Annotated in this window: 49 protein-coding genes (1 of these 49 cut by a window edge); 22 read left to right on the top strand and 27 right to left on the bottom strand. The window is 71.9% G+C overall.

Translation table 11 applies throughout. From position 1 onward, the window contains the following. Positions 1-299: 299 nt before the first annotated feature. On the bottom strand, positions 300-497 hold the full coding sequence (locus tag ACZ58N_RS10780) for a hypothetical protein (protein WP_471157728.1): 198 nt from the start codon (positions 495-497) through the stop codon (positions 300-302). Between the two features lie 1,668 nt (positions 498-2,165). Between ACZ58N_RS10780 and ACZ58N_RS10775 the strand changes: the two genes are divergently transcribed. Next, the gene (locus tag ACZ58N_RS10775) at positions 2,166-2,336 is read left to right on the top strand and encodes a hypothetical protein (protein WP_471157726.1); all 171 of its coding nucleotides are present in this window, start codon (positions 2,166-2,168) and stop codon (positions 2,334-2,336) included. Between the two features lie 133 nt (positions 2,337-2,469). Here the strand turns inward: ACZ58N_RS10775 and ACZ58N_RS10770 are convergent, their stop codons facing one another. The 6 genes from ACZ58N_RS10770 to ACZ58N_RS10745 form a co-directional block, all read right to left on the bottom strand. After that, complete coding sequence (locus ACZ58N_RS10770) at positions 2,470-2,892, bottom strand: hypothetical protein (RefSeq protein WP_471157724.1); 423 nt, start codon at positions 2,890-2,892, stop codon at positions 2,470-2,472. 70 nt (positions 2,893-2,962) lie between these two features. Further along, positions 2,963-3,394 carry a glycine-rich domain-containing protein gene (locus tag ACZ58N_RS10765; RefSeq protein ID WP_471157722.1) on the bottom strand — a complete coding sequence of 144 codons (432 nt, stop codon included), beginning with the start codon at positions 3,392-3,394 and terminating at the stop codon, positions 2,963-2,965. 45 nt (positions 3,395-3,439) lie between these two features. Further along, the gene (locus tag ACZ58N_RS10760; protein ID WP_471157721.1) at positions 3,440-3,802 is read right to left on the bottom strand and encodes a hypothetical protein; all 363 of its coding nucleotides are present in this window, start codon (positions 3,800-3,802) and stop codon (positions 3,440-3,442) included. Positions 3,803-4,240: 438 nt separating this feature from the next. Beyond that, positions 4,241-5,071 (bottom strand): helix-turn-helix domain-containing protein, encoded by an 831-nt coding sequence (locus ACZ58N_RS10755; protein WP_471157719.1) that lies wholly within the window; start codon positions 5,069-5,071, stop codon positions 4,241-4,243. Beyond that, the gene (locus ACZ58N_RS10750) at positions 5,068-5,589 is read right to left on the bottom strand and encodes a DUF6879 family protein (RefSeq protein WP_471157717.1); all 522 of its coding nucleotides are present in this window, start codon (positions 5,587-5,589) and stop codon (positions 5,068-5,070) included. The genes ACZ58N_RS10755 and ACZ58N_RS10750 overlap by 4 nt, the downstream gene beginning before the upstream one ends. Then, on the bottom strand, positions 5,576-5,767 hold the full coding sequence (locus ACZ58N_RS10745) for a hypothetical protein (RefSeq protein ID WP_471157716.1): 192 nt from the start codon (positions 5,765-5,767) through the stop codon (positions 5,576-5,578). Before ACZ58N_RS10745 ends, ACZ58N_RS10750 begins: the two co-directional genes overlap by 14 nt. A 378-nt stretch (positions 5,768-6,145) precedes the next feature. Between ACZ58N_RS10745 and ACZ58N_RS10740 the strand changes: the two genes are divergently transcribed. Further along, entirely contained in the window at positions 6,146-7,585 is a 1,440-nt protein-coding gene (locus ACZ58N_RS10740; RefSeq protein WP_471157714.1) for a tetratricopeptide repeat protein, read from the top strand. Positions 7,586-7,667: 82 nt separating this feature from the next. On the opposite strand, the gene ACZ58N_RS10735 is transcribed toward ACZ58N_RS10740, so the two are convergent. The 3 genes from ACZ58N_RS10735 to ACZ58N_RS10725 all read right to left on the bottom strand — a co-directional run bounded on the left by ACZ58N_RS10735 (position 7,668) and on the right by ACZ58N_RS10725 (position 11,389). After that, positions 7,668-8,954, bottom strand: coding sequence for an NAD(P)/FAD-dependent oxidoreductase (locus tag ACZ58N_RS10735; protein WP_471157712.1), 1,287 nt, complete (start codon positions 8,952-8,954; stop codon positions 7,668-7,670). 222 nt (positions 8,955-9,176) lie between these two features. After that, the gene (locus tag ACZ58N_RS10730; protein ID WP_471157710.1) at positions 9,177-10,067 is read right to left on the bottom strand and encodes a TIGR01777 family oxidoreductase; all 891 of its coding nucleotides are present in this window, start codon (positions 10,065-10,067) and stop codon (positions 9,177-9,179) included. Between the two features lie 635 nt (positions 10,068-10,702). Continuing rightward, positions 10,703-11,389, bottom strand: coding sequence for a VIT1/CCC1 transporter family protein (locus ACZ58N_RS10725; protein WP_471157708.1), 687 nt, complete (start codon positions 11,387-11,389; stop codon positions 10,703-10,705). A 76-nt stretch (positions 11,390-11,465) separates the two neighbouring features. Between ACZ58N_RS10725 and ACZ58N_RS10720 the strand changes: the two genes are divergently transcribed. Together ACZ58N_RS10720 and ACZ58N_RS10715 are read left to right on the top strand one after the other, a co-directional pair. Continuing rightward, positions 11,466-12,548 (top strand): PP2C family protein-serine/threonine phosphatase, encoded by a 1,083-nt coding sequence (locus ACZ58N_RS10720; protein WP_471157706.1) that lies wholly within the window; start codon positions 11,466-11,468, stop codon positions 12,546-12,548. A gap of 120 nt (positions 12,549-12,668) precedes the next feature. After that, positions 12,669-12,968, top strand: a complete 300-nt coding sequence (locus ACZ58N_RS10715) for a hypothetical protein (protein WP_471157705.1) — start codon at positions 12,669-12,671, stop codon at positions 12,966-12,968. Here ACZ58N_RS10715 and ACZ58N_RS10710 read toward each other — a convergent pair. Continuing rightward, positions 12,963-13,217 (bottom strand): hypothetical protein, encoded by a 255-nt coding sequence (locus ACZ58N_RS10710; protein WP_471157703.1) that lies wholly within the window; start codon positions 13,215-13,217, stop codon positions 12,963-12,965. The two genes, ACZ58N_RS10715 and ACZ58N_RS10710, sit on opposite strands and share 6 nt — an antisense overlap. A gap of 159 nt (positions 13,218-13,376) precedes the next feature. Between ACZ58N_RS10710 and ACZ58N_RS10705 the strand changes: the two genes are divergently transcribed. Further along, the gene (locus ACZ58N_RS10705; protein ID WP_471157701.1) at positions 13,377-13,748 is read left to right on the top strand and encodes an ArsC/Spx/MgsR family protein; all 372 of its coding nucleotides are present in this window, start codon (positions 13,377-13,379) and stop codon (positions 13,746-13,748) included. A 93-nt stretch (positions 13,749-13,841) separates the two neighbouring features. Here the strand turns inward: ACZ58N_RS10705 and ACZ58N_RS10700 are convergent, their stop codons facing one another. Both ACZ58N_RS10700 and ACZ58N_RS10695 read right to left on the bottom strand, forming a co-directional pair. Continuing rightward, entirely contained in the window at positions 13,842-14,717 is an 876-nt protein-coding gene (locus ACZ58N_RS10700) for a hypothetical protein (protein ID WP_471157700.1), read from the bottom strand. A gap of 171 nt (positions 14,718-14,888) precedes the next feature. Continuing rightward, the gene (locus ACZ58N_RS10695; protein WP_471158286.1) at positions 14,889-15,842 is read right to left on the bottom strand and encodes a Gfo/Idh/MocA family protein; all 954 of its coding nucleotides are present in this window, start codon (positions 15,840-15,842) and stop codon (positions 14,889-14,891) included. Between the two features lie 200 nt (positions 15,843-16,042). Here ACZ58N_RS10695 and glnII point away from each other — a divergent pair, with 200 nt between their 5' ends. From glnII to ACZ58N_RS10680, 3 genes are all read left to right on the top strand, one after another. After that, positions 16,043-17,062, top strand: a complete 1,020-nt coding sequence (gene glnII, locus ACZ58N_RS10690; RefSeq protein ID WP_471157698.1) for a glutamine synthetase — start codon at positions 16,043-16,045, stop codon at positions 17,060-17,062. Positions 17,063-17,148: 86 nt separating this feature from the next. Then, entirely contained in the window at positions 17,149-18,057 is a 909-nt protein-coding gene (locus tag ACZ58N_RS10685; RefSeq protein ID WP_471157696.1) for a DUF6891 domain-containing protein, read from the top strand. 350 nt (positions 18,058-18,407) lie between these two features. Continuing rightward, positions 18,408-18,989: a winged helix-turn-helix domain-containing protein gene (locus ACZ58N_RS10680; protein ID WP_471157694.1), complete on the top strand. Its 582-nt coding sequence runs from the start codon at positions 18,408-18,410 to the stop codon at positions 18,987-18,989. A gap of 109 nt (positions 18,990-19,098) precedes the next feature. Here ACZ58N_RS10680 and ACZ58N_RS10675 read toward each other — a convergent pair whose 3' ends face one another. Then, a complete protein-coding gene (locus ACZ58N_RS10675) occupies positions 19,099-20,544 on the bottom strand; it encodes a PepSY-associated TM helix domain-containing protein (RefSeq protein WP_471157693.1) in 1,446 nt (481 codons plus the stop codon). Positions 20,545-20,619: 75 nt separating this feature from the next. Continuing rightward, positions 20,620-21,546 carry a hypothetical protein gene (locus tag ACZ58N_RS10670; protein ID WP_471157691.1) on the bottom strand — a complete coding sequence of 309 codons (927 nt, stop codon included), beginning with the start codon at positions 21,544-21,546 and terminating at the stop codon, positions 20,620-20,622. A 92-nt stretch (positions 21,547-21,638) separates the two neighbouring features. Here ACZ58N_RS10670 and ACZ58N_RS10665 point away from each other — a divergent pair, with 92 nt between their 5' ends. The 7 genes from ACZ58N_RS10665 (at position 21,639) to ACZ58N_RS10635 (ending at position 28,532) form a co-directional block, all read left to right on the top strand. After that, a complete protein-coding gene (locus ACZ58N_RS10665; RefSeq protein WP_471157690.1) occupies positions 21,639-22,253 on the top strand; it encodes a rhomboid-like protein in 615 nt (204 codons plus the stop codon). Positions 22,254-22,323: 70 nt separating this feature from the next. Next, on the top strand, positions 22,324-23,118 hold the full coding sequence (locus ACZ58N_RS10660) for a tyrosine-protein phosphatase (RefSeq protein WP_471157688.1): 795 nt from the start codon (positions 22,324-22,326) through the stop codon (positions 23,116-23,118). Positions 23,119-23,222: 104 nt separating this feature from the next. Further along, entirely contained in the window at positions 23,223-25,148 is a 1,926-nt protein-coding gene (locus ACZ58N_RS10655; RefSeq protein WP_471157687.1) for a hypothetical protein, read from the top strand. 81 nt (positions 25,149-25,229) lie between these two features. Then, on the top strand, positions 25,230-26,126 hold the full coding sequence (locus ACZ58N_RS10650; RefSeq protein ID WP_471157685.1) for a metal-dependent hydrolase: 897 nt from the start codon (positions 25,230-25,232) through the stop codon (positions 26,124-26,126). After that, positions 26,123-27,166 (top strand): PDR/VanB family oxidoreductase, encoded by a 1,044-nt coding sequence (locus ACZ58N_RS10645; protein WP_471157684.1) that lies wholly within the window; start codon positions 26,123-26,125, stop codon positions 27,164-27,166. The genes ACZ58N_RS10650 and ACZ58N_RS10645 overlap by 4 nt, the downstream gene beginning before the upstream one ends. Positions 27,167-27,217: 51 nt before the next feature. Continuing rightward, positions 27,218-27,970, top strand: coding sequence for a TetR/AcrR family transcriptional regulator (locus tag ACZ58N_RS10640; RefSeq protein WP_471157683.1), 753 nt, complete (start codon positions 27,218-27,220; stop codon positions 27,968-27,970). 25 nt (positions 27,971-27,995) lie between these two features. After that, entirely contained in the window at positions 27,996-28,532 is a 537-nt protein-coding gene (locus tag ACZ58N_RS10635; RefSeq protein ID WP_471157681.1) for a GNAT family N-acetyltransferase, read from the top strand. On the opposite strand, the gene pulA is transcribed toward ACZ58N_RS10635, so the two are convergent. From pulA to ACZ58N_RS10615, 4 genes are all read right to left on the bottom strand, one after another. Beyond that, positions 28,519-33,885, bottom strand: coding sequence for a pullulanase-type alpha-1,6-glucosidase (pulA, locus tag ACZ58N_RS10630; RefSeq protein WP_471157680.1), 5,367 nt, complete (start codon positions 33,883-33,885; stop codon positions 28,519-28,521). The genes ACZ58N_RS10635 and pulA overlap by 14 nt on opposite strands. 90 nt (positions 33,886-33,975) lie before the next feature. Next, entirely contained in the window at positions 33,976-35,700 is a 1,725-nt protein-coding gene (locus ACZ58N_RS10625; RefSeq protein ID WP_471157678.1) for a carbohydrate-binding module family 20 domain-containing protein, read from the bottom strand. A gap of 479 nt (positions 35,701-36,179) precedes the next feature. After that, a complete protein-coding gene (locus ACZ58N_RS10620) occupies positions 36,180-36,470 on the bottom strand; it encodes a hypothetical protein (protein ID WP_471157676.1) in 291 nt (96 codons plus the stop codon). Beyond that, positions 36,463-36,642, bottom strand: coding sequence for a hypothetical protein (locus tag ACZ58N_RS10615; protein WP_471157674.1), 180 nt, complete (start codon positions 36,640-36,642; stop codon positions 36,463-36,465). The genes ACZ58N_RS10620 and ACZ58N_RS10615 overlap by 8 nt, the downstream gene beginning before the upstream one ends. 141 nt (positions 36,643-36,783) lie before the next feature. Between ACZ58N_RS10615 and ACZ58N_RS10610 the strand changes: the two genes are divergently transcribed. After that, a complete protein-coding gene (locus tag ACZ58N_RS10610; RefSeq protein ID WP_471157673.1) occupies positions 36,784-38,037 on the top strand; it encodes a helix-turn-helix transcriptional regulator in 1,254 nt (417 codons plus the stop codon). A 14-nt stretch (positions 38,038-38,051) separates the two neighbouring features. Continuing rightward, positions 38,052-38,417 carry a hypothetical protein gene (locus ACZ58N_RS10605; RefSeq protein WP_471157671.1) on the top strand — a complete coding sequence of 122 codons (366 nt, stop codon included), beginning with the start codon at positions 38,052-38,054 and terminating at the stop codon, positions 38,415-38,417. A 447-nt stretch (positions 38,418-38,864) separates the two neighbouring features. Here the strand turns inward: ACZ58N_RS10605 and ACZ58N_RS10600 are convergent, their stop codons facing one another. Genes ACZ58N_RS10600 through ACZ58N_RS10580 form a run of 5 tightly spaced genes read right to left on the bottom strand, consistent with a single transcriptional unit; the run spans position 38,865 to position 44,744 of the window. Beyond that, positions 38,865-39,881 carry a LacI family DNA-binding transcriptional regulator gene (locus ACZ58N_RS10600; protein WP_471157669.1) on the bottom strand — a complete coding sequence of 339 codons (1,017 nt, stop codon included), beginning with the start codon at positions 39,879-39,881 and terminating at the stop codon, positions 38,865-38,867. Beyond that, a complete protein-coding gene (locus tag ACZ58N_RS10595) occupies positions 39,869-41,458 on the bottom strand; it encodes a glycoside hydrolase family 13 protein (protein ID WP_471157668.1) in 1,590 nt (529 codons plus the stop codon). The genes ACZ58N_RS10600 and ACZ58N_RS10595 overlap by 13 nt, the downstream gene beginning before the upstream one ends. 50 nt (positions 41,459-41,508) lie before the next feature. After that, the gene (locus tag ACZ58N_RS10590; RefSeq protein ID WP_471157667.1) at positions 41,509-42,420 is read right to left on the bottom strand and encodes a sugar ABC transporter permease; all 912 of its coding nucleotides are present in this window, start codon (positions 42,418-42,420) and stop codon (positions 41,509-41,511) included. A gap of 2 nt (positions 42,421-42,422) precedes the next feature. Then, on the bottom strand, positions 42,423-43,463 hold the full coding sequence (locus ACZ58N_RS10585; RefSeq protein ID WP_471157666.1) for a carbohydrate ABC transporter permease: 1,041 nt from the start codon (positions 43,461-43,463) through the stop codon (positions 42,423-42,425). A gap of 6 nt (positions 43,464-43,469) precedes the next feature. Continuing rightward, entirely contained in the window at positions 43,470-44,744 is a 1,275-nt protein-coding gene (locus ACZ58N_RS10580) for an extracellular solute-binding protein (protein ID WP_471157665.1), read from the bottom strand. A gap of 222 nt (positions 44,745-44,966) precedes the next feature. On the opposite strand from ACZ58N_RS10580, the gene ACZ58N_RS10575 reads away from it, so the two are divergent. The 3 genes from ACZ58N_RS10575 (at position 44,967) to ACZ58N_RS10565 (ending at position 48,823) form a co-directional block, all read left to right on the top strand. Further along, entirely contained in the window at positions 44,967-46,763 is a 1,797-nt protein-coding gene (locus ACZ58N_RS10575) for a glycoside hydrolase family 13 protein (protein WP_471157663.1), read from the top strand. A gap of 26 nt (positions 46,764-46,789) precedes the next feature. Continuing rightward, complete coding sequence (locus ACZ58N_RS10570; RefSeq protein ID WP_471157662.1) at positions 46,790-47,836, top strand: LacI family DNA-binding transcriptional regulator; 1,047 nt, start codon at positions 46,790-46,792, stop codon at positions 47,834-47,836. Positions 47,837-47,932: 96 nt separating this feature from the next. After that, positions 47,933-48,823, top strand: a complete 891-nt coding sequence (locus ACZ58N_RS10565; RefSeq protein ID WP_471157660.1) for a phosphatase PAP2 family protein — start codon at positions 47,933-47,935, stop codon at positions 48,821-48,823. 390 nt (positions 48,824-49,213) lie between these two features. On the opposite strand, the gene ACZ58N_RS10560 is transcribed toward ACZ58N_RS10565, so the two are convergent. Together ACZ58N_RS10560 and ACZ58N_RS10555 are read right to left on the bottom strand one after the other, a co-directional pair. Then, the gene (locus ACZ58N_RS10560; RefSeq protein WP_471157659.1) at positions 49,214-50,824 is read right to left on the bottom strand and encodes an amidohydrolase; all 1,611 of its coding nucleotides are present in this window, start codon (positions 50,822-50,824) and stop codon (positions 49,214-49,216) included. Then, positions 50,746-52,362, bottom strand: coding sequence for an APC family permease (locus ACZ58N_RS10555; protein WP_471157658.1), 1,617 nt, complete (start codon positions 52,360-52,362; stop codon positions 50,746-50,748). Before ACZ58N_RS10555 ends, ACZ58N_RS10560 begins: the two co-directional genes overlap by 79 nt. A 121-nt stretch (positions 52,363-52,483) precedes the next feature. Between ACZ58N_RS10555 and ACZ58N_RS10550 the strand changes: the two genes are divergently transcribed. Next, entirely contained in the window at positions 52,484-53,089 is a 606-nt protein-coding gene (locus ACZ58N_RS10550) for a TetR/AcrR family transcriptional regulator (protein WP_471157656.1), read from the top strand. A gap of 64 nt (positions 53,090-53,153) precedes the next feature. On the opposite strand, the gene ACZ58N_RS10545 is transcribed toward ACZ58N_RS10550, so the two are convergent. Continuing rightward, positions 53,154-56,141: a bifunctional [glutamine synthetase] adenylyltransferase/[glutamine synthetase]-adenylyl-L-tyrosine phosphorylase gene (locus ACZ58N_RS10545; protein WP_471157654.1), complete on the bottom strand. Its 2,988-nt coding sequence runs from the start codon at positions 56,139-56,141 to the stop codon at positions 53,154-53,156. Positions 56,142-56,329: 188 nt separating this feature from the next. Here ACZ58N_RS10545 and ACZ58N_RS10540 point away from each other — a divergent pair, with 188 nt between their 5' ends. Continuing rightward, positions 56,330-56,661, top strand: the 5' end (the start) of a protein-coding gene (locus tag ACZ58N_RS10540) for a PIG-L family deacetylase (RefSeq protein ID WP_471157652.1). 2,245 nt of this gene lie beyond the right edge of the window; only the first 332 of its 2,577 coding nucleotides appear in the window; the start codon lies at positions 56,330-56,332; its stop codon lies off the right edge, out of view.

The raw sequence follows: 56,661 nt of genomic DNA, 5'->3' as shown, positions 1-56,661 counted from the left end.
TCACGTCGTCCCCAGCGATTGGGAGGCGTTCGACAAGCGAGCCGAAGCGATCGAGGCGTAGCTGCCGCCATGGTGGGCGGCGCGCTGAACTCCCACTTCGGTAAGGGGTTCTCCGGCCACTGAACAGCCATGACCCGTCGGAGGGGTCCGGATCGGGCCCCTCCCTCGCGGGGACCTTCGCCCTCGCCGGCACGAGGACCAAAGGCCCACCGCAGGAAGGCCCCGCCCTCGACAACGGTCATCCTGTCGTCAAGGGTGAGCAGGGCCACGAACGGCTCGTTCGCTTCTTCTCCGAGAAGTCAGCGACGGCGGCGCACCTGCCACATGTTCTTGTGGGCCGCCATGATCGCGGCACGGTCGCTCGGCCGAGTATCGCGCATGACCTCACGGAAGGTGTAGAGCTTGCCGAGCATGGTCATGGCGAAGACCACCACAGCGCCAACGGTAGGCGGCACGGTGGGGTTGTTGAGCGCCAGCTCGACGATCGTCGCGTTCATCGGTCCTCTTTCAGCGGTTGGTGGCCGGCGCCTTCGATGGGAGGGCGGCCCCGCTGACGGGACAGCCGACCTCAACGAAGACAGGTTTGTGTTCCTGTCAAACACGGCGCCCGCTAGGCCGTGCCTCCGTAGGAGTCGTTGAGATCGGGTTCGTACAAATCCGAAACTCTGGTGGTGCAGTACTACAGCGGGCTAAGCCCTCCGGGAACTGTCCCGGGTGGCTCGAACGGCGGCGCCCAAAGGGTCACCACCCGCGCAGACAGAACGTCCACGCATCCGTACCGACCATCGAACTGTCGATGGTGGTCAACCAAAAATGACTGAGCGTCCTAGACGCCCTAACCGGTCGCGAATCCGTTTCAGCGGCGTTCGCGAGCGATAGTGATGAAAACGTTAGCCGACGCACGAGGCCGCCGCAAACACAAAGTTCAGACGAGGAGATTGAAGATCCAATACTACGAACGACCCACCTTGGACGCGCACTTCATCCGCATCGCCGAGGTGGCGTCAGTCCGCGGTGACTGCATCCACTGTCGGGTCGGGGCCGCCTTCTTACGGCGACCGGCGCATCGGCGCTACCCGCTACAACGGTGCTCCCGGGTGGGCCGCCGCGCCTCGTCTCGGCCTGCGCACACCCGACCAAGGTCCCCAGGCCCATCAGATAGCAGGCATCTCCACAGATCCGCCATGCGGCAGCACCCACAGCACCCCACCATTACAGCTAAGCGTCAGTGAATACTGATTCAGCCTCTAGCTGTGGCAACGCACGCACTCATCAGCCACACGCCCAAAGCCCACTCACGTGAAAGCCACGTACACCCGCTCCATGTGTGCACCACAGTGCACTACTACATGCACACGCACACGTGAATGCATAAGCGTGAGTGATTGAAGCATAGAGTTAAAGCGTCACGTTTGAAGCTTGTTGATTGGACGCAAAGAAAAGCCTGACTGAACACGAGTCGGCTGCTTTCAGCTTGCATAAAGGGTCATGGTCGGGCAGGCGGGGGGACCCCCGACTATCACCGACACAGGCAGCGGGAGCGGGGCGTGACGATCACGCCGAAACCCGGCTTTGAGTGGTGCCGCAGCACCAAGCACGGCAACGACACCTGGCCGCGCCCAGCTGCGCTGCCGTAGCTGCGCCCCGGGGGTGGCCGACCGGTAGCTCGGGGTGACGAAGCGAGGATGACGGAGGAAGGCCGGCGTGAGCACCCGCCAAGCGCCGGAGTCCTCTCCAGGCTCCAACAGCGCCGCCTGATCAGGGTTGTTGTCATGTGACATGCGGGCGCAGTAGCTTGTAAATGCTCTTGTGACACCGCTCGAACCATGTGCTAGTCGGCGTCTCGCCGTGTCGGCATGCTAGAGGGCTGATCAGGATTGAAAACAAGCGATCCATAGCAGGACTTCATTCGGGGCGTGCTGTCTCCGAACACCTTCCGTGGTGGTGAGACGCCACGGCAGCCCGCACCCTTTTTACCCTTGATATATCCAAGGTCATCACGACCTCAACGAACACCACTCGCCAACCCGGCGGGGGGCGCAGCTGGCGGGCGGCTGTGTTTTCTGACAGACACTTCCGTCTGTCTTCGTTGAGGTTTCCGTGCCACGGCACGCCCTCTCGAAGGCGACGGCCTTACCGTCCTTGGAGGGGCGATGTGGGCCGTTATGCAGGAGCTCGCCATTACGGGGCCGAACGTGATGCTTGCGTTCTTCGCCCTCTTGGTTTTCATGTTCCTGGCCGCGCTACTGATCGCGCTACGCAACGCTGAACCTGGCCATCGCCCCGAGATCATCCGAGCGTTGGCGGAGCTCATGGCGTTCTGGAAGAAGCGATGAGGGCCTAGTAGAGGTGCTGGGGCCACCTCCTAACGTTGGGAGGTGACCTACTTCGAGTTGGCGTTCCCGCAGCGAGGCCGGCGGAGACCGTGACCTGCGATGTTCCGATGGAGCTCTTCCCAACTCGGCGTAGCTAGGCCTTGTAGATCGGCTCGTACGCCGCTACCTGCTCAGGGGAGACCTCCTCGACGGTGAGGTTCCCGGTCCAAAGATGGTCGCGGTAGCAGTACCCGTGAAGCTCAGCTCGTCGCCCAGGGGTGACCTTCCACGAACCGGTGGGCAGCTTCACCACCACGTCGCCGCCGCACGCGAACGACCGGCTCGCCTGCGCCATGATCCAGCGCGCGTGATCGGCGGGGCCCTCCGTCTCCCGGCACATCTTCCGGGCCGTGTCCCACAGCCGCCCCCACTCAACGCCAGGAGTCAGAGGACCGACGATTGCCACCTCTCCGATGTTCCGGCTGCCCAGTGAGTGAGTGGCGTAGCCGTATACCGTGCCGAACATCCGGAACACGGTGACGCGGCTCTGCCCTGCCAAGGGCTCAGCAACTACCATGCGGTTAACCTCTGTTCATGGGTGAGCCCCGGGCGCATTGGCCGCACCCGGGGCTCATCTCTCGGGTGAATCAGCAGCCGTCGCCGTCACCGCAGCAGGCGGGCGGGTTGCACTCCTTCGCGGAGCCCCACAGCCGGTCGTCGACGTGGAACCCGGCAGCCCGGACGCGGTCCACCACGGACCCGATCAAGGGCTGGGTGCGGACGGTGGCCTTGGGCTCGTGACCCAGGAAGAACCCGAACTGCTCCTCACACCAGGCGGCGTACGCCTGCGTGTGGAGGACGAACGAGTGCCACCCGGGGTCAACGGCGTCCGACGGGGTCATGTCGAAGGCGCGGGTGTCGCCCATGACCTTGAGGAAGGCAAGGGCCTGGTCCACGACCCGGCGGGCGGTGGCCGGCTCGTGTCCGTACTCCTCCGCGCAGAACACGGACACCTTCTCGAACAGCTCGGGACTGACGAGGTCCCGCCCGTGCCGTAAGGCGACGGGTGATTCCAGCATGGTCGTCACAGTGAGATTCCCTCTCTCTCAACGGTTGGGGGCTGGTTACACGGCGGGCGGGGGCGGCCACTTCGCTCCGCCGCCGTCGCCGGACTTGTCGCCGGGGTCGGTCATCGCTGCACCTCCTCTCGGCTCGCGGCCGGAATGGGTGCCCGCCCCCACAAGAGGCAGGAGTCTGTGACGGTCAGCGCGCCGCTTGATCGCGTGCTCGGCCTCCCAGTGGAAAGCCCCGGAGCCCCGGATCGTGCCGCTGTGCTCGTCTTCGTGGCCGAGGTCGCGGACGCACTCGACCATGTGGTTCGACAGGTCTCGGCCGGTAACGCGGCGATGCGTCTCGACGGCTTCGAGCGGGAGGAACGTGTACGCCCCGCAGTACCAGCGGGCTTCGTCAGGAACCGCGATTTTCACGCGCCGCTCCGGCGACGTAAGTGAGGGTGGTTGCTGATCTCCTGTTTGATCTTGGCTACCTCGCGCCACTCGCCCGCGTCGGCGGCCTCGCGCCGCTCTCCGTCCAGGGCGGTACACACGCCGCACGTGGGGTCGTACGCCGGCCACTGGCTCTTGTCGAGTGCTGCGGCGACGGCCCTCACCGGTGACCCCGGGCAGCGTGGCGACGGATCAACACGTTCCTGTCGCTCACGACCGTCCCCGCCAAAGGGCCCTGCGCCGCAGAGCGCTCCTCGGCCCACGTGGGCACCTGTCGCAACTAGCGGGAGGCTGCGGCCACGGGGGCATGAAGAGCTTTGCTGCCTGCTGCTGTGCCGTCGTTGCTGCCGCCATCACCGCACCCCTTCACGTCACCCTCGCTGCGTCGGCAGCAATAGTGACCAGGGGCGGAGACAGTTCCTAGACGGTTTCCTGTTCCCTCAAAAACCCGTCCCGGATGCCTTCAACGAGGCTCCGCATTTCATCGCCGGACACCGTCGCTTTCTCGAATCCTTCGAACTTCCGGACGTACATTTCAACGTCCCGCGGATCCGTGACGACTATCTCGGCGTGCACCGTCTCAACGGTCACCATGCGGTCGTCTCGGATGACGAAGGCGTGATTGGCGATGTCTGTCTGCGGGGCGGACAGCGGCACGACCCTGACGTCTACGTGCGCGAGGCGGGACATGGAGACGATCCGGTCGAGCTGCGCTGCCATCATCGGGGGCGGGACGATCCGCCACCGAAGGACGGGTTCGGTGATGACGAAGCGGAGCTTCTTCGTGCTGTCGAACAGCACCGCTTGACGTTCAAGCCTGCCGCTGATCGTGCGCGTGAGGGCGTCCTCGCTCAGGTCATGGCGCTGAAGGATGGCGCGGATGTATTCAGGCGTCTGGAGCAACCCGGGTACCAGAGCAGGCTGGAACAGCCTCAGGACGGCCATCTGAGCTTCCAGGGCCTTCGCCGCCTGCTGACCCTTGTGGATGCCGGCCCGCTTGAGGAGCCGCCACGCGGTGGCTTCGGTGGTCGCCGCGCGGGCAGCTTCCGTGTACTCGGCCTTGATGGCGTCGGAGACGCCTATCGCGGTGAGGATGCGTTCAACGTCCGTGGCGCTCGGCAGGAGGTTGGCGTTCTCGATTTTGGAGAGCTTGGACGGAGACATGTGGGCGCTACGGGCGACTGCTTTGGCTTCCTTGCCGGACGCCTCTCGCAGTGCCCGCAGCGCGACCCCGAGCTGTGCCTTGTTCACTCGCCGTACTTGGCCCACCAGTCGATGAACGGCTCCGCGTGGGTGAGTGCCATCTCCCGGTAGGCGACGTAAGCGGCAGCTTCATCCTGTGGCAGAAGGTCGGCACCGAGGAATCCCCCGGTGTCGTCGTAACGCATCACGGCCGTGTCCTTGGAGTCGAATAGCCAGAAGTCCGGAACGGCGTCGAGCGGGTTCGGGGCGTCCGTCACGTCGAGGATGAAGAACTCTTCCCCGCCGGTCAGGTTCGTCCGGTAGCCCCACCCCAGCTCGAATCGGAGGTACTCCGTGAGAGGCCGCTTGAGGACGTGGACGCGATACACCCGCTTGCCTTCGTGCGTGAGTCCTCGGAGTTCTTCGACCCATCCGGCGTTGTAGCCCTCAGGCCGCTCCTGACCGGCCTGGAAGACCCGATAGGCATCAACGTTCCCGGAACCGCTGTAGTCGTCCAGAGTCTCCAGGCGGAACGCCTCGTGCCGGAACCGCTCGAAGAGCTCGGCGAGGGTGCTAGATGAGGCCATCGGCAATGGCCTTCTTGATCAGCTCCACGGGGATCTCCACGAGGGTTTCGTGAGCGGGAACCTTGAGCCCGTGGTCGTCGGGCGTCTCGCCCTGCACGAGGAACGTACCTCGGTCGGTGGCGTAGAGCGTCGGGCAGTCCTTCAGGTCGCAGGTGCTGATCAGCTTGGTCACCTTCATGGCTTCCGGTTCCCCTCTCCCGTTCGGCGTAGTGCCGCGTTCGATGCTCCCGATCCCGTGACCTCGGGGTCAAGCGATCACGCTTGAGAGAACGGGAAACCGGCCCGGACAGCAGAAGACCCCCGACCTTCTGGCCGGGGGTCCCGCTTTTGAAATCCAGCACCGCTACGCCTATCCAGTATCGACCTGTCCAGATGCGTCAGTTGTCGGCCAGCGATCCTTCCTGGCCACAGCTCACTGTCCACCCCGGGGTCCTGTTCTGCACACGATCGGATGAATGTGGGGCAGAGAGGGCGGTGCGGGCGGAGTTCGCCGCTACATTCACGCCGTTCACAGGGCCGGGACCCCGGTCCGTCACGTCAGGAAACCGTGGAGCCGATGACGGAACGACCAGCCCAGCGCGTCCCCAACCGGCAGCTCGCGGCGCTGATCGCGGAAGCCGGGTTCTCCAACGCCGGGCTCGCCCGCCGCGTCGACCAGCTCGGCCTGGAGCACGGTCTCGACCTGCGGTACGACAAGACCTCCGTGACCCGGTGGCTGCGCGGCCAGCAGCCCCGCGGCACGACCCCCGCGCTGATCGCGGAGGTCTTCACCCGGCGCCTCGGGCGGCGGCTGTCGGCGCAGGACCTCGGCCTCGACGCGTGCGCGCCCGTGTACGCCGGGCTGGAGTTCGCGGCCACCCCCGAGGAGGCCGTGGACATCGCGAGCGGGCTGTGGCGCAAGGACTCCGGATCGCACGCCGAGCTGCGCAAGATCGCCTTCACCCCGGCCGGCCTGGTCGTCCCCAGCCGGGACTGGCTCATCGGTCGGGCCGACGAACGCGTCGGCCGCGGTACGGACGCCACCGCCTCCCGCGTCCCCGCGCAGGGCCGCGCCTCGGTCCCCCGCCAGCGCCAGGTCGACCGCGGCCCCGGGCAGCGGGTCACCGGCGGGGACATCGCGGCGCTGCGCTCGGTGAGCGAGCTGTTCCGCACCCTCGACCACGCCTACGGCGGCGGCCACGCCCGCCAGGCCCTCGTGCGCTACCTGGAGCACGAGGCCGAGCCGATGCTCCGCGGCACCTACGGCGAGACCACCGGCCGGCGGCTGTTCTCCGCCGCCGCCGACCTGACCCGGCTCGCCGGCTGGACCTCGTACGACATCGCCGCGCACGGGCTCGCCCAGCGGTACTTCGTCCAGGCGCTGCGCCTCGCGCAGGCCGCCGGGGACCGGCCGTACGGGTCCTACGTACTGGTCACCATGAGCCGGCAGGCGGTCTACCTCGGCCACGGCCGCGAGGCCGTCCAGTTGGCCCGGGTCGCCCAGCAGGGCGTCGGCTCGGGCCCCCCGCCGGTGGTGCAGGCGCTGCTGCACGCCGCCGAGGCGCGGGGGCACGCCGTGCTCGGCGAGGTGCGGTCGGCGACGGCCTCCCTGGTCCGCGCCGAACGCGCGCTGGGCGCGGCCCGTCCGGGGGACGACGTACCGCCGTGGGCCCGGTTCTTCGACGAGGCACAGCTCGCCGACGAGTTCGGGCACTGTCACCGCGACCTCCAGCAGTACCGGGCCTGCGCCCAGCACGCGGAACGCTCCCTCCAGCTGCGCTCACCCGGCTACGCCAGGTCCCGGCTGTTCTGCCGGGTGGTGCTGGCCACGGCCCGGCTGGGGCTGGGCGAGCTGGACCAGGCGTGCGCGTTGGGCGCGGAGGCGGCGCAGCAGGCGATGGAGATGCGGTCGGTGCGCGCCGTGGAGTACGTACGGGACTTCGAGCGGCGACTGGAGCCGTACCGGGACGCGTCGGCGGTGCGGACCTACCGGGACCGGGTGGCGGCGCTGTCCTGATAGGGCGGGGTGAGCGGCGGGCGGCCGGGCGGGCGGAGGCCCGGTCCCCCCGCGGGGAACCGGGCCTCGGCCGGGGTGGTCCTCAGGCCACCGCCGGAAGGGCCGGTTCCGGGGCGGCCGGGAGCGGGATGCCGAAATCGCGCAGCAGGGCCGTGGCCGCCCGGCGTGCGGAGTGCAGGGCGCCCTGGACGGTGTTCGAGTCGCGGTGGTCCCCGCACACGTAGAGCCCCGCCAGGACCCGTACGGGCCGCCGCAGGTCGTACGGCGGGGGCATCGCGGGCACGGCCTCCGGAGTGTGGTGCACGGCGAGGAGGTCCCAGTCCCGGGTGGAGGTGTCGTAGAGCCGGGCCAGCCGCGAGGCCACCGTCCGCGCGGGCGGCGGCGGGCCGTGGACGGTGGTGGTGACCAGGCTGCGGCCGGCCGGTGCCCGGCTGGGATCGACGGCGCTCATCACGGTGGTGTGCGCGAGCGGCCACTTCGGGTCCGCGTCCAGGAGCAGCGAACCGTCCCAGGGCAGCGGCGCCGGGGTCCCGTGGTGGATGACCGTCACCTCGTGGAAGCGCGGCACCCGCAGCCCCGGCAGCAGCTCGGCGGCGGCCCGGGCGCCCGTCGCGAGGACCACGGAGCGGCAGCGGAAGTCCCCGTGCTCCTCGGTGGTGACCAGGCTGGTCGCCACCGAACGGACCCGGACCCCGGTGCGCACCGTGCCCGGCGGCAGGGACTCGGCGAGCAACCGCGGCAGGACCGCCGCCCCGCCCTCGGGCACGGCGAGCCGACCCCGGACGAAGGTGCGCAGCGCGAGATCGGCGACGCGACTGGAGGTGGTGAGGTCCGGATCGCGCAGCAGGGCCGAGAGCAGGGGGCGCAGGACCCCGTTCACGGTGCGCGGTGGCAGGCCCCGGGAGCGCAGCGCGGTGAGCGCCGGGCGTTCCGGGCGGGCCAGGACCCGTTCCTCGGGCAGCGCGGCGAGCCGGCCGAGGGCGGCGCTGAGCCGCGCCTGGTCGAGGGAACCGCTGGCCAGCGCGCGGGCCGGGGTGAGCGCCCCGGCCCGCTGCTGTTTGCCGTCGACTCCGTGCACCAGCACTCCGGGCGCGAAGGGCCGCAGCCTGAGGCCCTCCAGGCCGGGGGTGCGGGCCGGCTCGGTGTACGAGGTGTTGAGGAGCTGCCCGATCCTGTCGAGGCGGAAGCCGTCGGCCGATCCGGTGGCCATGCGGCCTCCGGGGTCGGCCGCGGTCTCCAGGACGGTGACCGTGACCCCCGCCGCGATCAGGTGGTGTGCGGCCGCGAGTCCTGAGACCCCGGCTCCTACGATGACGACGTCCGCGAGCTGTGCGGTGTGGTGCGCGGCATGGTGTGTGCTGCTGAGCACGTGCCCCTCCCCGAGGTCGGCGCGGCTGTGTGGGAACCTCCTTCCCCCATCGGGCTCCAGGAGAACCCGAGTCCGGTGGGGTATTGCGCACAACTCCGGTCGCATGGTGGTCGCATACGGGTCACGAACGGTCGCACGTGGGCGTTCGGGGGCGCCTGGGCCGGTCTTGCCGTTGCCGTCGCCGCTGCCGGTGGGCGGTGGGGCGGGGTGGGGTGGTCGAGGTCAGGCCAGCGCTGCCCTGATGGACTCGTCGATGCCGGGGTGACGGAAGACGAAGCCGGACTCCAGCAGCCGGGCGGGGCGCACCCGCTGACTGCCGAGCACGTCCTCGGAGAACTCACCGATCGCGATCCGGAGGGCCGGCGCGGGGACGGCGAACAGGGTCGGGCGGTGCAGTACGCGGCCCATGGCGGCGGTGATCTCACGGTTGGTCAGCGGTTCGGGCGCGGTCAGGTTCACCGGGCCGGAGAGGTCAGGGGTGTCGATGAGGTGCCGCAGGGCGGCGATCTCGTCGTGCATCGAGATGTACGACCAGTACTGGCGGCCGTTGCCGAGCCGGCCGCCGATGCCGGCCCGGAAGATGGGGAACAGCTTCCCCCACGCCCCGCCCTCGGAGGCGACCACCAGCCCGGTACGGGCGAAGACGGTGCGCACGCCGGCGTCGCGGGCCGGGGAGGCGGCCGCCTCCCACTCCACGCAGACGGACGGGAGGAAGCCCTGGCCCGCCGGTGCGCTCTCGTCGACGGCGCGGTCGCCGGTGTCGCCGTAGTAGCCGATGGCGCTGCCGCACACCAGGACCGGCGGGGGGCTGTCGAGGGCGGCCACGGCCCGGGCGATGGCGGCCGTCCCGAGGACCCGGCTGTCGCGGATCTCCCGCTTGTAGGCCGCCGACCAGCGGTGGTCCCCGACGCCGGCCCCCGCCAGGTGCATGACGGCTCCGCAGCCGGCGAGCCCGGCCGGGTCCACGTGGCCGCCTGCGGGGTCCCACCTGGCCTCGTCCGGGGCGGTGGGCTCGCGGCGTACGAAGCGGACCACGTCGTGGCCGTCGGAGCGGAGGGACTGGACGAGGGCCTGACCGATGAGTCCGGAGGATCCGGTGATGGCGATGCGCATGGGCCCAGTCTGCCGCCGCTGCCCTGGCCGGGCGGGGTTCCGACCCCTCCGGCCACGCCGGTCGGCCCGGACCGGGGTCGGGGGGCGGTGCCCGGTCGGGGGCTGCGGGTGGGGCGGGTCGGGGGTGGTCGGGGGCTGCGGGTGGGTCGGGGCCGGTGCCGGGGTGGGGTGTCGTCCGGGACGGGCATGATTTATGGCGCCCTGGCAGGGGCTGCGATGGCCGAGCCGTGCGTTGCGCCAACAAATCACGTTTTAGTCCCGGCCGACACCCCACCCCGTCCCCGACCCCGACCAAATCCAGCCCCGCCGGCCCTCCCGTCCGGTCCTGCCTCGCACTCCGGCTCAGCCGGGCACTTCAACCTCGCCGCAACTCCAGCCTCGCCGGCGTTTGAGGCGCGGGGTCCGGGGCGGAGCCCCGGGAACCTGCACCGTGACCCCGCTTCCTCGGTTCCCGGCCCCATCGCGCACGCCGGCCCGCCCCGCCGCGTCCTCCCGCCCCAGCGCGTCCTCCCGCCCCGCCGCGCACTCCAACCTCGCCGCACAATCCAGCCCCGCCGGCGATTGAGGCGGTCCCTCCAGCCCCGCCGGCGTTTGAGGCGCGGGGTACGGGGCGGAGTTCCGGGGCGCGGGGGCGGTCAGGTGGTGCCCAGCAGGGTGCCGGCCGCGTAGGTGACGGCCATCGCGAGGGCGCCTCCCGTGACGTTGCGGAGTACCGCGCGGAGCGTCGGCGCGCCGCCCAGCCGGGCGCTGACCACCCCGCAGAGGGTGAGCGCCGCGAGGACCGCCGCCACCGTCACCGGTACCCGCGCCGACGCCCCCGGCAGGACGATGGCCAGCAGGGGCAGCAGCGCCCCCACCGTGAACGCGATCAGGCTGGCCACCGCCGCGTGCCACGGGTTCGCCAGTTCGTCGGGCTCGATGCCCAGCTCCACCCGCGCGTGCGCCCGCAACGCGTCGCGCTCGGTCAGTTGCACGGCGGCCTCCCGCGCCAGCTCCCGGCCGAGGCCCCGTTCGGCCAGTAGGTCGGTGAGTTCGTCGAGCTCCGCCTGGGGTTGTTGCGCCAGCTCCCGGCGTTCCACGTCCAGCGCGGCGCGTTCGGAGTCCCGCTGCGAGCTGACCGAGACGTACTCCCCCGCCGCCATCGACAGCGCGCCCGCCAGGAGCCCCGCCACCCCCGCCGTCAGGATCGTGGTGCGCGAGGTGGTGGCGCCGGCCACGCCCACCACGAGGCCCGCGGTGGAGATGATCCCGTCGTTGGCGCCGAGCACGCCCGCCCGCAACCAGTTCAGGCGGGTGCTGATGGCCGCGCTGGTTTCCGTCACCGCTCCACTGTCCCGGGCGACGCCCCGAGGGGCCACCCGGCGTGCGCGGCCCGGGAGCCCGTACCAGGGTGGAGGGGTGAGACACGCACGGGAGGATCCGGGCAGGCTGCACGGTGCCCCGCCACCGCGCTGGGCCCGGTTCGCGCCCGCCGTGGCCCTGGTGGCGCTGTGTTTCGCCCAGTGGCTCACGCCCGGCAACGTCGAGCTCGGCTACTTCCTCGCGGCCCTGCCCGCCGTGGCCGCCTTCTCCTACGGCGCGGCCGGTACGGCCGTCTTCGCCACGCTGGTGCTCGTGCTGCTCGCCTTCCCCGGCCTCGGTGTGGGGCACGCGCAGGGCTCCGACCTGGCCACGGTGGCCGTCGTCGGGCTGCTCAGCGTGGTCATCGCCTGGGTGCGCCACCGCCGGGACACCCAGTTGGTCAGTGTCCGCACCGTCGCCGAGGCGGCCCAGCTGGCGGTGCTGCCACCCGTCCCGGAACGGGTGGGGCGGGTGCGGTGCGCCGCCCTCTACCGGGCGGCGCAGCGCGGCACGCTGGTCGGCGGCGACCTGTTCGACGTACGGGCCGGGCCGTTCGGGGTGCGGGCGGTCGTGGGGGACGTGCAGGGGCACGGCCTGGCGGCGGTCGGGACGGTGGCGGCGCTGCTCGGCGCCTTCCGGGAGGCGGTCCTGGACGACCGGGAGCTGGTGGACGTCGCCCTGCGGCTGGACCGGCGGTTGGTGGCGGACGCCGCCGCGGATTCCGTGGAGCATCCGGAGCTGTTCGCGACGGCCGTGCTGCTGGAGTTCCCGACCGGGCTGGACGTCGTACGGATCGTGTCGTGCGGGCATCCCCCGGTCCTGCTGCTACGGGACTTCGTGGCCTCGGAGGTGGTGGCGGAGCCGGGCCCTCCGCTGGGTCTGGGCCTGGCGGGGCCGACCCTGCCCTCGGTGGCCGAGCTCCGTCTGGTGCCGGGTGACCGGCTGCTCGCGCACACCGACGGGGTCACGGAGGCACGCGACTCCGCGGGCGACTTCTATCCGCTGGCGGCCCGGGTGCCGGCGCTGTCGGGCGACCCGGCGGGACTGGTCCGGGCGGTGTGGAAGGATCTGGCGGCCTTCACCGGGGGTGGTCCGCGCGATGACGTGGCGCTGCTGCTCCTGTCCGTCGGGACGGAGTGACCGGCCCGTACTGATCGGATGATCAGTTGGTAACAGTGCGGGCTCCCGTCCGTTTTCCGTGTTTCGCTCGGCAGCGACGACAGCCACACCGACCCCGAGCTCGGAAAGACGAGGCCCCCGATGCGCGCACCGCTCAAGCACAGGAAGCGCCTGGCGGCGGTTGCCGCCGCGGCCGCCGCGACCGGGCTGCTCACCGGCGCGATGCTGCTCGGGTACGAGGTCGGTGATCACGCCGGGCGCTCCACGGGTCACGACGGCGGTGCCGCCGCCGTGACCCCCGTCGGGCGGACGGGATCCATTCATTTCGTCGGGGACGAGGGCGGCACGGTGGTCGGCGTGCCCCTCGACCACGACGGGGTCGCCGGTTCCGCCGATGCCTCCGGCTTCGGCGGCGTCCCGGACGTCATCGCGGCGTCATGAACCGTCGCGGATGAAGGAGCGCACCATCCTGCAGGTGATGTTGGAGGGGCGGTGGATGCCCACCCGCACCGCCATGGTCCGGATCTTGCGGTTGGTCGCGCGCCGGGCGTCGTAGGTTCCGGTGTCGAGCAGGGATATCGCGAGCCGCATCGCCTTCAGGCGGCGGTTGTGGCTCTCGTACCACTCGCGGGGAAGACCCGCCGGCAGCGGCTTCTTCTTGGGCATCTCAATGATCGCGGCAGCGGCCATCTACAGCCTCCCAAACGGTAGTTGGCTTCCTGTCGTTCTCCCTCGATTTTACCGGGGGGCACTGACAAAAGCCCCTGGCCGGACACGGTCCGACCAAGGACTGTCCCGCAATCCGCGGCGCCCGCCGGGGATCGCGGGACAGCCCATAGGCTGGCGGCCATGGAGATCTGGATCAATCCCGCCTGCTCGAAGTGCCGCGGCGCGCTGACCCTGCTGGACGCGGAGGGCGCCGCGTACACCGTCCGCCGGTACCTGGAGGACGTGCCGTCCGAGGCCGAGCTGCGGGAGCTGCTGGAGCGCCTCGGTCTGGAGCCCTGGGACATCACCCGCACCTCGGACCCCCTGGCGAAGGAGACCGGCGTACGGGACCTGCCGCGCGAGGCGACCGAGGAGGCGCGCCGGCGTTGGATCGCCCACCTGGCCGCGCACCCGAAGCTGATCCAGCGCCCGATCATCACCGCCGAGGACGGCACGGCCGTCGTCGCCCGCTCCGAGGAAGCCGTCCGCGACGCGCTGTCCCGCAAGGGTTAGGGCCGGGCGGTCCGGGCTCGCGCGGTCGCCGCGGGGCGTCGGCCCGGTCGGGTCGACGCCCCGCGGCGGTGCCCGCCGGGGCTGGGGCGCGGGTCAGATCTTGTTGTAGGTGGCCGTGTGCCAGAGGGCGCCGCCCTTGGTGGGGCCACCATCCTTCTTGTAGACGACGAAGTTGCCGTCGTCCTGGAGGAGGGCGTATGCGCCGGGGCTCTTGGCCGTGTTGCTCCGCCAGCGAACCGTCTCGTTCCGGTCGTATTCGCGCAGCACCAGGTCGCCGCTGTCCCGGATCTCCAGGGTCAGGGTGTTCCGGTTGCCGTACGTTCCGCTGTTCCAGATCGCCTTGCCGTCGCTCTTGCGGTACATGACGAGGTTGTTGTCCCGCTGGAGCACGAGCCACACGGAGGCGGACTGGGCCCAGAATCCCTGGCTCCAGGACATGTCGGACGCGCACACCCTGACGTGCTGCTCGATGGTCTCGGTCGTCCAGTAGTAGTCGTCGCTGCGGCCCCGTACGACGAGTCGACCGTCGTCGACGAAGGACGCGCCCACGTCCGTGCCGGTCCGGCTTCCGTAGGTGGCGGTGTCCCAGATCGCGCCGCCCTGCTGGGGGCCGCCGCCCTTGCGGTAGATGACGAAGTTGCCGTCCTCCTGCATGGTGGCGTAGGCGCCGGGGTTGCCGTAGGTGCCGCTGCTCCATACCGGCAGCTTGTAGCCGCCGGGCCTACCGGCCAGCAGGATGACGAGGTTGCCGTCGGGCTGCATGACCAGTTCGGCCTTGCCCGGCGTCGGGGTCAGGCTCGCGCCCGATTCGAGGCGTCGGCCGGGTCCCAGGTCGGAGCCGTACCCGCCGCTGTTGGTCCGGCACTGACCCGGATCGGTGGCCGCCGACGCCACCGCCGGGACCATGACGGTGACGGCGGTGGCGGCGAGCAGTGCGGCGAGTGTTCTGCGGAGCAGGTGGTGGCGCATGGGTGGTTCCCCCCGGGAAGAGCGTGCCGTGTCGATCAAGCGGATCATAGGGGGACCCACGGACACCCGCGGGGTGGTTTTCCACGGCGCGGAGCACGGGCGCAACCGACCGTCCCGGGCCCGGTTCCCCGCGTGTCGGACCTCGTCGGTCGAGGCCTCGACCGCTCCCCCTCAGCCGCCCAGTTGCGCCTCCGCACCCGCGAGGATCTCGGTCAGGCGGGCCCCGAACTCCGCTCCGCGCGGGTCCGGGACGCCCGTGCGGGCCGAGGTGAGCAAGGCGTCCAGGGCGCGGCCGTAGGCGCCGGGTACGTCGCTCCAGTCGGGGAGGGCGAAGACGCCCTCGGCCCCGCGCAGTTCGAGCCCCACGCCCGCGGCGGCCTGCGGGGCGCCCAGGCTGAGCACGGCGGTGCTGGCCGCGCCGGAGGTGTGGCGCAGGGTGAGCTGGACGACGTCGGAGGGGCCGCGTGCGGCGGTGAGGTCGGTGACGTCGCCGAGGACGGGGATCAGGACGGACAGGGCGTGCGGGCCGACGTCCCACAGGCCGCCCTTGGACTTGCGCCAGGGTGAGTCGGCGTAGGCGCTGGGGGCTCCGTCGGGCGGGAAGACGGCGCCGAGCCAGTGGGCCGCGGCGGTGAACCAGCCGGTCCGGGAGGCCTGTTCGTCGACCCATCCGGCGGTGGGTTCGGCGAAGCGGAGGGTGAGGAAGACGACGGAGGCGACCTGGTGGCGGGCCGCGGCGTCGGCGACGGCGCGGGCCTCCTCGACGGTCGTGGCGACGGGTTTGTCGAGCAGCAGGTGGCATCCTGCGGCGGCGGCGCGGACGGCGAGGGGGGCCTGGACGTCCGGGGGCAGGGCGAAGGCCACCGCGTCGCAGTCCGCGAACAGCGCGTCGGGGTCTTCGTACACCTTCACCCCGTGTTCCTGGGCGAGCTCGGTGGCCGCTTCGGGGCGCCGACCCCAGATCCCGGCGAACTCGGAGCCCGTGTGGGCGGCGAGGGCGGGGGCATGGGTGCGGCGGGCCCAGGGGCCGGTGCCGAGCAGGCCGACGCGGGGGCGGGGGGTGCCGGAGGCCTGGTGGGGGGCGTGGCCGGGGGCTGCCTCGGGGGCGCCGGCGGCGGAGTTCAAATCGTACGAAATGCTCACGCGCCCAGTCTGCCGCACCCGGACGGACGTGCGGTCGCGGACCCGCACAGCCCGCTCGACCTGCGGGGTGAACCTCGGTAACACGGGGTTCACACCCGGGCAACGGATGAGAAATCGCGGCGGGGGACGCTGCGCAGGACACCAAGGCGATCCACAGCACCCGCAGAGTCAGGATGGGGCCCGTGAGCTACAAGGCTGAGTACATCTGGATCGACGGCACCGAGCCGACGGCGAAGCTTCGCTCCAAGACGAGGATCCTGGCGGACGGCGAGGCCCTGCCGATCTGGGGCTTCGACGGGTCCAGCACGAACCAGGCCGAGGGTCACGCCTCGGACCGGGTGCTCCAGCCGGTGTTCTCCTGCCCGGACCCGATCCGCGGCGGCGACCACCTGCTCGTCCTGTGCGAGGTCATGAACATCGACATGACCCCCCACGCGTCGAACACCCGCGCGCTGCTGCGTCCGGTCGCGGAGGAGTTCGCCGAGCAGGCGCCGATCTTCGGCATCGAGCAGGAGTACACGTTCTTCGACGGTGCACGCCCGCTCGGCTTCCCGGTCAACGGCTTCCCGGCGGCGCAGGGCGGCTACTACTGCGGTGTCGGTTCGGACGAGATCTTCGGCCGGGACATCGTCGAGAAGCACCTGGACCACTGTCTGGCGGCGGGCCTGAGCATCTCCGGCATCAACGCCGAGGTCATGCCGGGCCAGTGGGAGTTCCAGGTGGGCCCGGTGGGTCCGCTGGAGGTCTCGGACCAGCTGTGGATCGCGCGGTGGCTGTTGTACCGCACGGCCGAGGACTTCAACGTGTCGGCGACGCTGAACCCGAAGCCGGTCAAGGGCGACTGGAACGGCGCGGGCGCGCACACCAACTTCTCCACGAGGGCGATGCGCGAGGACTACCGCGCGATCATCTCGGCGTGCGAGGCGCTGGGCGAGGGCTCGAAGCCGCTGGACCACGTCAAGAACTACGGCGCGGGCATCGACGAGCGCCTGACGGGGCTGCACGAAACCGCCCCGTGGAACGAGTTCAGCTACGGGGTCTCCGACCGCGGGGCCTCGGTGCGCATCCCGTGGCAGGTGGAGAAGGACGGCAAGGGCTACATCGAGGACCGCCGCCCGAACGCGAACGTCGACCCGTACGTGGTGACGCGCCTGATCACGGACACCTGCTGCGCGGGTCTGAAGAAGGACGGCCTGGTCTGAGACGGGTCCCCGGCCGACGCGGCGCCCGTCCTTCCGCACGGGAGGGCGGGCGCCGCGTTGTCGGTGGTGCCTGCCAGGGTGTGGCCATGCTGCCCGTGAAGATCCACACCGAACGCGCCGAGTCCTACGCACGGCCCGCCGCCTCCTGGTTGTCCGAGCTCGTGGAGCGGATCGGGGCGGACGGGGACCGGTTCCTCGTGGTGAACCGGATCCCCGACGAGCCGGACGGCTTCGTCCAGGTCTGGCACGAGGCGGGCGGTGACTACCGGTTGGAACACCGGGCGGGGCGACCGGACCTGCACTTCACGGCCTCCGTCCCCAGCGCGGCCGAGGTGGTGCGGGTGATGCTCGGCTGGGCCCGGCAGGAGGCGGGCTGGGACCTCGGACCGGTGTGGGAGCGGCTGGACTTCCCGGTGGAGGAGGTACCGGCGCTCGACGCGGGGGTGGAGGAGGAGCTGACGGGGCTCGTCCGGGAGCGGCTGGTGTGCGGCTACGACGACCGGGCGGCCCTGGCCGAGTACGCCGGATACGTCATGGGGGGCCCGGACGGGTCGCCGGTCTCCCCCGCGCAGGCGTGGCGGCTGGTGGACCGGCTGTGGCGGGAGCGGGTGGCGGAGCAGGCCGGCTGGGAGGGGGAGACCGATCCCGAGCGGCTGACCCGGGCGTTCGAGGCGCTCGACGCGCGCGGCATCACGGCGCGGGAGAACTTCACCTGCTGCCGCACCTGCGGCCTCGCGGAGATCCGGGGGGAGGGCGAGGAGGACGCGCGGGGGTTCGTCCTCTTCCACTCGCAGTGCACCGAGGGCGTGGCGGCGGGGCACGACCTGTGGCTGCTGTTCGGGGGGTTCGGGGCGGGCGACGAGCTGACGGTGTCCGTCGGCCGGGAGGTCGTCGACGCGCTCGACGGGGTCGGGCTGAAATGGACGTGGGACGGATCTGCCCAGGATGCGGTACGGGTCACCGGATTGGACTGGCGGAAGCGCCTGATCGGCTGACCGTTTGTCGGGAATGTGACGTCCTGACGAAACCTTGGTCGCGGAATATGAGATTCCGCTCCATCAGGTGAGACAAGGGCTGCCTCGGGCTCCGCTCGTCTGCTTCAATGTGGCCCATGGCCGGCCACTTGCACACCTCGACAGGTCACAGCGACCTCGAACCGTTCTGGCCCTCCCGTCAGGATCACGATTTCGACCGGGAGTGTTGCCGCGCGAAGAACGCGCCGGCCCTCTAAAGCCTTCCGGGACCTCCCGACAGACCCGCCCGAGGCCTTCGGTCTGCGCGGTACGACAACGACGACGTACGTACGTCTCCTGCCGACCACTCCGCGTGAAAGAGCTGACCACTCATGGCTAACACCCGCACCCTGACCTCCGCCGCCCCCGCTGCGACCTCGCCCCTGACCTTCCCGACCAGTCCGCGCCATCGACTGCGCGCCGTCGACCGGGACGAGGTGGCGCGCGTCGTGGACCTGCTCCCGCCCGGCGCCACCTGGCTGCCCGCGCCCCAACACACCCTGCCGACGCTGCCGGGGAACCCGCCGATGGTCGGCTACCTGGTCCTCGTACCGGCCGACCAGCAGCCGCCGATCGCCTTCGCCCCGCAGTCCGTCCCCCTCCCGGCCCCCGAGGCGCCGGGGACCACCGGGGACGCGCTCGTACGGATCGACTCCGCCCAGCGCACCGCCGAGGTGGACGGCGAGGTCCTGGACCTGACCTACCTGGAGTTCGAGCTGCTCGCCCACCTCGTGGCGCACCCCCACCGGGTGCACAGCCGGGACCAGTTGGTGACCACGGTGTGGGGCTACGGCCACGTCGGCGACGGCCGTACGGTCGACGTCCACATCGCCCGGCTGCGCCGCAAGCTGGGCGCGGCCCACCGCGGCACCATCCAGACCGTCCGCCGGGTGGGCTACAAGTACGCGCCCTGAGCGGTGCTTCGGCCCGCGGGCCGAAACGCCCGCGCAGCGGGATGACGGTGGGCCCGCACTCCCCGGGGGGAGTGCGGGCCCACGTGTGCGACGACTCGCCCGACAGGCCCTAGACCTGCGGCGCGGGCGTCCGGTTCCCGCGACGGGCGGCCACGAGGCCGAGCAGCACGTCACCCGCGAGGAAGACGAGCAGGCTGATCCCGAGCATCGGGACGAACCAGCCGACGAGCGCGGTCACGGCGGCGAGCGGCAGCAGGAGGGTCACCGGCAGCTTCCGCCAGGCGCCGCGCGGCTGCGGGCGCCCCACGGAGAGCCTGCGCTCCTTGGTGGGTCGGCGCATCCACCACATCCGGTACCCCCACACCACGAGGAACATCACGGCGACGGCGAGCGCGGCCAGTGCGATCTGGTTGACGAGCCCGAAGGTGAGGCCCATGTGCAGGTCGATGCCGAACCGCGTCAGCTTGGCGAGCAACGGGTAGTCGGTGAAGCGGAGTTCATCCATGATCCGGCCGTCGGCGGGGTCGACGGCGACCGCGTCCAGGTGCACCGGGAACTCCTTGTCGGCCTCCTTGACGACGTAGCCCTTGCCGTCCGCGGGGAGGGTGACGCGCAGGCTCGCCTTCACCCCGGCGGCCCGTGCGGCGGCCACCGCGCGGTCGATGCCGATGTCGGCGGTGGGCGGCGGCGGGGGCATCTCCATGCCCGGCGTCATGACGTGCCCGGCGTGCTCGTCGCCGCCCGCCGCGGCGCCGTTCAGGGCGGCGGCGACGGACGGAGTGGCTCCGCCGAGGCGGTCCTGGAGCTGCCCGATGTTCTCGCCGGCGTACCGGGACCAGGTCAGGCCCGTGGCGGAGAGGACGACGAGTCCGGCGACGGCCCACAGGCCGACGGTGCCGTGCCAGGACAGGGTCCGGCGGCGGCCGGTGGCCTTGCGGTCGGGGAGCACCAGGTGCGCCTTGCGGGAACGACGGCGGCCGATCCACAGGGCGAGACCGCCGAGGGCGACGACCCACAGCCAGCTGGCGGCCAGCTCGCTGTAGTTCCGGCCGAACTCGCCGAGTTGGAGGTTCGCGTGGAACCCGCTGAGCCAGGCCCGCAGCGGGAGCGCGTCGCCGGCGGTGGTGAGTTGGCCGCGCACGTCGGCGGTGTAGGGGTCGACGAACACGGTGAGGGTCTCGCCCTCGCCCAGGCCCGGGCTCTCCATGATCACCCGGGTGGTCGCCTCCTCCTCGGGTGCGGGCCACACGGCGATGACCTTGCCCTCGGGCGCCGCGTCGCGGGCGGCCCCGATCTGGGCGCCGAGCGGGAGGGCGGCCTCACCGACCCGGGCGACCGTCAGTTCGTCGGAGTGGACGATCTTCTCGGCCTGCCAGGAACCGGCGTACAGCAGGCCGGTAGTGGCGGCGAGGAAAAGGATCGGGGCGATGAGCAGCCCCGCGTAGAAGTGGAGGCGCAGGAGCAGCGGGCGCAGGGCGGCCCAGGTGCCGCCGGTGCGCTTCGGCGGTGCGGCGGAGTCCCCGGTGGGGGCGTCCGGAAGCACGTCGAGGGACATGTCGGTCCTCAGGGTTGGCGAAGGCATGGGTGGGCGGCCCCAGGTCTCGCCCCCCTCGCCGAGGAGGTGCGCCGGTCAGGCGCGGGCAGGACGGCCGGGGGCCGTGGCGCGGGTGTTCCACCGGACGGGCGGCCCGCGGCGCACCGCGGTGTGGGCGTGGACCGCGCCGCGGAGTCGGCGCGGTCGGTCGCAGGGGGCGCAGTGCGCGGGCGGCGGCGGTACGAGGGCCACCCGGGTGCGGACCAGTGCGAGGGCGCGGGCGAGCGGACGGGCCGCCAGCAGCGCGGTCGCGCCGAGGACGGCGGCCAGCCGGAACACGGCGGCCTCGCCGCGGGCCAGCCACGCGGCGCAGAAGAGCCCGGCGAGGACGTGGGCGGCGATCATGCCGAGGCCGCCGTGGCCCGCCATGGTGAGCAGGGAGGCCATGCCCTGCATGCCGTCGGCCATACCGGCCGTACCGGCCAGGCCGTCGTGCATGCCGGATACGCCGTGGGCCATGCCGGCTGCGCCCTCGTGCATACCGGCCATGCCCTCGTGCACGCCGACCGTGGCGGGCATGTCATGCGCCATGCCCGCCATGTCGTGCGCGGTACTCGACACGGGGGCCGTACTCGACGCACCGTGGACCGCTCCCCCGTGGGGCGCTGCCGCCGCGCCGCCGGCCGGAACCTGGCCGGGCGCGGCGGGCATCGTGTGCGCGGGGTGGTGGCCGGCGGGCGACCCGGGCGCGGCGGCCGCGGGTGCGTGGGCCTGACCGATGGAGAAGGTGAGGTGGAGCGCGCCCTGGACGCCGAGGAGGGCCGCGCCGATTCCCACGGGTCCGCGGCGGCGACCGGCCGCGAGCCAGGCGAGCACGCCCGTCACGGCGAAGGCGGCCGTCAACGAGCCGAGGGGAACATTCATCCCGGACATGTACGAATGCCCCAGCGCGCCCAATGCCACGCACACGGCCGCGAACATCGCGGCCCGCACGACGCGCATCGGCGCGGGGGTTCCAGACATGTTCCGGTCATATTCCCACGAGGCCCGGTGGTGCCGCCGGCAGGGTCGTATCCGATCATGGGCGGGTGAATCCATCGCCATGGTCATGGTCATTGCCCGTCGGCGCGGTGTACGCCGCAGGAGTGCAGCTCGGCGCGCACGCCCTGGACCGACTGGGTCCGGAACGCCGGGACCGGGTCCTGCGCGGTTGCTCGACGAACGTCGACAACCTCACGGCCGGACGCTGGGAGACCCTGCTGAGCAGCGCCTTCGTCGTCGAGGAACCGATGCCGCTGCCCTACGCGCTGCTGTTGGCGGCGGTGCTCGGATACGCCGAGTACGCGTACGGGGCGTGGTGGACGGCCTCCGCGTTCCTCTTCGGGCACGCCGAGGCGACCCTGCTGGTCCACGGCGTCCTGCGGGGCACCACCGACAAGGAGACCCGCCGCGCCGTGGACGTCGGCACCAGCTACGGGTTCAACACCGTGCTGGGCGCCCTGACCTCCGCCCTGCCGCGCGGACCCGTGCGCACCACGGCCCGGGTGGGCCTGCTGGCGCTCGCGGTCCGGCCGGTCCTGAGCCGCGACCGGACCTTCACCGACGCCGGGCACCTGGCCGCGTTGGGGCTGGGCATCGGACTCTCCCTGGCCCTCGACCGGTTGCCCCTCGATCGACTGCCCCTCGGCCGGCATGTGGGACCGACCCGTCGCAATCTCGCCCTCGCGTGACCCGAATGATACGAATGATCTGAATGACACGAGTAATCCACACCTCGCGCATACCGCTGGAGACGCCACGATGACCGCCACGCCCTCCACCACCGTCGCCAACCTCCGCGACCTCGGTGGCACCCCGCTCACCGGCGGCCGGACCGTCCGGCCCGGACTCGTGCTGCGTTCGGGCTCCCTCGACCGGCTCGACCTCGCCGCCGACCCGGTGGTGGCCGCGCTGGAGCTGCGTACGGTCATCGACTTCCGCAGCGACTCCGAGCGCGCCGACCACCCCGACCGGCTGCCCGAGGGCGCTCGACTGGTGGTGCGCGACGTGCTGGCCGACAAGATGAACGACGGCCGGATGCCGGCCGCGACCCAGCTCAAGGACCTGCTCGCCGATCCCGTGGTGGCCGAGGAGCACCTGGGCGGCGGCCGGGCGCAGGAACTCTTCGGGTCGGTCTACCGGTCGTTCGTCAGCTCCGGCTCCGCGCAGGCCGCCTACCGCACGCTGCTCGTCGAGGCGGCCGATCCGGAGTCCGGTCCGCTGCTGTTCCACTGCACGGCCGGCAAGGACCGTACGGGCTGGGGCGCGACGCTGATCCTCGCGCTGCTCGGCGCCGACGAGGAGACCCTGATGGCGGAGTACCTGTCGGTGAACCCGGCGGTCAAGGTGGCCTTCGCCCCCATGATCGAGGGCTTCACGGCGGCGGGCGGGGACCCGGACATCGCGCTCGCCCTGATCGGGGTGTTCCCCTCCTACCTGGAGGCCGGCCTCGACGAGGTCCGCACGCGCTACGGATCGATGGAGAAGTACGTGCGCGAGGGACTCGGCGTGTCCGACGAGACCGTCGAGGCGCTGCGGACCAAGCTCATCGCCTGACCCGGCGCACCCCGCGGGCGCGTGCGCGTTCCCGGGCGCCGGCTCGTCCGAACGCGTGCGCTGGGGACGGGTGACCATCCGACGAATCGCTCGTTCTGCTGAACGTGACTGCGCCGGATACCGCCACCCGCCCCCTGCCTCCCGACGTCGAGCAGGCCGAGGCCGCCATCGTCGAGCACTACCCGCGGCTGGTGCGGCTCGCCTATCTGGTGCTGCCGCCCTCCCTCGGCCGCAACCGGCGGGTCCTGACCGCCCACTCGCTGGCCCAGCGCGCCCTGCCGCGCGGCCGGCGCGCCGCCGCGGCCGACGCCGCCCAGGTGCGCGGTGGGGTCCCCGCGCAGCGCGACGGGGCGGACGGGCCGGAGTCGGGGTACGCGTACGTCCGGCTGCGCGTGCTGCGTTCGGCCCTGGAGGCGGGGATCCCGCTGAGCTTCCGGGCGCTCCCGCTGCGCGGGCAGTTGCCGCCGCTGCTCCCGCAGGTGTGGGGGCTGCGGCTGTTCCCGAGGTCGGGCGGGGCCGAGGAGCTGGCGCTGGACCAGTGGTTGGCCACCTTGAACGGGCCCGGTCGGGCGGCCTGCGTCCTGCGGGCGCTGGAGGGGCTGGCCGAGCCGGACGTGCTCCGGGTGCTGACCGAGGCGGGGGTAGCCGATCCGGCGGCGGCCGTCGCCGAGTCCGGGGACCCCGCGCACGACGGCCTGTTCGTGTCCCCCGAGTTCGATCCGTGCGTGCTCCAGGCCCGACCCACCGACCTGCTGCGCCGGCGACGGTTCACCCGGGCCGGGCTGGCCGCGGCCGCGGCCCTCGCGGTGTGCGGGGCGCTGCTGGCGTTGCCGGGTGGCGGTTGGGGCTCCGACGGGCCGGCGGCTCCGCCGTACGCGCTGAACGCCGCGGCGGAACAGGCTTTGGATCCCGGGCAGTTGGTGCGGGCCCCGGCGACGCTGTGGCGGACGTCCTCCCGTACCGACTACTCGGCGTGGCCCGCGCGCGGTGACCGCGCCGACGACAAGGAGTTGCTGCGCCGGGCGCTGGCCGTGTGGGCCAGGCCGGGGAAGTCGGTGGTGGTGTCGGCGACGCCGGGGACGCCGTCCGGGCCGCCGATGGGGCCGCCGCAGCTGCTGTTCGCGGGGGCCGTCGACCAGGCGGTGGTGGTGCTGCTGCACGACGGACTGCGGGTGGTCCGGTACGCCGAGCCGCGCGCGGGGACCGCGGGCGCCGCGCTCGACTTCGCGCGGACCGACGGGGCGTCCGCGGACACCGCGACGGGGCTGGTGCTCAGTCGCGTCGACGGCAACGTCCGCTACCTGACGGCCCCCTGGGTCACCGGCGCCGCCCTGCGCGACCTCCTCAAGCCGGCTGAGGCGCCGGTGACGCTGAAGCTGACGCCGGAGGGGTTGACCCCTCCGGTGATGAGTCCCGCCCCGGGCGGCAGCTGCACCGCCTGGAACGCCATCGCCCTGACCGGTGACGGGGCGACGCGGCTGGTCACGGACCTGGGGGAGCTGACCCCGGCCCGGCTGACGTCGGGTGCGCCGGGTGCGGCGCGGGACGTGTCGGAGGCGGCCGAGCTGAGCGAATGGTCACGGATCGCCTGCCTGCTGCCGTCGGTACGCTCGCACGGGGTGCGCAGCGTCAACGCGTGGACGTACGCGAAGCAGCCGCTGCCCGAGAACGACGGGACGGCGACCTGGTTGTGCACGCGGGCCGAGACCTGGCACGGCGGGTCGGACCGGGTGCAGGCCCAGTTCCTGGCCCCGGGGGCGGCGCTCGCGGCCCAGGCGGCGAAGGCGGAGGGGTCGGCGGCCTGCGGGCCCCGGGAGCCGCGGGTGCTCGCCGGGGTGCTGTGGAAGTCCCGCGCGGGAAGCTGGTACGTCCTGGCGGCGGGCAGCGCCCAGTTCGCCTCGCTGTCGGTGTCGGGCGGTGTCAGCGGTTCGGCGACGGGCAACCGGCTGGCCGTGAAGGCTCCGGAGGGCGCGCAGGTCGATCTCTCGGGCAAGCTGACGGACGGCACGAAGGCCGGGGTGCTGCGGTAGGGCGTGTCGTCCCGGCGGGCGGCGGCAGATTGGGCTGTCGGAGGGGTTTTCCTCACCCGTACCCATCAGTACATTGACGCCATGTCTAATACGCCGCTCGTGCCCGCCCCCGTGGCGTCGGAACAGACGGACCTACAGCCGCGGAACGTCTCCTTCTCCTGGCAGGACACCCCGCTCCACTGGCTGCCCGGCGACCCCTTCGCCGGGCACACCATCAACGTGCTGCACCTGCTGCTGCCCGCCGGTGAACGCTGGTTCGTCCACGTCTACAAGCAGGTCCTCCCGTACATCACGGACGAGCGGCTCCGGGCGGACGTCATCGGCTTCATCGGGCAGGAGGCGATGCACGCCGCCGCCCACGACGACGTGCTCCCGCACCTGAAGCGGCTGGGACTGGACCCCACCCCGTACACCGCCCAGGTCGACTGGCTCTTCGAGAAACTGCTCGGCGACCGGACCCTGCCGCCGGGACGGGCCCGCAGGTGGTGGCTGATGGAACGGGTCGCGATGATCGCCGCGATCGAGCACTACACGGCGTTCCTGGGCGACTGGATCCTCAACGCCGACGAACTCGACCGGCGCGGCGCCGATCCGACGATGCTGGACCTGCTGCGCTGGCACGGCGCGGAGGAGGTCGAACACCGTTCGGTGGCCTTCGACCTCTTCATGCACGTGGACGGCAACTACCGGCGGCGCGCCCGGACCTGGGCGACCGCCTTCACGGCCCTGGTGTTCCTGTGGCAGCGCGGCGCCCGCTTCTTCATGGAGAACGACCCGCACCTGCCGGCCGCCAAGGCCTCCCTGGGGCAGTTCTTCCGGGCGGGACAGCAGGGCGTCCTGCCCTCGACGGGAGCGATGGTGAAGTCGATCCCGACGTACCTGTCCCGTACCTACCATCCCTCGCAGGAGGGTTCCACCGCCCAGGCCGAGGCCTACCTGGCCACCTCGCCGGGCGCCAACGGCGGAGTCCGGCCGTGAGGCGGGCCCTGACGGTCGCGGCCGTCGCCGGCGCCGCGTTCCTCACCCGGCGCGCGCTCGCCGGGCGGATCCGCCGCTCCCCGCTGTGGCCGCTGCCCGCGCTGGAGCACCCGGTGTCGGGTCACTCCCCGCGGCGGCTGCTGAGCGCCCTGATCGTGTCCCGTTCGGAGCCGGCGCAGGGGGTGCTGCGGCTCGTCCTGGAATCCCCCGAGCTGCCGGCCTGGGCGCCGGGCGCGCACGTGGACATCGTCCTCCCCTCGGGTCTGGTCCGCCAGTACTCGCTGTGCGGGGACCCGGCCGAAGCCGGCCGGTACACGATCGCGGTCCGGCTGATCGAGGACGGCCGTGGCGGCTCCCGCGAGGCGCACGCCCAGCTGGTGGAGGGCGCGGAGCTGGAGGTCCGCCCGCCCCGCAACCGGTTCGAGCTCGCGCCCGCGCCCGCGTACGTCTTCGTCGCGGGCGGTATCGGGATCACCCCGATCCTCCCGATGCTCCGCGCGGCAACGACCTCCGGCGCCGACTGGACCCTGCTGTACGGGGGCCGCTCGCGCACCTCGATGCCGTTCCTGCCCGAACTCGCCGCGTACGGCGACCGGGTCACTGTCCTGCCCGAGGACGAGACGGGCCTGCCGGACCTCGGCCCGCTGGCGGCGCTCGCGCCGGGCACCCTCGTCTACTGCTGCGGCCCGGACGCCCTGATGCGGGCCGTGACCGCGGCGGTGGCGGACCCGTCGGCGGTGCGCCTGGAGCGGTTCGCGCCGGAGGCGGGCGGCCCGGCGCGGCCCTTCACGGTGGAACTGGCCCGCTCGGGCCGCAGCGTGGAGGTCGCGGCGGACGAGTCGACCCTGACGGCGGTCCGCCGGGAGCTCCCCAACACCCCGTACTCCTGTGAGCAGGGCTTCTGCGGAACCTGCCAACACCGGGTGCTGGAGGGGGAGATCGACCACCGCGACGAACTCCTCACCGACGGCGAACGCGCGGACTCGATGCTCCTGTGCGTCTCCCGCGCCGCCGCGGACCGCCTGGTCCTGGACCTGTAACGGCCGGTGGGGGCCCGGCTCCCGTCCCGTGGCGCGCAGTAGGGTGTCGGCATGACAACCGGGGTGCGGCGCAGGATGGGAGTCGAGGAGCGGCGGCAGCAGCTGATCGGGGTGGCCCTGGAGCTGTTCAGCAACCGCTCCCCCGACGACGTGTCGATCGACGAGATCGCGGCGGCGGCCGGGATATCGCGGCCGCTCGTCTACCACTACTTTCCCGGCAAGCTCAGCTTGTACGAGGCCGCGCTGCGGCGGGCCGCCGACGAGTTGGCGCAGCGGTTCGTCGAGCCCCACGAGGGGCCGCTCGGGGCGCGGTTGCTGCGGGTCATGGGGCGGTTCTTCGCGTTCGTGGACGATCACGGGCCCGGATTCTCGGCGTTGATGCGCGGTGGTCCGGCGGCCGGCAGCAGCCGGGCGAACGCGATGATCGACGAGGTGCGGCAGGCCGCGTACGAGCAGATCGTCTCGCACATCGGGGTGCAGGAGCCGCCCGCCCGGCTGGAGCTCGTCGTGCGGTCGTGGGTGTCGCTCGCCGAGTCGACGGCGTTGATCTGGCTCGACGGCCGGCGCATTCCGCGGGCCGAGCTGGAGTTGCAGTTGGTGCACGACTTCGCGGCGCTGGCCGCGGTGAGTGCCGCGTACGACGCGGAGATGGCGGGGATCCTGGGGCAGATCCTCGTGCACGAGCCTGCGGACGGGCCGTTCGGGGAGCTCGTGACCCGGCTGGTCGGGTTGGTGCCCGGCAGCGGCGCCGTGGCCGGCTCCGGCGAAGGTGACGACCGCGGCGGGGCGCCCGCGACGGGATGATCACCGCTGTGGCGATAATGCCCGCGTGATCATTGACGACGAGATCCTGTTCCGGCGGGCCGTGAAGAAGGACGTCGGCACGTTGGTCGACCTGTACGACCAGGCCGCCCGGTGGATGCAGAAGCGCGGGATCGAGCAGTGGAAGCCCGGTGAGAAGGACGCCGCGCACTTCCTGACGAAGATGCGCGAGGGCGAGGTGTGGCTGGCCGGGGACCCGGACCGGCGGATCGTCGGGGCGTACGAGCTGTGGTGGTCCGACGAGGAGGCGTGGGGGGTCCAACCGCCGGTCGCGGGCTACGTGCACCGGCTGATGGTGGACCGCAGGACCGCGCCGGCCGGGACCGGACGCCGCATGCTCGAACACGTCGAGCGGCGCGTCGCCCGGTCCGGGCTGGCCCGGGTCCGGCTGGACTGCGTCTCCACCAACCCCCGGCTGCTCGCGTACTACCGCAACGCGGGCTACCGGGTGGTCGGGGAGTTCCCCCACAAGGAGGGGGCCGACGGCAGGATCTACGGGGTGATCCTGTTGGAGAAGCGGTTGGACCGGCTCACCGTCGTGTGAAGACGGACACGGTGCGGGCCGGTGCGGTGAACTCCCCCTTCGTCACGTCGTACCCGGCGGCCTTGACCACCGGGTCCGCGCCCGACCGCTGGACGGGGTGCAGCGCGTACGGGGTGCCCGCGAGGGCGGGTACGCGCTGCCGCTGGACCGCGGGGGTGGCGTTGAAAACGACCACGAGGTCGCCGAGGGTCATGGTGATCACGCCGGGGGTCTCCTCGGGGCCCGAGAGCGGGAACGCCAGCTTCGCCGCGACGGCGTCCGCGGTGGTGAGGTTGAAGGCGCTCTCCGTCGTACGGATCCGCAGCAGGTCCCGGTAGGCGGCCGACGTCGCGGTGATCTCGGCGCAGCCGGGGGCCGGTGCGGTCAGCAGGGGCTTCGCGTAGGTCCACTTCGAGCGGTTGTCGGCCGCGGGCGGCAGGCCCCGACCGAAGCCGTTGCCGTCGCGGCAGTCCCAGTGCAGGGCGTTGAACCAGTCGCCGCTGTCGTAGGAGTTGCGGTCCAGGGACTTCGAGCGCAGCAGGTCGGTGCCCGCCTGGGAGAGCGCCGGGCCCTGCGAGAGCTCGGCGGTGGCCATGGCCAGGACCTGCATGCGGGCCTGGTCGGCGGGTGAGGTGCCCTGCGGGAGCTTGAAGGTGAGGGCGTCGGCGAGGGTTTCGTTGTCGTGGGCGTCGACGTAGGCGAGGGCGTCGCCGGGGGCGGCCGCGTACCCGGCCGGGGAGCCGTTGTAGTCGACCTCGGAGCCCTTGACGCGGCGGCCCGTGGTGTCGGTGAAGGTGTACGAGGCGAGGTTCCCGGAGAGCCCGACCTTGATCAGGTCCTGGGAGTGCAGGAGCCGGGTGCGCTGTTCGGCGGGGGTGCCGTTGGCCGGGGAACCGTTGGGGTCGGTGAACAGGCCGGTGGCGAAGCCCTGGACGCGCGGGTCCTCGTCGAAGGGCCCGCCGCCGCGGACGGCGTCGCGGGCGCGGTCGGAGAAGGTGGCGATGCCGGTGCCCGCCATGTTCTTCTGCGTGGCCTGGACGAAGCGGGCGTCGTCGGCGATCTCACCGAAGTTCCAGCCCTCCCCGTAGAGGACGATCCTCTTGCCGTCGACGCCGTCCTTGGCGACGGTCAGGGCGTCGAGTGCCTTGCGGACGGCGAGGACGTTCTCCTTCGGGTGGTGGCCCATGAGGTCGAAGCGGAAACCGTCGACCTTGTACTCCTTGGCCCAGGTGACGAGGGAGTCCACGACGAGCCGGCCCATCATGGCGTTCTCGGGGGCCGTGTTGGCGCAGCAGGTGGAGGTGGCGACGCCGCCGTCCGCGAGGAGCCGCTGGTAGTAGCCGGGGACGATGCGGTCCAGGACCGATTTGTCGTCCTGCCCGGAAGCGACGGTGTGGTTGTAGACGACGTCCATGACGGTGCGCAGCCCGGCCCCGTTCAGCGACTGGACCATCCTGCGGAACTCGACGGTGCGGGCGGTGCCGTTCGGGTCGCTCGCGTACGAGCCCTCCGGCACGGTGTAGTGCAGCGGGTCGTAACCCCAGTTGTACGAGTCCTTCGCGGCGGCGGCCGCCACGCAGGCCTGCTGCTCCTCGCTGTCGGGGGCGTAGATCTTCAGGTCGCAGGCGGGTTCGGTGCGGTCGGCGGGCTTCTCGGGGATGGTGCCGATGTCGAAGGCCGGCAGCAGGTGAACGTACGAGGTACCGGCGGCGGCGAGGTCGCGCAGGTGCCGCATGCCCGCCGAGCCGGTGTCGGTGAAGGCCAGGTACTGACCCCGGTGGCTGCTGGTGCGGTCCGCGACGGAGAAGTCACGGACGTGCAGTTCCTGGATCCGGGCGGAGGTGAAGGGCACGGCCGCCGGCTTGCGCAGGGCCTTCCAGCCGGGCGGGGCGAGCTTCGGGTCGGCGAGGTCGACGGCGAGGCTGTGCGTCGAGTCGGCGGTGAGGGCGGTGGAGTAGGGGTCGGTGACGAGGTTGCGGACGACCTGGCGGGTGCTGGGCGCCCAGACGGTCACGGCGTACCGGTAGGGCTTGCCGCTCCAGGAGCGTTCGCCGCGCACCGACCAGACGCCGGTGGTGTCGTCGCGGCGCATCGGGACGCTGCGGCCGTCGAGTTCGAGCGCGACGTGTTGGGCGGTCGGCGCCCACACGGACAGGGTGGGGCGGCCGTCCTTGAAGACGGGCCCGAGCGCGGCGTTCGTCGCGTACAGGTCGTCGAGGATCCCGGCGAGCTGGACGCCGGTGGCGGCGAGGGCGGCTCCGTTGGCGGTGCGGGCGCTCGCGACGAGTTGGCCGCGCAGGGCGTCGCGTACGCGGTCGCGGTCGCGGGGGTCGACGGTGAAGGCCGGGTGGTCGGCCAGGTGCGGGAACTTCTGCTTCTGGGCGGCGGTGAGCTCGGAGCGGTTCAGCCGCAGCCAGGTGGCGCCGGCCTCGCGCAGGGCACCGTTCTCCGCGGTGATCCGGCCTTCGCGGGAGGCGAGGAGTTGCACGGAGGCGGCTGCGGCGGGTGCCTTCCAGGCGACGGTGTCCCGGTCGATCCAGACGGCTTCGGCCTTGGCGAGGTCGAGGGCGGCGGCCGATCCGGCGGGCTGCGGCAGCAGGTACGTCGGGCGGCCGGCCAGCATCCACACCTCGTGGCCGGTGGCCTTCAGGTCGAGGAACTGGTCGGTGGGGAGGTCCTTCTCGTCGCCCTTGTGGAGGATGTAGCTCAGGCTGGTGGCGCCGGGCGCGAGGGGCACCTCGTAGACCGCTCCGTAGGAGTCGAACCGGGCGGGCATCAGCGGCTTCGACCAGTCGGTGGGGTTGGCCGCGCCGGTCCACACGTGCAGGCCCCAGCCGTCGTGGGCGCCGTCGGGCCGCTGGTGGTGCAGGACGGCTTTCGTCGTGTCCTGCGGCGGTTGGGCGGGGCGGTCGGTGCGGGCGGGTTCCTTGCCCTGTTCGAGCCAGACCTCACCGGTCCTCGTCACGTCGATGGTGCGGTCGACGGCGACGTCCTTGTTGCCGTCCTTGTCGATGACGAGGTAGCTGACGGAGGAGGCGCCGGGCTTCAACCTGACGTGGGCGAAGGCGCCGTAGGCGTCTCGACCGGTGAAGGCGTGCCCCTCGGGCCACGGAGCGGTCTCCCCCTCGGCCACGTCGCCCCAGGCGTACAGTCGCCAGTTCGCGTAGTCGCCGTCGGGGCGGTTCCAGTGGACGACCGCGTAGTCGCGTTGCGTGGCGGTCGGGGTTTCCCTCGGCGGCGCCTGTCCGGCGACGGACGCGGCGAGCGCGGAGGCCGTGCGACCCGCCGGGTCGATGACGACGGCCTTGTAGCGCAGGGGCGTTCCGGCCGGGGCCGTGACGTGCTGGGTGACCTTGTACGGGGCGTGGTCGGCGGAGCCGAGGACCTGCCACTTCCCGGTACCGGTCTGCGCGGCGAACACGACCCGGTTCAGGCCGCCGCCGGTGACGTCGGCGGACACCTCGACGGTCCCGGTGGCGCCGGGGGCCGGGGCCTTCAGGGTCAGCGAGGGTGCGGTGGTGGGCAGGGCGAGCGGGGCGACCGCCTGGAGGACCACCGAGCCGAGCGCGGGCAGCGGGACGGTGAGCTTGCCGGCCGCGGAGGCGCGGACCAGCGCGGTGCCGCCGTACAGGGTGCGGTACTGGGCCCCGGCCGGGGCGTCGATCTCCACGGTGCGGCCCTCGGGGGCGTTGTTCGCGGCGACCAGGTACTCGGTCCGGGTACGGGCGTCGGTACGCGCGAAGGCGTACACCGGGCCGTCGGCGAGGCGCTCGCTCTGCACTCCGTCACGCAGGGCGGGGTGGGCCTTGGTCAGCTTCGAGAGGGCGGCGATCTGCCGGTACAGCGGGTGCTTCGGGTCGAAGGCGTCGCTCGCGTGGGTGCGGTCCGTGCCGAGTTGGTCGTCGTCGAGGTAGTCGGCCGTCCGGGAGGCGAACAGGGGCTGCCGGGCGTCCTTGTCGCCGCCCGAGCCGGTGAAGCCCTGCTCGTCGCCGGAGTAGATCACCGGGTTGCCCCGGGAGAGGAACATGAGCTCGTTGGCCAGCCGGTAGCGGTCGAGGATCTCCTGCTCCCCCGCCCCGGGCCGGTCCTGCTTCAGGAAGGTCCCGAAGCGTCCCATGTCGTGGTTGCCGAGGAAGGTGACCTGCTCGTAGGCGTTCGCCTTGTCGGTGGTGTACCGGTAGTCGTCGGCGAGTACGGAGCCCAGCCGGCCGGCGGCCGCGCCCTGGGAGGCGTAGGCGCGGATGGCGTCCTGGAGCGGGAAGTCGAGGGTGGCGTCGAGACGGCCGCGGGTGACGTACGGGGAGGTGACGGCGGTGTCGGCGGAGTAGACCTCACCGAACATGAAGAAGTCGTCGCGGCCCCGCTCGGCGGCGTACGCGTCGAGGGCGGTGGCCCAGCGGGTCCAGAACTCCGTGTTGACGTGCTTCACCGTGTCGATGCGGAAACCGTCGATCCGGAAGTCCTTGACCCACTTCTCGTAGATCTTCTCCATGCCGCTGACCACATCGGGACGCTCGGTCCACAGGTCGTCGAGTCCGGAGAAGTCACCCTGCTCCGAGGACTCGCCGGCGAAGGTGGAGTCACCGCGGTTGTGGTACATCGCGGGGTCGTTCAGCCAGCCGGGCACCTTGAGGTTCTTCTTCGCGTCGGGCACGAAGGGGGTCCGGGGGAAGGAGTCGGGGCCGGTCTTCGGGAACGCGCCCTTGCCCTTGGCGTCGTTCCCGGTCTTGGCGTCCGCGTAGTCGGCGTCGTCGAAGGGGACGCCGTCCTTGGTCAGGTAGGGGAACGCGCCCTTCGACAGGTAGGAGTGGGACCCCTCGCGGTAGTCGACGACGTCGGCGGTGTGGTTGGTGATGACGTCGAAGAAGACCTTCATCCCTTTCTTGTGCGCCGCGTCGATCAGCTTCTCCAGGTCGGCGTTGGTGCCGAAGTGCGGGTCGACCTGCGTGAAGTCGGTGATCCAGTAGCCGTGGTAGCCCGCCGAGGCGTCCTTGCCCTCGCCCTGCACCGGCTGGTTCTTGAAGATCGGCGCCATCCAGATGGCGGTGGTGCCCAGGCCCTTGATGTAGTCGAGCCGGTCGGTGAGGCCCTTGAGGTCACCGCCCTGGTAGAAGCCCTTGTCCGTCGGGTCCAGGCCCGTTTGGAGGCGGGTGCCGGTCAGACCGCCGCGGTCGTTGCGCGGGTCTCCGTTCGCGAACCGGTCGGGCAGGACGAAGTAGAACTGTTCCCGGGTCAGGTCGTGCCGGGCCGGCTCGGCGGCCAGCTTCGCGTCCGGGGGCGGGGCGGGGGCCTGTGCGGCGGCCGCCGCCGGTAGGACGGGCAGGAGCGTCACGGCCAGTGCGGCGGCGAGCGCTCCTGCGACGGGGCGTATCACGGCGGATTCTCCTCGGTCACGGGGTGGAGGGCCGCCCGGCGGTGGCGGGTCCGTCGGGTGCCGGGCGGCCCTGGTCTGCGGGGCGGCGGCTCAGTTGCGCCAGGTGTCGGTCAGCGTGACCTTGCCGCTCGCGGGGACGGTGGCCGTACGGTTGGCGCCGCTCTCCCAGGTGACGTTCCCGGCGGCGTCCTTGCGCACGTACTTGTAGGCGAAGGCGGCACCGGCCGGGAGGCCCGCGTCGAGCTTCCACACGGGGTAGGTCGCGGGGTCGAGCTTCAGGGCGGCGGACGGGTTCCAGTTGCCGAGCTCGGCGCGGTCCCCGGTGACGTACACGTCCTGACCGGGCACGGTCGTCGCGGTGACGGCGAAGGAGGCACCCGTCGCCGGGGACGGGTTCTCCGGGGTCGCGGCGCAGGTTCGGGCGTTGACGTGCAGGGCGAGCGCGGTGCCGGCGCCGAGGGTCGCGGTGAAGCGGCCCGAGCCGTCCACGGTCACGGCGCGACCGCTCTGCACGTCGCAGTAGGCACCTGCCGGGAGGGAGGTCTGGAAGGTGGTGGTGAACGCGGAGCCCTCGTGGTTGATGGCCACGTACGCCTTAGCACCGCGCCCGAACGCGATCCGGTCGCCGCCGTTGTCCCACCAGTTCGTCACGGACTGGCCGCGGGCCGCGTTGCGGAAGCCGACCATGGAGGAGATCTCCCGCCAGGCGTGCTGGCACTTCCAGCCGTCCGCGTAGCAGGCGTTCACGGTGCCGCCGTTGGGCGGGCCGGCGTCCTTGTCGGACCACTCGTAGCCGGAGTGCACGTCCGGGGAGCCGTAGGGCCAGGCCAGCATGAAGACGTTGGCCAGGGTGTAGGCGGAGCCGTTCTTGTAACTGAGGGTGTCGCCGACGCGTTCGGTGTCGTGGTTGTCGACGAACACGCCGCTCCGCGCGGAGGCCATGTGGCCCCACGCCTCACCGAAGTTCTTGAGGTGGGCGAGGTTTTCGTCCTGGAAGACGCGCTTGAGGTCGCGGGCGTAGCGGAACTCCTGGACGTCCCCGCTGCCGAGGTACTCGCTCGGCGAGACGGCCTCGCCCGCGCCGAAGATGGCCTCCTGCTTCCAGTACACGCCGGGGTTCGTCAGCCGGGACTTGATGTTCGCGAGGTCACCGGCGGGCATGTGCTTCGCGGCGTCGATCCGGAAGCCGTCGACGCCGAGGGACAGCAGGTCGTTGAGGTACCCGGCGATGCGGCCCCGTACGTAGTCCTCACCCGTGTCCAGATCGGCCAACTGCACGAGCTCGCAGTTCTGGACGTTGCCCCGGTCCTGGTAGTTGGAGATCGTCGCCCGACAGTCGTCCATGTCGGCGCCCGAGTAGAGGCCCGGGTAGTTGTACTTCGTGTACGAAGTACCGCCGGTCCCGGTGTGGGTGGCGCCCGCGTCCGCCGGGCCCGCCATGTGGTTGATGACGGCGTCCGCGACGACCTTCACGCCGGCGGCGTGGCAGGTGTCGACCATCCGCTTGAACGCGGCGCGGTCGCCGAGCCTGCCGGCGATCTTGTAGCTGACGGGCTGGTACGAGGTCCACCACTGGCCGCCCTGGACGTGTTCCTGGGGCGGTGAGACCTGGACGTACCCGTACCCGGCGGGTCCGAGGCCGTCGGTGCAGGCCTTGGCGACGGAGTCGAACCGCCACTCGAAGAGCACGGCGGTCACGTCCCGCTCCCCGGGAGCGGCGGCCCGCGCCTGCGGGGCCTGGGCGGTGAGGGTCCCGGCGGCGGCAACTGCGGCGACGGCGAAAAGGGTTGCAGCTCTGGCGGCTTTGACAGGCATGCGGGGGCCTCCTGGCGTAGAGGTGGGGATTGCACGCGACCGTAGGGCCAGGCCGGGAGTGTTGCAAGACTTTGCGCAAGAGGTTGCAGATTTGTTTCCGGGGGTGGGTCGCGGTGCTGCTCGGGCCACCCGGTGCGGGCTCCAACTCCTCCGGATCAGGGAGGGTTTGGTGGTTTCCCGCCGGTCTCATCGTCTCCCCGTGTCGGGCCGGTCCCTCAAGGGCGCTCCCTGCGGTCGCGTCGCTTCGCGATGGCCTACGGCCACCCTTGACCGACCGACCCGCCCCGGAAAGCCGAAGACCGACGGGAACCCCCCAAAAGAACGGTCACGGGTCAGAGAGGGGAGGTGCGGGTCCCTCAGGGACGAGACGACGGGCCGGGCGCCGGCAGATCGGGCATACGGGGAGGTCGGAGGGCCTGCGGCCGGACCACGAGCGCGGGCACGGGCTCTACCTGCCCGTCAGGACGAGGGAATCAACATCAGCGCACGTCAGACCGCCCACACGCGCCGGATCCATGGGCACTTCGCTCGGTTCGGCGTCCGCCGGCCGCCTTGGGCTGGTCGGCGGCGGGGGCGACATTGGCGACCGAGGTGGTGAATTCACGGCCGGACGCGGCACGGATGTAAGCCAGCTCCATCCAGCGCTCCACCACCGTGTCCGAGACGTTCTCATTGACCACGGCCATCAGTTCGCCCTCGACGCCCGAAGCGACATCGCGGACCCGGCGACGCAGGAGCCGATGCGGCACGTACTCGTACTGCTCACTCATCGACCGAATCCTCGATGGAGAAGACGAAGAGTTCCCAGCCGGCGCGTGCCCGCTCACACAGTTCTTCACTGATCCCGAACCGCACTCCCCAGTCCGGACCGTGGACCCTCACGAGGGGCTGGAGCCCTCCGAGTCCGCCCGAATCCAGGCCCTCCGCGCCGTCCATTGTCATGGCTCATCCCTTTCCCGACTCGACGACCTGTTCGCGACAAGTCCAAGGAAACCGACGGAAGTCGGCGGACTCCACAGCATCGATGCGGCAGGCTTGACGCAGATCCGTGCACGAGGTTCCGAACTGCGAGAAGGGACCGCAATGGGACTTGCTGGACGGCGGAAGGCCCTGGGCTACAGTCAGGAGGAACTGGCCGAACTGCTCGGGGTGGACCGTACGACGGTCGGGCGCTGGGAAAACGGCAAGGTCGAGCCGCAACCACCCCAGCGACGACGCCTGGCAACCACTCTCGGGATCAGCCTCCAAGACCTCGAAGGCCTCCTCACCGAGCCACGAGCCGCAGGCTTGGAGGCCCCGGGGAAACAGTGCAGTGACCACCCGACCGCGGGAGACCTCGACGAGATGATCCGCCGCGAATTTCTCCGCATTCTCACGATCAGCGGTGCGCTTTCCTCCCTCCCTTCGGACGACGCCGACGCCCTCCCGGGCGGGGCGGCAGGGGGAACGCCCGCAGACTTCGAGCTGATGAACGCCCACCTTTGGCAGGTCTATCGACTGGCCCGCTCGAAAGGCTCCGTCTACACGATCATTCGTGACCAGCTGACGACATTGAACGAGGCTCTGGCCGCCGGCCGAGGTAATTCCCGCCTCCTCCTGAGTGCGGCCGCCGATCTCTTCCAAATGGCAGGTGAAGTCGCCTTCGACGGCAACAGGTACGCCGATGCAGCCGCCTCCTACACGCTGGCAGCCTCCGTCAGCAAGGACGCGGACGCATACGACCTGTGGGCCTGCGCGCTCGTTCGCCACGCATACGTGGACATGTCCGAGCAGCGCTACGGTCAGGCGGCACAGATGCTCGTCGCGGCCGAGCGATTGGCCGGACGAGGAGACAGCAGTCTCTCCACCCGCCAGTGGGTCGCGTCGGTCCAGGCGGAGGCCTACGCCGGCCTTGGTGACCTGAGTGCTTGCGAACGTGCGCTGGACCGAGCCGAGAAGGTCCGTGACCTTGCTTCTGACAGCACCAACGGCGGTTGGTTGCGCTTCGACGGAACACGACTCGCCGAGGAGAGGGGAGCCCGTTACCTGAAGCTCGGCCGGTTGGACCTGGCAGAGGAGACACTGAACTCCGCATTGCATCAGACCGCTCTGCTGTCCGGACAGTCCTACCGTCGCAAGGGCGTCGTGCTCGCGGACCTGGCCGCCATCGGGGCGAGGCGACGCGATCCTGAGCAGCTCATCGCGTACGGATGGCAGGCCATCCAGCTGGCACAGGCCTCATCATCCGGCTATATCGCCCGTAGACTCCTGGCGCTGTGCGACGAGTTCGGCCCGATGAGGCACGACCGTCGGGTGGCAGAGCTGGGAGCGGGCATCGCCATGCTGAACACATCGTGAGGAGAAGGGTCGGCATGCCACAGATCGAAGGCGCACGATTGTTCCGGGAGACGTGGATCGCGGGCGTACACCAGCACTTTCCGGGGGAGCCCAAGCCGGGCTACGTCACACCGTGGGCCGATACGCCGCAGTGGGAACGGGAGGCGGCCGGCTCCGTCCACGAACAGGTGCGGCAGTTCGTGGAGCTCAGCGGCGGCCACACGTCCCGATTGTCACGCGAGCAGAAGGGCCGGTTCGTCGCGACGTGCTGGACGGCCCAGATGTACAAGCAGTTCGAGGACCCGAAGCCCGGGTACGTCGCCGACTGGCCCGATTTGCCCGTCTGGCAGCAGGAAACCGATGCGGACATCTTCGAGGCCATCGAGAAGGCCGTTGGCTGAACCGGTTCTCGCCACAGGACGCCCCTTGTGGTCCCGTCGGGTGGGCGGAGCCCGGGCGTGGTCCGGCCGCAGGCCCTCCGACCTCCCCGCATGCCCGATTGGGCAGCGCCCGGCCCCTCGCCTCGTCACTGAGGGACCCGCCCCTGTTCACCTCTGACCCGTGACCGTTCTTTTGGGGGGTTCCCGTCGGTCTTCGGCTTTCCGGGGCGGGTCGGTCGGTCAAGGGTGGCCGAAGGCCATCGCGAAGCGACGCGACGACGAAGGAGGAGCGCCCTTGAGGGACCGGCCCGACACGGGGAGACGATGAGACCGGCGGGAACCCCCCAAACCCTCCCTGATCCGGAGGAGTTGAACCCGCCCCGTCACCCCGACCAACACCCCGCCCCCGCCCGGCACCGGCACCGCTCCTACACCCCCGCCCCCGCCCCCACCCCCACCCCGCCGCTCCTACGCCCCCGGCCCCGGCCCCGTCGAGCCCCTGACCACCAGTTCCGGCTGGAAGACGTACTCCGTGCGCTGGACCGGGGTGCCGGCCACCGCTTCGAGGAGGGCGCCGACCGCGGCCGTGGCCATGGCGCGGACCGGCTGGCGGACCGTCGTCAGGGGCGGGTCGGTGAACGCGATGAGCGGGGAGTCGTCGAAGCCGACCACCGACACGTCCTCCGGGACCCGCAGCCCCCGCTCGCGGGCCGCCCGTACGACGCCCAACGCCATCGGGTCGCTGCCGCACACGATGCCGGTGCAGCCACGGTCGAGCAGGGCTCCGCCGGCGGCGTGGCCGCCCTCCACCGTGAACAGGGTGCGTTGGATCAGCCCCTCCGCCCCGGCCGAGGGGACGGCCGCGAGGAAGCCCTGCTCCTTGCGCGCCGACGGCACGTAGCGGGTCGGCCCGATGGCCAGGCCGATCCGCCGGTGCCCGAGTTCCTCCAGGTGCCGGACGGCCATGTCCGCCGCCGCCCGGTCGTCCGGGGAGACGAAGGGGGCGCTGATGCCCTCGTTGAACCCGTTGATCAGGACGAAGGGCACGCCGCGCGCCGCCAGCCGCTGGTAGCGCGACGGGTCGGCGTGCGCGTCGGCGTGCAGCCCGGAGAGGAACACGATGCCGGTGACGCCGCGCTCCTCCAGCTGCTCGACGAGTTCGTCCTCGGTGGCCCCTCCCGGGGTCTGCGTGCACAGCACGGGCGTGTACCCGTGCCCGGCCAGGGCCTGCTCGATGACCTGGGCGAACGCCGGGAAGATGGGGTTGGTGAGCTCGGGGATGAGCAGCCCTACGAGGCCGTTGCTGCGGCGCTTGAGCCGTACGGGCCGTTCGTAGCCCAGCAGGTCGAGCGCGGCCAGCACCTTGTGGCGGGTGCCGGCGGCCACGCCCGACTTGCCGTTGAGCACGCGACTGACGGTCGCCTCGCTGACCTGGGCCTGCGCGGCGATGTCCGTCAGCCTCAGCGGGGAAGTCACCCCCGCCACCACACGGTGGTGTCGGCGGGCAGGACATCGGTGACGTCGGGATCACCGCTGCTCAGCAGGACCTCGCCCGGCGCCGCGTACGCGACGGCCTCGTCGGTGGTGTTGGCGGTGCACACGAAGCCGCCTCGGCGGAACGTCAGCACCCCGGCGGGTGCGGGCAGCCACTCGACGGAGTCGCCCGCGCCGAGGTCGGTGTGCTCGCGCCGGATCCGCAGGGCGGCGCGGTACAGCTCCAGGGTGGACGCCGGGTCGCCGGTCTGCGCCTCGACGCTCAGGCCCGCCCACTCGGCGGGCTGCGGGAGCCAGCTGCCGCCGTCGCCGAAGCCGTACGGGGCCTGCTCGCCGGACCACGGGATCGGGACGCGGCAGCCGTCGCGGAGTCCGTCCTGCCCGTTGGCCTTGAAGAAGGACGGGTCCTGGCGGACCTCGTCGGGGAGGTCGGTGACCTCGGGCAGGCCGAGTTCCTCGCCCTGGTAGACGTACGCCGATCCGGGCAGGGCCAGCATGAGCAGCGCGGCGGCGCGGGCGCGCTCCAGGCTGCCGAAGCGGGTGCGGTGGCGGACGACGTCGTGGTTGGACAGCACCCATGTGGTCGGGGCGCCGACCGGCCGCATCGAGTCGAGGGAGTCGTCGATGGCGCCGCGCAGCGCGTCCGCGTCCCAACCGGTGTTCAGATAGTGGAAGTTGAAGGCCTGGTGCAGTTCGTCGGGGCGCAGGTAGAGCGCGGTGCGGTCGGCGCTGGGGGTCCAGGCCTCGGCGACGCCGATGCGGTCGCCGGCGTACTCGTCGAGGACGGTGCGCCAGGAGCGGTAGATCTCGTGGACGCCGTCCTGGTCGAAGAAGGGCAGGACCTGGTTGCCGAGCAGTTTGAGCTGTTCGTCGCGGCCGAGGTCGGGCAGGCCGGGGGCCTTGACGAGGCCGTGGGCGACGTCGATGCGGAAGCCGTCGGCGCCGAGGTCGAGCCAGAACCGCAGGATGGAGCGGAACTCGTCCTGGACGGCGGGGTGTTCCCAGTTGAAGTCGGGCTGCTCGGGGGCGAAGAGGTGCAGGTACCACTCGCCGTCGGCGACGCGGGTCCAGGCGGGTCCGCCGAAGATGGACTCCCAGTCGTTCGGGGGCTCCTCGCCGCCGGTCCCGCGGCCGGGGCGGAAGTGGAAGCGCTCGCGCAGCGGGGTTCCGGGCCCTTCCCGCAGTGCCTGCTTGAACCATTCGTGCTGGTCGGAGCAGTGGTTGGGGACGAGGTCGACGATGATGCGCAGGCCCAGGTCGTGGGCTTCGCGTATCACGGCGTCGGCGTCGTGGAGGGTGCCGAACATGGGGTCGATGGCCCGGTAGTCCGCGACGTCGTAGCCGGCGTCGGCCTGCGGGGAGGCGTAGAAGGGGCTCAGCCACACGGCGTCGACGCCGAGCTCCTTGAGGTAGGGCAGTCGGGTGCGGATGCCTTCGAGGTCCCCCATGCCGTCCCCGTTCGAGTCGGCGAAGCTGCGCGGATAGACCTGGTAGATCACCGCTTCTCTCCACCAACCGGGCAGGGTGCCGGTCGGGGCGGGAAGTGCGTCGGCGAGGTGCTGGGTCATGTCGTCCTTGGAGAGATCGGGCCGGGAGCGGTGCGGGCAGGCTCGGGTGGTCAGCCCTTGGTGGCGCCTGCCGTCATCCCGGCGACGAGGTGACGCTGGGCGAAGAGGAAGAAGACGGCCGCGGGGATGGCGATGAGGACGGAGGCCGCGCTCATGGCACCCCAGTTGGAGGTGTACTGGGTGACGAAGGTCTGGAGGCCGCCGGCCAGGGTGAGGTTCTCCTCGCCGACCATGAAGGCGGAGGCGTAGGCGACTTCGCCCCAGGCGGTGATGAAGGCGTAGAAGCCGGTGACGGCGAGGCCCGGCTTGGCGAGCGGGAGGATCAGCCGCCAGAAGGTGCCGAAGGGGTTGAGGCCGTCGACGCGTCCGGATTCGTCGATCTCGACGGGGATGGTGTCGAAGAAGCCCTTCATCATCCAGGCGCAGAACGGCACGGCGATGGTGAGGTACGTGATGATCAGGCCGAGCGGCTGGTTGAGCAGTCCGAGCTCGCCCATCAGGTTGTAGAGCGGGACGATGAGGATCGCCATGGGGAACATCTGCGTGACGAGCAGGGTCCACATGAGGGGCTTCATGCCGGGGAACTTGAAACGGCTGACGGCGTATCCGGTGGTGGCGGCGATGAACACGCCGAGGACGGTGGTGACGCCGGCGACGAGGACGGAGTTCGCGAACCAGCTGAGGAAGTGGGTGTCCTCCAGCAGGTGGCTGTAGTTCGCGAGGGTGGGTTCCTTGACGAAGTCGGTGGTGATGGCGTGCTGCGCGGGCTTCAGCGAGGTCAGCAGGATCCAGAGCACCGGGAAGACGGCGATCACGGACGCGGCGACGAGGGTGGCGTGCAGCGCGAAGGAGGCGAGGGGGGAGCGGCTGCCCCGGGGGCGGACGCGGTCGGTGTTCGCCGGTGCGGTCGCGCTCCCGGCGCCCTTGGTGGTCGCGGTGTCGGCGGTCGTGGAAGTGGTCACGGTCACCACACCTCTCCCTGCTTGCGCAGCGAGCGCCGGTAGACCAGCGCGAAGATCATGAGCAGGGCCAGGATGAGGACGCCCCAGGTGGCGGAGCCGGCGAAGTCGCGCGGGCTGGCGACGAAGGCCTCACGGAAGGCCTGGGTCACGAGGATCTCCGTGGAGTCGCCCGGTCCGCCCCGGGTGAGCAGGAAGATCACCGGGAACATGTTGAAGGTCCAGATGGTGGAGAGCAGGACGACGGTCATGCTCACCGCGCGCAGTCCGGGCAGGGTGATGTGCCGGAAGCGCTGCCAGGGGCTCGCCCCGTCCATCTCGGCGGCCTCGTAGAGCTCTCCGGGGATGGACTGCAGTCCGCCGAGCAGGGCGACCATCATGAAGGGGACGCCGAGCCAGACGTTGACGGCGATGACGGCGAACTTGGCCCAGGTGGGGTCGTCGAGCCACGGGATCGCGCTGATGCCGCCGCCGTCGAGGATCTTGTTGAGGATGCCGTTGTCACGGTTGAAGAGGAACCGCCAGGCGAAGACGGAGACGAAGCCGGGGACGGCCCAGGGGAGGATGAGCGCCATCCGGTAGGCGGCGCGGCCCCGGAACTGTCGGTTGAGCATGTTGGCCAGGCCGAGGCCGATGGCGAAGGTGATGGACACGCACGCGACGGTCCACACCACCGTCCACACCAGCCGCTGGAGGAACACCGGGTCGCCGAGGACGGCCGCGTAGTTGTCGAGGCCGACGAACTCGTACGTGGCCTCGATGTGGCGGACGCCGATGGTGCGGGCGACGTTGCGCTCGTTGGCGTCGGTCAGCGACAGGTAGATGCCGCGGACGAGGGGCCAGCCGATGATGACGCCGAGGACGAGCACGACCGGGGCGATCATGGTCCAGGCGTACCAGTGCGTGGCGAGCGCGCGCTTGAGTCCGCCGCGCCCGCCGCCGGTGCTGTCGCTGTCAGTCCTGCGGCTCCGGCCGCGGACGGGACCGGTGGTACCGGCTTCCCCGTCCGCGGCCTTCGCCACCGACTGGCTGGTGTGAGCAGCCATGGTTCGTTACTTCCAGCCCTTGAGGATCTTGCGGAACTCGGCGCCGGCGGCCTTGGCGGCCTCTTCCGGGGTGGAGGTGCCGGTGAGGGCCTTGGTGTATTCGACCTTCAGCGGCTCGAAGAGGGAGCCGTTCTCCGGGATCCAGGCGCGTTCGACGGCCTTGTCGATGGCCGGCTTGAAGAACTGGACCATCTCGCTGCTCTTGACGTCCGGCTGGTCGTAGGCGGCGGTGCGGGTCGGCAGCAGGCTCAGTTCCTTGGCGGACTGGACCTGCACCTCCTGGGAGGTGAGGTACTCGACGAAGGCGTGCGCGGCGGCGCGGTTCTTGGAACCGGCGTACACGGCGAGGTCGTGGCCGCCCTGGGGGGCACCGGCCTTGGTGGAGCCGGCCGGGACCGGGGCGACGCCGAGGTTGGCCTTGTCCTTGTACTGCTCGCCGGCGTAGGTGTCGGCGACGGCCCAGGGGCCGTTGATCATCATGGCGACCTCGCCGGACTTGAAGGCCGTCTGCATGTTGGTCCAGCCGTCGGTGGCGTTGGTGACGGCCGCGCCGGAGGCGACGAGGTCACGGGCGGCCTTGAAGGCCTTGACGCCGGCGGGGTTGTCGACGGTGACCGTCTTGTTCTTGGCGTCGACCAGGTCGCCGCCCTCGCCGTAGATGAACGGGAAGAACCAGTAGGAGTCGTCGCCGCGCAGGTACAGGCCGGTCTTGCCGGTCTTCGCCTTGATGGCGGTGGCGGCCGTCTTCAGCTCCTCCAGCGTGGTGGGGGGCTGGACTCCGGCGTCCGCGAGCATCTTCTTGTTGTAGAAGAGGCCGAGGGTGTCGATGACCTGCGGGACGGCGTAGGTCTTGCCCTCGTACTTGCCGCTGGCCGCGGCCTGCGGCAGGAACTCGGCGTCGACCTTCTTGGCCGTCTCGGCGGGAACCTCGTCGAGGTAGCCGAGGGAGGCGAAGTCGGCGACCCAGCCGACGTCCGCGCGGATCACGTCAGGGGCTTCGGCGCCGGAGTTGAAGGCGTTCTTGACCTTGTTCTGCGCGTCGCCGTACGGGACGTTGACGTACTTGACGGTGACCTTGGGATGCTTGGCCGTGAACGCCTCGGCGATCTTCTGGAAGCTCGCCTTCTCGGCCTCGTTCGAGGTGTCCCACCAGGTGACCGTGCCGCTCAGCTCGCCGCCGGCCTTGATGTCACCGCCGTCGTCCTTGGTGTCCCCACCGCAAGCCGTCGCCGCGAGCGCCAGGGTCGCGACCAGCGCGGTGGCCGCTATGCCACGCCGCATATGAACTCCTTCGATGATCCCGGCCGCGTCCCTGCGGTCCCGAGTTGCCGAGAACGTAACAAGACTGAAAGCCGACCGAAAGACCTTGCGGCAATTTTCTGCAAGAGGCGGTGATCGTTACATCCGTGTGTCCGGACGGTTGCCGCAGCTTGCTGTTAGTTCGACCCACCTTCGAGTGTCCGGGCCCGCAACCATGGGGTGTGTACCCGCGTTGACCCCGATATGACCCACGAGTTGACGGCCTCCGGGCTTGCAAGCGCTTCCAGCAACACGTCCACGAGCGGCGGCTGGTGGCGCGATGCCGTCATCTACCAGGTCTACGTGCGCTCCTTCGCGGACGGCGACGGAGACGGGGTCGGCGACCTGCGCGGGGTCCGCGAGCGGCTCCCGCACCTGGCCCGGCTCGGCGTCGACGCGGTGTGGCTGACCCCCTTCTACGTCTCCCCCCAGGCCGACGGCGGCTACGACGTCGCCGACTACCGCGCCGTCGACCCCCTCTTCGGGGACCTCGCCGATGCCGACGACCTGGTCCGCGCCGCGCACGCGCTGGGCCTGCGGGTCATCGTGGACGTGGTGCCGAACCACACCTCCGAGGAGCACCCCTGGTTCCGCGAGGCCCTCGCCGCCGGGCCCGGGAGTCCGGCCCGGGAGCGGTACCTGTTCCGCCCGGGGCGCGGGGCGGACGGGGCGCAGCCGCCGAACGACTGGGAGTCCGTCTTCGGCGGCCCCGCCTGGACCCGGGTGCCGGACGGGGACTGGTACCTGCACCTGTTCGCCCCCGAGCAGCCCGACCTGGACTGGGAGCATCCGGAGGTGGCGGCCGAGTTCGCCTCGGTCCTGCGGTTCTGGTTGGACCTCGGGGTGGACGGCTTCCGCATCGACGTGGCCCACGGCATGGTCAAGGCGCCCGGCCTGCCCGACATCGGCCGCGGCGCCCAGGCGACGCTGATCGGCACCGAACCGCTCCCCTTCTTCGACCAGGACGGGGTCCACGAGATCCACCGCTCGTGGCGTCGGCTCCTCGACTCCTACGGGGGCGAGCGGATCGGTGTCGCCGAGGCGTGGGCGCCGACCTCGGAGCGGCTCGCGCTGTACGTACGGCCCGACGAACTGCACCAGGCCTTCAATTTCCGTTTCCTGAACTGTCCGTGGGACCCGGCGGCGATGCGGACCGTCATCGACGAGTCCCTGGCGGCGACCGCCTCGGTGGGGGCGCCGACCACGTGGGTGCTGTCCAACCACGATGTCGTCCGGCACGTGACCCGTTACGGGGGCGGGGCGCGCGGCCTGGCCCGGGCGCGGGCCGCGGCGCTCCTGATGCTGGCCCTGCCCGGGTCGGCGTACGTGTACCAGGGGGAGGAACTGGGGCTGCCGGAGGTCACCGACCTGCCCGACGGGGCGCGCCGCGACCCGGCGTTCCGCCGCGGTCGGATCCCGCGACAGGCGGGCCCCGCCGTCGAGGAGCTCGGGGCCGGGGAGCCCGGCCCGGTGGGGGGCGAGGTCGAGGCCGCCGGGCAGGACGGGCTGCGCGACGGCTGCCGGATCCCGCTGCCCTGGTCCGGCGAGGAGCCCCCGTACGGTTTCGGCGGGGGCGGCAGCTGGCTCCCGCAGCCGGCCGACTGGGCCGGCCTGAGCGTGGCCGCACAGACCGGCGACCCGCACTCCACCCTGGAGCTGTACCGGGCCGCCCTGGAACTGCGCCGGGCGATGCCGGGCCTTGGTGCCCCGGAGGCGGGTTGCACGTCGGAGGCCCTCCACACCTCGGACTCCGCGGCGGAGCACGGTGTTCCGGGCAGCCGCGTGCCCGGGACCGTCCTCCCCTCCGGCATGGAGTGGCTGCCGGCGCCCGAGGGCGTGCTCCTCTTCATCCGCCCCGGCTTCGCCTGCACCCTCAACACCCGGCCGGAACCGGTGGAGCTGCCGTCGCCGGGGCGTCCCGTCCTGTCGAGCGCGCCGGTGCGGACGGACGGGCGTACGGTGCTGCTCCCGGCGGATTCCTGCACGTGGTGGGCAATCTGAACGTGCGCCCGGTACAGTCCAATCCCGTGACCGCACGGCTAGCCGACATCGCAGCCCAGGCGGGGGTCAGCGAAGCCACAGTCAGCCGCGTGCTCAACGGCAAGCCCGGTGTGGCCGCAGGCACCCGTGAGTCCGTGCTGGCCGCCCTCGACGTCCTCGGCTACGAGCGTCCCGTACGGCTGAGGCAGCGCAGTGCGGGGCTCGTCGGATTGATAACGCCCGAGTTGGACAACCCCATCTTCCCGGCGCTCGCGCAGGTCATCGGGCAGGCGCTGACCCGGCAGGGGTACACCCCGGTACTGGCCACGCAGACGCCCGGCGGGTCCACCGAGGACGAGTTGACGGAGATGCTGGTCGACCGCGGCGTCTCCGGGATCATCTTCGTCTCGGGGCTGCACGCCGACACCACCGCCGACATGGGCCGCTACGACCAACTCCGCGGCCAGGGCGTCCCGTACGTCCTGATCAACGGGTTCTCCGACAAGGTGCGGGCCCCCTTCGTCTCCCCCGACGACCGGGCCGCCATGCAGCTCGCGGTGACCCACCTCACCGCGCTCGGGCACACCCGGATCGGGTTGGCCGTCGGGCCGAAGCGGTTCGTGCCGGTGCTCCGCAAGATCGAGGGCTTCCGGCTGGGGATGCGGGAACGCCTCGGGCTGAGCGAGGCCGAGGCGGAGGAGCTGATCCAGCACTCCCTCTACACCTTGGAGGGCGGTCAGGCCGCGGCGTCCGCGCTGATCTCCCGGGGCTGCACCGCCGTGGTGTGCGCGAGCGACATGATGGCGCTGGGCGCGATCCGTGCCGCCCGGCAGCAAGGACTGCGCGTGCCGCAGGACGTGTCGGTCGTGGGCTTCGACGACTCCCCCCTCATAGCGTTCACCGATCCGCCGCTGACCACGATCCGGCAGCCGGTCCAGGCGATGGGGCAGGCCGCGGTGCGGACCCTGCTGGAGGAGATCGGCGGGACGCCGGCTCCGCACAGCGAGTTCGTCTTCCTTCCCGAGTTGGTGGTCCGCGGGTCGACGGCCTCGGGGCCGGGACAGCGACGGGTTCGGGAAGCCCCCGCCCCCTAGGGGGCGGGCTGTAGTCCGCAGGGCTGATCCCCTCATCCCCAAGACCGTCCCGAGGGATGATCGGAGGGCAGATCTCATCTGGCAAACTCTCTCCCCATGGGTGACGCGAGCGTGAAGACACTGGAAACCCGGACGGACGTCCCGCCACCCCCCGTGGCCGAGCACGAAGCCCGTCCGGTGTCGGAACGCACCCTCCTCACGCGGCTGCGGGCACCGCGGCGCCCCCGCATCTGGTTCGAGATCCTGTTGATCGCGGTCAGCTACTGGACGTACTCGCTGATCCGCAACGCCGTGCCCGAGCAGAAGGCCGCCGCCCTGGCGAACGCCGACTGGATCTGGGAGGTGGAGCGCAGCCTCGGCATCGCCGTGGAGCAGAGCGTCAACCACGGCATCAACTCGGTGACGTGGTTGATCGTCGGCATGAACTACTACTACGCCACCCTCCACTTCGTGGTGACGATCGGCGTGCTGGTCTGGATCTACCGCTTCCACCCGGGGCGTTACGCCGCCACCCGCCTGGTGCTCTTCGCGACCACGGGCGTCGCGCTGGTCGGTTACTACCTGTATCCGCTCGCGCCGCCGCGGTTGATGAACGGGCAGGACTTCATCGACACGGTCCTCGTGCACCACACCTGGGGTTCCATGGCCTCCGGGAACCTGAAGAACATGTCGAACCAGTACGCGGCGATGCCGTCCATGCACATAGGGTGGTCGCTCTGGTGCGGGCTGACGATCTTCGCGGTCGCCTCCGCCCCCTGGGCCCGGATCCTGGGCCTGCTCTACCCGACGGCGACCCTCGTCGTCATCGTGGCCACGGCCAACCACTTCTGGCTCGACGCGGTCGGCGGGATGATCTGCCTGGCCTTCGGCTACGCCGTCTCGCGGGCCTGGTACGGGGCACTGCCGCACCGGCTGCCGCGCCACCCCGAGCACACCGGACCGCATCCGGCCGCCGCGCTGCTGAACCGGTTCCGCACCCGCGTCTGAGGGGTGGTGCCGGTACGGGACCCGTGCTCCTCCCGGCCCGTCACCGCCGGCGCGCCCACGTCGTGCGTTGCGAGAAAACGCGTTCGGCCCCCACACGGGACTCGCAATCCCGTGAGAGGGCCTGACCATACGGAAGTAGACGCTTCCCCATGGCTGACCAGCACTTTAGCGCGCCCGAGCGCGTTCCGTCGGGCATCCGGCACATCAACCACGACCACCGTCGCGGTTACGTCAAGATCGACAACCACCTCGCCCAGCACCGCGCACGACATCAGCGGCGTGAGCCCCGGGGCCCGACGGAAGGCACCGGGCCCGGAGCGGATCCCTCGGGCCGACCCCGGCCGGGCACCGGGCGCGGGCAGGCCGTGGGAAGGGCGCCATCCACCGCCCTCAGGGCGCGGAGGGGCCCGGGTCGCGGTGGGTGATGCGGCCGCCCGAGACCGTGAGGCGGATCGGGGCCTCGGCCAGTTCGTCCGGCGCCGCCGTGACCGGGTCGAGGGCGAAGGCCGTCAGGTCCGCCCGGTGGCCGGGGGCGATCCGGCCCGCCACCCGCTGCTCCCCCGCCGCGAGCGCGGCGTGCGAGGTCATCCCCTCCAGGGCCATCAGCCCCGTCAGGTAGCGGCCGGCGGCTGCCGCGCCGCGCGGGCGCAGCGCCGTCGCGAGGACCTGGCGGGCGTCGTGGTGGGCGATGGGCCAGTCGGAGCCGAGGGCCAGGACCGCGCCCGCGTCCCGCAGGTCCCGGCAGCGCCAGGCCCGGGCGGCCCGCTCGTCGCCGAGCCGCCTGGACCATTCGTCGGTGTGGTCGGCGCGGGTGTACGCGGTGTGCGGGGGCTGCATGGAGGCGATCACGCCGAGTTCCGCGAACCGCTTCAGCTGGTCGTCGGGGACGGACTCGATGTGCTCGACGCGGTGTCGCATGGAGCCGTGCGCTCCCAGGGAGGCGACGGTGTCCAGGACGTGCCGGACGGCCGCGTCGCCGATGGCGTGGGTGGCGGTGCGGACCCCGGCGGAGTCGAGGACGCGCACCGCCCGGGCGTAGGCGGGGAGGTCGGGCCAGAAGGCGTCGGTGCCCTGACCGTGGCAGTCGGCGTGCTCCAGCCAGGCGGTGCCGCCCTCGACGGTGCCGTCCATGAAGAACTTGACGCCGCCGACCTGCCAGTGGCGACCGCCGGTGAGTTGGAGTTCGATCAGTTCGGCCAGGTCCTCGTCGCTCGCTCCGGGCATGCACCAGGGCGCGAGGCGCAGGCGCAGCGGCAGGTCGCCCTCGTACTCGACGGTGGCGAGGAGCGCGGGGACGTCCCCGTCCCCGAGGTCCATGACGTGGGCGCCGGTGAGGCCGGTGGCGGCCATCTCGCCGAGCAGCGTGAGGAGGCGGGCGCGGCGGGCGGCGGCGGTGGGTTTGGGGGCGACGGCCCCGACGAGGGCCATCGCGGCGTGCTCGACGAGGTGCCCGGTGGGGCGGACCGCGCCCGTGGCGTCGGTGTCGCAGACGATCTCGGAGCGCTGGGCGAACGCGCGGGGTCCGGTGATGCCCGCGGCGGCGAGGGCAGGGCCGGTGGCGAGGGCGGAGTGACCGTCGTAGAGGCGCAGGAAGGCGGGGGCGCCCGCGAGGGACTCCTCGACGAGGGCGCGGTCGACGGGGCGTCCGCCGAAGGCGTTGTGGTCGAGGCCGTGGCCGAGGACCCAGCCGCCGGGGCCCCGCTCCGCCGTGCGCAGGGCGGCGCGCAGTTGGTCGAGGTCGCGGACGGCGGAGAGGTCGGTCCCGGTGGCCATCTCGACGCCCCACACGGGGTGGCTGTGGGCGTCGGTCAGGCCGGGGGTGAGGGTGGCTCCGGCGAGGTCGACGACCTCGGTGCCGGGTCCGCGCCAGTCCGGTACGTCGCTGTCGTGTCCGACGGCGACGATCTGCCCGTCGCGGAGGGCTACCGCGCCGGCTTCGGGGCGGGCGGGGTCGAGCGTGCGGACTCGGGCTCCGGTGAGGACGGTGTCGGCAGCGGGCACGGCTCTGCTCCTTCGAGGGGGGTGGCGGGGGCTTCGGGTTCGGCCTCGGCGCCGGCTTCGGCCGGGTCCTCGGCGAAGCGGGCGTAGACCTCGGGGCGGCGGGTCCTGATCCGGTGGGCGAGGCCGAGGCCGGTGAGGAACACCGCGGGGACGACGGCGACGAGGACGGTGTTGACGGTGGTGGAGGCCCCGGTGAACAGGCCGACCTTGGAGACGACGAGGAAGATCGCGACGACCAGCAGGACGGCCGCCGTGACGGGGGCGATCAGGGTGCGCCACGGCCCTTCGTCGTGGGCGGTGCGCCGGAAGTACACCGGTACGGCGATGGCGGCGAGCAGCATCAGGGCCATGAGACCGATCATGCCCGGGGTGTTCACCCAGAGCAGGAGCTGCTGGTACGGGTCGGCGCCGGCGAGGGCGAAAGCGAGCACGATGACGGCACCGAGGACGGTCTGGGCGGCGCCGGCGAGGTACGGGGAGCCGTGGCGGGGGTGGACGCGGCCGAGGGCCGCGGGCAGGACGCCTTCCTCGGCGAGGGCGAGGGCGTAGCGGTTGATGGCGTTGTGGAAGGCGAGGAGGGAGGCGATGACGCTGGTCACGATGAAGACGTGCATGAGGTCCGCCGCCCAGGGGCCGACGTAGGTGGTGATCGCGGCGAAGAACAGGCCGCCCGGATCCTCGGCGGCGGCGGTGACCACCTCCTCGGCGCCGAAGGCCTGGATGACGGTCCAGACGATGAAGGCGTAGAAGAGGCCGAGGAAGGCGACGGCGATGTAGGTGGCGCGCGGGATGGTCCGGTCGGGGTCGCGGGCCTCGCGGCGGTAGATGACGGTCGACTCGAAGCCGGTGAAGGCGGCGAACGCGAAGGCCAGGACGGCAGCGGTGCCGGGGACGAGGACCGCGCCGGGGGCGAACGAGGTCGCGGACAGGCCGTGGGCGCCGCCTTCGGCCAGGACGCCGACGGCGAGCAGGACGAGGATTCCGGTCTCGGCGACGAGGAGGACGCCGAGGAGCTTCGCGCCGAAGTCGATGGAGCGGAAGCCGCCGTACCAGATGAGCAGGAGGCCGGCGAGGGAGACCGGCAGCCAGGGGACGTCGACGCCGGCGAGGGCGTGGCCGGTGTCGGCGGTGGTGGTGCCGAGGAGGCCGTAGACGCCGATCTCCATGCCGTTGTAGCCGACGAGGGCGAGCAGGGCGGCGCCGATGCCGACGCGCTTGCCCAGACCGCGCGCGATGTAGGCGTAGAAGGCGCCGCCGCTCCTGACGTGGCGGCTCATGGCGGTGAAGCCGACGGCGAAGACGGTGAGGGTGAGGCCGGCGAGGAGGTACCCGGCGGGGGCGCCCACGCCGCCGAGGAGGATCGCGACGGGAGCGACACCGGCCATGACGGTGAGGGGGGCGGCGGCGGAGACGACGAAGAAGGAGATGTCGGCGGTGCCGAGGGCGCCCCGGCGCAGGGCGGATCCGGCCGCGGTGGGCGGCGGGCCCGGGGTGGGGGCGCGGTCGGGTCTCGGCGCGGGGTGCGGCGTTTCGGGCATGCGGGGGCACCCTTCTGCGAACGGCAGGCGGCGGGAACCCGAAAACCTAAAGGCTTTCGGTTCGCGGCAATGTAGCCTCCGGTTCTGGCGTACGGGAAGACCTCACGGCGGGAGAACACCGATGGCACGGCCGCGCACCCCCCTGCTCGACCGGGAGCGGATCGCCACGACCGCCCTGCAACTGGTCGCGGAACAAGGGGAATTCAGCGTGCCGCAGATCGCCCGGGCGCTCGGGGTGCAGACCGGCTCGCTGTATCACCACGTGGACGGCCGGGCCGCGGTGGTGGAGCTGATCCGGGAACGGGTGTGCGCCTCGATCTCCGGCGCCGCGCTGACCCTGGCCCCCTGGGACCGGGCGCTGGAGGAATGGGCCCGCTCCTACCGGGCGGCGTTCGCCGCCTACCCGCGGGCCATCCCGCTGCTGATGACCACGCCGGTACGGGCCCCGGCCGTGCTCGCCCAGTACGAACGGGCGGTCGCCCTGCTCCTCGCGGCCGGCTTCGGCCGGGAACAGGTGATGCCGCTGCTGACCGGCCTGGAAAACCTGGTGCTGGGCTCAGCGCTGGACCTGGCGGCCCCCGAGGCCATGTGGGAGCCGTCGCCGCAGACCCCGCTGCTGGCCGCGGCGCTCGCCGCGGGCGGGCCGGGACGCGCCGACGCCGCCTTCGACCTGGGCCTCGAAGCGCTCCTCGCGCACGCCCGGGCCCTGCGGGCGGCACGGGCCTGAGGGGCCGGCGGACCCGGGCCGGGTCCGCCCGGGTCAGGACCCGCCCGGGTCGGGACCCGCCCCGTCAGGACCCGTAGAAGAGCTCGTCGACGACGGCCCGTGCGCGGCGCGTCGTACGGCGGTAGTCGTCGAGCATCTCGCCGACCTTGCCCTCCGGGTAGCCGAGGTAGCGGCCGACGGCCGCCAGCTCGCGGGCCTCGGACGGGAAGGTGTCCCCGGCCCGGCCGCGGACCAGCATGACGGCGTTGCGGACCCGGGTGGCGAGCACCCAGGCCTCGTCGAGGATCTGGGCCTCCTCGGTCGGGATCAGTCCGGCGGCGTGGGCGGCCGACAGGGCCCGACGGGTTCGGGTGGTGCGCAGGCCCGGCTCCGCCCAGGCGTGCCGCATCTGGAGCAGTTGGACCGTCCACTCGACATCGCTGAGGCCGCCGCGGCCGAGTTTGGTGTGCAGGGTCGGGTCCGCGCCCCGCGGCATCCGCTCGGTCTCCATCCGCGCCTTGAGCCGGCGGATCTCGCGGACGGCCTCATCGCCGAGCCCCTCCACGGGGTAGCGCAGGGGGTCGATCAGGTCGATGAAGCGGCGCCCGAGTTCGTCGTCCCCGGCGACCGGCACGGCGCGCAGCAGCGCCTGGCTCTCCCAGGTGAGGGACCAGCGGCGGTAGTAGGCGGCGTACGAGGACAGGGTGCGCACGAGGGGGCCGGAGCGGCCCTCGGGACGCAGGTCGGCGTCGATGAGCAGCGGCGGGTCGGCGGTGGGCAGCTGGAGGAGCCGTCGCATCTCGGAGATGACGGTCTGGGCGGCCTTGGCGGCTTCCTGCTCGTCGACGCCCTCGCGGGGTTCGTGGACGAACAGGACGTCGGCGTCGGAGCCGTAGCCGAGCTCGTGGCCGCCGAAGCGTCCGACGCCGATGACGGCGAAGCGGGTGGGGAGGGTCTCGCCCCATTGGTCGCGCACGGCGGCGCGCAGGGCTCCGGCGATGGTCGCGGCGGTCAGGTCGGAGACGGCTTCGCCGACCCGGTCGACGAGCGTGCCCTGGTCGGTCTCGGCCGGGCTGTCCTCCGTACCGTACGAGGCGATGATGTCGGCGGCTGTGGTGCGGAAGAGTTCGCGACGGCGGACCCCTCGGGCGGCGGCGACGGCCGCCTCGCCGCTCTCGGCCCGGCCGACGGCGGCCAGCACCTCCTGTTCCAGGGCCTCGTGCGTGCGGGGCCGGAGGTTCTCGGGGTCCCCGAGGAGGGCGACGGCCTCGGGAGCGCGCATCAGGAGGTCGGGGGCGAGGCGTCCGGCGGACAGGACGCGGGCCAGGTTCTCGGCGGCGGCGCCCTCGTCGCGCAGCAGGCGCAGGTACCAGGGGGTCTTGCCGAGGGCGTCTGAGACCTTGCGGAAGTTGAGGAGTCCGGCGTCCGGGTCGGCGGAGTCCGCGAACCAGCCGAGGAGGACGGGCAGCAGGGTGCGCTGGATGGCCGCCTTGCGGCTGACGCCGGAGGCGAGGGCTTCGAGGTGGCGCAGGGCGGCGACCGGGTCGGCGTAGCCGAGGGCTTCGAGGCGCTGGCCGGCGGCGCGGGGGGACAGCTTGGTCTCGCCGGGGGTGAGCTGGGCGACGGCGTCGAGGAGCGGCCGGTAGAAGAGCTTCTCGTGGAGGCGGCGGACGGCGGTCGCGTGCCGGCGCCAGGCCTTGTTGAGCTCGGCGACCGGTTCGGTGCGCAGCCCCATGGACCGGCCGAGGCGGCGCAGGTCGTTCTCGTCCTCGGGGACGAGGTGGGTGCGGCGCAGCCGGTAGAGCTGGATGCGGTGCTCCATGGCGCGCAGGAACCGGTAGGCGTCGCCGAGCTGGGCGGCGTCGGCCCGGCCGACGTACCCCCCGGCGGCCAAGGCGTGCAGGGCGTCGAGGGTGGTGCCGGAGTGCAGGGTGGCGTCGCCGCGGCCGTGGACGAGCTGGAGGAGCTGGACGGCGAACTCGACGTCGCGCAGGCCGCCGGGGCCGAGTTTCAGCTCGCGGTCGACCTGGGCGGCGGGAATGTTGTCGACGACGCGGCGGCGCATCTTCTGGACGTCGGCGACGAAGTTCTCGCGTTCGGCGGCCTGCCAGACCAGGGGGGTTATGGCCGCGATGTACTGGACGCCGAGGGCGGGGTCACCGGCGACGGCTCGGGCCTTCAGGAGGGCTTGGAACTCCCAGGTCTTGGCCCAGCGCTGGTAGTAGGCGAGGTGGGAGGCGAGGGTCCGCACGAGGGGGCCGTTGCGGCCCTCGGGGCGCAGGTTCGCGTCCACGGGCCAGATGGTGCCCTCGACGGTGGTCTCGGAGCAGATCCGCATGAGGTGGGAGGCCAGCCGGGTCGCCGACTGGATGGCCTTGCCCTCGTCGGCGCCGGGGGCGGCGTCCGCGACGAAGATCACGTCGACGTCGGAGACGTAGTTGAGTTCGTTGCCGCCGCACTTGCCCATGGCGATGACGGCGAGCCGGCAGCGGGCGGCGTCCTCGGGGGCGGCGGCGGTCGCGATGCGCAGGGCGGCGCGGAGGGTGGCGGTGGCGAGGTCGGCGAGCTCGGCGGCGGTCTGGGCGACGTCCGTGGTGCCGCAGACGTCGCGGGCCGCGATGGACAGGAGGCAGCGGCGGTAGGCGACGCGCAGGGCGACGGGGTCGTGCGCGTCGGCGAGCCCCTGCTCGAACTCCGGCAGGCCCGGGTGCAGGTCGGCGGCCTCGTAGGTGACGAGGGCGAGCCAGTCGCGGGGGTGGCGGGCGAGGTGGTCGGCGAGCGCCTCGGACGCGCCGAGCACGCCGAGGAGCCGGTCGCGCAGGGGTTTCGCGCTGACGAGGGTGTCGAGGAGCCCGGGCAGCTGGTCCGGCGGCTGCGCCTCGGCGAGACGTACGAGACCGCGCAGGGCGAGGTCCGGGTCGGCGGTCGCCCCGAGGGCGTCGAGGAGCACCGGGTCGGTGCGCACGGAGGCCAGCGCGTCGGCGTCGAGGAGCCGGGCGGCGGCTGAGGGGTCGGTGAAACCGCTGCGCAGCAGCCTGATGAAGGTGCTGCTCCTGCGTCCCGGGACTGTCATCCCGCCGCCTCCCGCGTGCGTCGCGGCCGGTGGCCCGGCCAGGTCTGTGGTGAGCCTAGCCGGAGCGGCGTTCGATTCACCGGCGCGCCGTGGCGCACATCATGAGGCGGATTATCGGATTTTCTGAATACTTGTAGATCTATGCGCCAAGGGGACCGGTCCCCGGCTGACCGGCCACGAGGAGCCCCATGTCCGAAGGACGCCCCCTCCTCGATCCCCCCTGCCCCGCCGACCCCGGTCGCCCCGCCGACGGCGTGGCGACGGCCCTCGCCGGGCCGGACGCCCGCCGGGTACCGGCCTCGCGCGGCGCGTCGGGAGCCGCGCGGGCGGCGGCCACGGTCACCGACCCGGCACCCCGAACGCGGCCGGCTCCCGAGCCGTCCCCGAGCGCCCGTCCGTCCGTGATCGAGCCGCGACCTGCGCCGGACACCTGCGCATGGCTCCCGCACGACGGCCAGGACGGGCCGGGGCCGGACGGAACGGGCTCGGCCGCGACCGGGTCGGCGCCGGGCGGGGCCGG

Source organism: Streptomyces sp. NPDC040432 (assembly GCF_055595445.1).
Note: the sequence above shows the minus strand (reverse complement) of the source record. Positions and strands in the feature narration are given on the sequence as shown.

Excerpts from the sequence above, each read along its gene's own strand:
- ACZ58N_RS10565 (WP_471157660.1), top strand. The coding sequence starts at position 47,933 with ATGGGTGACGCGAGCGTGAAGACACTGGAAACCCGGACGGACGTCCCG.
- ACZ58N_RS10700 (WP_471157700.1), bottom strand. The coding sequence starts at position 14,717 with ATGCGCCACCACCTGCTCCGCAGAACACTCGCCGCACTGCTCGCCGCC.
- ACZ58N_RS10650 (WP_471157685.1), top strand. The coding sequence starts at position 25,230 with ATGTCTAATACGCCGCTCGTGCCCGCCCCCGTGGCGTCGGAACAGACG.
- ACZ58N_RS10615 (WP_471157674.1), bottom strand. The coding sequence starts at position 36,642 with ATGACAATGGACGGCGCGGAGGGCCTGGATTCGGGCGGACTCGGAGGG.
- ACZ58N_RS10545 (WP_471157654.1), bottom strand. The coding sequence starts at position 56,141 with ATGACAGTCCCGGGACGCAGGAGCAGCACCTTCATCAGGCTGCTGCGC.
- ACZ58N_RS10780 (WP_471157728.1), bottom strand. The coding sequence starts at position 497 with ATGAACGCGACGATCGTCGAGCTGGCGCTCAACAACCCCACCGTGCCG.
- ACZ58N_RS10745 (WP_471157716.1), bottom strand. The coding sequence starts at position 5,767 with ATGAAGGTGACCAAGCTGATCAGCACCTGCGACCTGAAGGACTGCCCG.
- ACZ58N_RS10675 (WP_471157693.1), bottom strand. The coding sequence starts at position 20,544 with ATGTCCCTCGACGTGCTTCCGGACGCCCCCACCGGGGACTCCGCCGCA.
- ACZ58N_RS10750 (WP_471157717.1), bottom strand. The coding sequence starts at position 5,589 with ATGGCCTCATCTAGCACCCTCGCCGAGCTCTTCGAGCGGTTCCGGCAC.
- ACZ58N_RS10640 (WP_471157683.1), top strand. The coding sequence starts at position 27,218 with ATGACAACCGGGGTGCGGCGCAGGATGGGAGTCGAGGAGCGGCGGCAG.
- ACZ58N_RS10660 (WP_471157688.1), top strand. The coding sequence starts at position 22,324 with ATGACCGCCACGCCCTCCACCACCGTCGCCAACCTCCGCGACCTCGGT.
- ACZ58N_RS10555 (WP_471157658.1), bottom strand. The coding sequence starts at position 52,362 with ATGCCCGAAACGCCGCACCCCGCGCCGAGACCCGACCGCGCCCCCACC.
- ACZ58N_RS10740 (WP_471157714.1), top strand. The coding sequence starts at position 6,146 with ATGACGGAACGACCAGCCCAGCGCGTCCCCAACCGGCAGCTCGCGGCG.
- ACZ58N_RS10710 (WP_471157703.1), bottom strand. The coding sequence starts at position 13,217 with ATGGCCGCTGCCGCGATCATTGAGATGCCCAAGAAGAAGCCGCTGCCG.
- ACZ58N_RS10575 (WP_471157663.1), top strand. The coding sequence starts at position 44,967 with ATGACCCACGAGTTGACGGCCTCCGGGCTTGCAAGCGCTTCCAGCAAC.
- ACZ58N_RS10685 (WP_471157696.1), top strand. The coding sequence starts at position 17,149 with ATGCTGCCCGTGAAGATCCACACCGAACGCGCCGAGTCCTACGCACGG.
- ACZ58N_RS10705 (WP_471157701.1), top strand. The coding sequence starts at position 13,377 with ATGGAGATCTGGATCAATCCCGCCTGCTCGAAGTGCCGCGGCGCGCTG.
- ACZ58N_RS10680 (WP_471157694.1), top strand. The coding sequence starts at position 18,408 with ATGGCTAACACCCGCACCCTGACCTCCGCCGCCCCCGCTGCGACCTCG.
- ACZ58N_RS10770 (WP_471157724.1), bottom strand. The coding sequence starts at position 2,892 with ATGGTAGTTGCTGAGCCCTTGGCAGGGCAGAGCCGCGTCACCGTGTTC.
- ACZ58N_RS10715 (WP_471157705.1), top strand. The coding sequence starts at position 12,669 with ATGCGCGCACCGCTCAAGCACAGGAAGCGCCTGGCGGCGGTTGCCGCC.
- ACZ58N_RS10585 (WP_471157666.1), bottom strand. The coding sequence starts at position 43,463 with ATGGCTGCTCACACCAGCCAGTCGGTGGCGAAGGCCGCGGACGGGGAA.
- ACZ58N_RS10610 (WP_471157673.1), top strand. The coding sequence starts at position 36,784 with ATGGGACTTGCTGGACGGCGGAAGGCCCTGGGCTACAGTCAGGAGGAA.
- ACZ58N_RS10625 (WP_471157678.1), bottom strand. The coding sequence starts at position 35,700 with ATGCCTGTCAAAGCCGCCAGAGCTGCAACCCTTTTCGCCGTCGCCGCA.
- ACZ58N_RS10550 (WP_471157656.1), top strand. The coding sequence starts at position 52,484 with ATGGCACGGCCGCGCACCCCCCTGCTCGACCGGGAGCGGATCGCCACG.
- ACZ58N_RS10620 (WP_471157676.1), bottom strand. The coding sequence starts at position 36,470 with ATGAGTGAGCAGTACGAGTACGTGCCGCATCGGCTCCTGCGTCGCCGG.
- ACZ58N_RS10765 (WP_471157722.1), bottom strand. The coding sequence starts at position 3,394 with ATGCTGGAATCACCCGTCGCCTTACGGCACGGGCGGGACCTCGTCAGT.
- ACZ58N_RS10580 (WP_471157665.1), bottom strand. The coding sequence starts at position 44,744 with ATGCGGCGTGGCATAGCGGCCACCGCGCTGGTCGCGACCCTGGCGCTC.
- ACZ58N_RS10730 (WP_471157710.1), bottom strand. The coding sequence starts at position 10,067 with ATGCGCATCGCCATCACCGGATCCTCCGGACTCATCGGTCAGGCCCTC.
- ACZ58N_RS10775 (WP_471157726.1), top strand. The coding sequence starts at position 2,166 with ATGCAGGAGCTCGCCATTACGGGGCCGAACGTGATGCTTGCGTTCTTC.
- ACZ58N_RS10670 (WP_471157691.1), bottom strand. The coding sequence starts at position 21,546 with ATGTCTGGAACCCCCGCGCCGATGCGCGTCGTGCGGGCCGCGATGTTC.
- ACZ58N_RS10605 (WP_471157671.1), top strand. The coding sequence starts at position 38,052 with ATGCCACAGATCGAAGGCGCACGATTGTTCCGGGAGACGTGGATCGCG.
- ACZ58N_RS10595 (WP_471157668.1), bottom strand. The coding sequence starts at position 41,458 with ATGACCCAGCACCTCGCCGACGCACTTCCCGCCCCGACCGGCACCCTG.